The organism is Paenibacillus sp. 1-8, assembly GCF_056316205.1.
In genome coordinates this window covers 3,570,269-3,627,939 of the sequence record NZ_CM149995.1, presented here as the reverse complement: position 1 = coordinate 3,627,939, position 57,671 = coordinate 3,570,269, and the positions used below count along the sequence as shown (strand labels likewise).

At 49.8% G+C, this 57,671-nt stretch carries 47 protein-coding genes and 1 other annotated feature (2 of these 48 running past the window's edge); of the genes, 43 read left to right on the top strand and 4 right to left on the bottom strand.

Annotated elements, in window-relative coordinates; genetic code table 11:
* The 8 genes from yqeH to AC0WRU_RS16580 form a co-directional block, all read left to right on the top strand.
* Nucleotides 1-449: the 3' end of a ribosome biogenesis GTPase YqeH gene (gene yqeH / locus AC0WRU_RS16615; RefSeq protein ID WP_476125595.1), read on the top strand. Its footprint begins 679 nt before the window's first position; 449 of the gene's 1,128 nt are visible here — the last part of the coding sequence; its start codon lies beyond the left edge, outside the window; it ends in the stop codon at nucleotides 447-449.
* Nucleotides 450-554: 105 nt separating this feature from the next.
* A complete protein-coding gene (aroE, locus tag AC0WRU_RS16610) occupies nucleotides 555-1,424 on the top strand; it encodes a shikimate dehydrogenase (protein WP_476125594.1) in 870 nt (289 codons plus the stop codon).
* A 68-nt stretch (nucleotides 1,425-1,492) separates the two neighbouring features.
* On the top strand, nucleotides 1,493-1,789 hold the full coding sequence (gene yhbY, locus AC0WRU_RS16605) for a ribosome assembly RNA-binding protein YhbY (RefSeq protein WP_014282548.1): 297 nt from the start codon (nucleotides 1,493-1,495) through the stop codon (nucleotides 1,787-1,789).
* Nucleotides 1,790-1,807: 18 nt separating this feature from the next.
* Nucleotides 1,808-2,398, top strand: coding sequence for a nicotinate-nucleotide adenylyltransferase (nadD, locus tag AC0WRU_RS16600; RefSeq protein WP_476125593.1), 591 nt, complete (start codon nucleotides 1,808-1,810; stop codon nucleotides 2,396-2,398).
* Complete coding sequence (gene yqeK / locus AC0WRU_RS16595; RefSeq protein ID WP_476125592.1) at nucleotides 2,382-2,978, top strand: bis(5'-nucleosyl)-tetraphosphatase (symmetrical) YqeK; 597 nt, start codon at nucleotides 2,382-2,384, stop codon at nucleotides 2,976-2,978. The genes nadD and yqeK overlap by 17 nt, the downstream gene beginning before the upstream one ends.
* Nucleotides 2,975-3,322, top strand: a complete 348-nt coding sequence (rsfS, locus tag AC0WRU_RS16590; RefSeq protein ID WP_025682016.1) for a ribosome silencing factor — start codon at nucleotides 2,975-2,977, stop codon at nucleotides 3,320-3,322. The genes yqeK and rsfS overlap by 4 nt, the downstream gene beginning before the upstream one ends.
* Nucleotides 3,319-4,227 (top strand): CvfB family protein, encoded by a 909-nt coding sequence (locus AC0WRU_RS16585; RefSeq protein WP_476125591.1) that lies wholly within the window; start codon nucleotides 3,319-3,321, stop codon nucleotides 4,225-4,227. Before rsfS ends, AC0WRU_RS16585 begins: the two co-directional genes overlap by 4 nt.
* Nucleotides 4,228-4,229: 2 nt before the next feature.
* Nucleotides 4,230-5,003 (top strand): class I SAM-dependent DNA methyltransferase, encoded by a 774-nt coding sequence (locus tag AC0WRU_RS16580; protein WP_476125590.1) that lies wholly within the window; start codon nucleotides 4,230-4,232, stop codon nucleotides 5,001-5,003.
* A gap of 86 nt (nucleotides 5,004-5,089) precedes the next feature.
* On the opposite strand, the gene AC0WRU_RS16575 is transcribed toward AC0WRU_RS16580, so the two are convergent.
* Complete coding sequence (locus tag AC0WRU_RS16575; RefSeq protein ID WP_025682014.1) at nucleotides 5,090-5,476, bottom strand: tautomerase family protein; 387 nt, start codon at nucleotides 5,474-5,476, stop codon at nucleotides 5,090-5,092.
* Between the two features lie 175 nt (nucleotides 5,477-5,651).
* Nucleotides 5,652-5,909: a binding site (T-box leader), on the top strand.
* A 61-nt stretch (nucleotides 5,910-5,970) separates the two neighbouring features.
* On the opposite strand from AC0WRU_RS16575, the gene leuS reads away from it, so the two are divergent.
* Nucleotides 5,971-8,409 (top strand): leucine--tRNA ligase, encoded by a 2,439-nt coding sequence (gene leuS, locus AC0WRU_RS16570; RefSeq protein ID WP_134913410.1) that lies wholly within the window; start codon nucleotides 5,971-5,973, stop codon nucleotides 8,407-8,409.
* Here the strand turns inward: leuS and comER are convergent.
* Nucleotides 8,390-9,235 (bottom strand): late competence protein ComER, encoded by an 846-nt coding sequence (comER, locus tag AC0WRU_RS16565; RefSeq protein WP_476125589.1) that lies wholly within the window; start codon nucleotides 9,233-9,235, stop codon nucleotides 8,390-8,392. The two genes, leuS and comER, sit on opposite strands and share 20 nt — an antisense overlap.
* Nucleotides 9,236-9,513: 278 nt before the next feature.
* Between comER and AC0WRU_RS16560 the strand changes: the two genes are divergently transcribed.
* From AC0WRU_RS16560 to holA, 7 genes are all read left to right on the top strand, one after another.
* Complete coding sequence (locus AC0WRU_RS16560; protein ID WP_476128661.1) at nucleotides 9,514-10,152, top strand: ComEA family DNA-binding protein; 639 nt, start codon at nucleotides 9,514-9,516, stop codon at nucleotides 10,150-10,152.
* Nucleotides 10,153-10,238: 86 nt separating this feature from the next.
* Nucleotides 10,239-10,757, top strand: coding sequence for a deoxycytidylate deaminase (locus tag AC0WRU_RS16555; RefSeq protein WP_134913413.1), 519 nt, complete (start codon nucleotides 10,239-10,241; stop codon nucleotides 10,755-10,757).
* A 220-nt stretch (nucleotides 10,758-10,977) separates the two neighbouring features.
* Nucleotides 10,978-13,734 (top strand): ComEC/Rec2 family competence protein, encoded by a 2,757-nt coding sequence (locus tag AC0WRU_RS16550; protein ID WP_476128660.1) that lies wholly within the window; start codon nucleotides 10,978-10,980, stop codon nucleotides 13,732-13,734.
* A gap of 175 nt (nucleotides 13,735-13,909) precedes the next feature.
* A complete protein-coding gene (locus AC0WRU_RS16545; protein WP_476125588.1) occupies nucleotides 13,910-14,125 on the top strand; it encodes a hypothetical protein in 216 nt (71 codons plus the stop codon).
* Between the two features lie 230 nt (nucleotides 14,126-14,355).
* Nucleotides 14,356-14,904 carry an RNA polymerase sigma factor gene (locus tag AC0WRU_RS16540; RefSeq protein WP_025682007.1) on the top strand — a complete coding sequence of 183 codons (549 nt, stop codon included), beginning with the start codon at nucleotides 14,356-14,358 and terminating at the stop codon, nucleotides 14,902-14,904.
* On the top strand, nucleotides 14,901-16,373 hold the full coding sequence (locus AC0WRU_RS16535) for an anti-sigma factor family protein (RefSeq protein ID WP_476125587.1): 1,473 nt from the start codon (nucleotides 14,901-14,903) through the stop codon (nucleotides 16,371-16,373). The genes AC0WRU_RS16540 and AC0WRU_RS16535 overlap by 4 nt, the downstream gene beginning before the upstream one ends.
* Before the next feature lie 214 nt (nucleotides 16,374-16,587).
* Nucleotides 16,588-17,619: a DNA polymerase III subunit delta gene (holA, locus tag AC0WRU_RS16530; protein WP_476125586.1), complete on the top strand. Its 1,032-nt coding sequence runs from the start codon at nucleotides 16,588-16,590 to the stop codon at nucleotides 17,617-17,619.
* A 133-nt stretch (nucleotides 17,620-17,752) separates the two neighbouring features.
* Here holA and rpsT read toward each other — a convergent pair whose 3' ends face one another.
* Complete coding sequence (rpsT, locus tag AC0WRU_RS16525) at nucleotides 17,753-18,025, bottom strand: 30S ribosomal protein S20 (protein WP_025682004.1); 273 nt, start codon at nucleotides 18,023-18,025, stop codon at nucleotides 17,753-17,755.
* Between the two features lie 198 nt (nucleotides 18,026-18,223).
* Here rpsT and gpr point away from each other — a divergent pair, with 198 nt between their 5' ends.
* From gpr to AC0WRU_RS16415, 22 genes are all read left to right on the top strand, one after another.
* The gene (gene gpr / locus AC0WRU_RS16520; RefSeq protein WP_134914608.1) at nucleotides 18,224-19,225 is read left to right on the top strand and encodes a GPR endopeptidase; all 1,002 of its coding nucleotides are present in this window, start codon (nucleotides 18,224-18,226) and stop codon (nucleotides 19,223-19,225) included.
* Between the two features lie 225 nt (nucleotides 19,226-19,450).
* Nucleotides 19,451-20,722, top strand: a complete 1,272-nt coding sequence (locus AC0WRU_RS16515; protein WP_476125585.1) for a stage II sporulation protein P — start codon at nucleotides 19,451-19,453, stop codon at nucleotides 20,720-20,722.
* A gap of 27 nt (nucleotides 20,723-20,749) precedes the next feature.
* A complete protein-coding gene (locus tag AC0WRU_RS16510; protein WP_476125584.1) occupies nucleotides 20,750-21,262 on the top strand; it encodes a hypothetical protein in 513 nt (170 codons plus the stop codon).
* Nucleotides 21,263-21,333: 71 nt separating this feature from the next.
* Entirely contained in the window at nucleotides 21,334-23,148 is a 1,815-nt protein-coding gene (gene lepA / locus AC0WRU_RS16505; protein WP_476125583.1) for a translation elongation factor 4, read from the top strand.
* A 390-nt stretch (nucleotides 23,149-23,538) separates the two neighbouring features.
* Entirely contained in the window at nucleotides 23,539-24,726 is a 1,188-nt protein-coding gene (gene hemW, locus AC0WRU_RS16500) for a radical SAM family heme chaperone HemW (RefSeq protein WP_025681999.1), read from the top strand.
* Nucleotides 24,727-24,883: 157 nt separating this feature from the next.
* Nucleotides 24,884-25,360 (top strand): N-acetyltransferase, encoded by a 477-nt coding sequence (locus tag AC0WRU_RS16495; protein WP_476125582.1) that lies wholly within the window; start codon nucleotides 24,884-24,886, stop codon nucleotides 25,358-25,360.
* A gap of 132 nt (nucleotides 25,361-25,492) precedes the next feature.
* Entirely contained in the window at nucleotides 25,493-26,362 is an 870-nt protein-coding gene (locus AC0WRU_RS16490; protein ID WP_476125581.1) for a hypothetical protein, read from the top strand.
* A gap of 352 nt (nucleotides 26,363-26,714) precedes the next feature.
* A complete protein-coding gene (hrcA, locus tag AC0WRU_RS16485; protein WP_476125580.1) occupies nucleotides 26,715-27,746 on the top strand; it encodes a heat-inducible transcriptional repressor HrcA in 1,032 nt (343 codons plus the stop codon).
* A gap of 141 nt (nucleotides 27,747-27,887) precedes the next feature.
* Nucleotides 27,888-28,460, top strand: a complete 573-nt coding sequence (grpE, locus tag AC0WRU_RS16480; protein ID WP_476125579.1) for a nucleotide exchange factor GrpE — start codon at nucleotides 27,888-27,890, stop codon at nucleotides 28,458-28,460.
* An 85-nt stretch (nucleotides 28,461-28,545) separates the two neighbouring features.
* Nucleotides 28,546-30,390, top strand: a complete 1,845-nt coding sequence (dnaK, locus tag AC0WRU_RS16475; RefSeq protein WP_134913419.1) for a molecular chaperone DnaK — start codon at nucleotides 28,546-28,548, stop codon at nucleotides 30,388-30,390.
* A gap of 247 nt (nucleotides 30,391-30,637) precedes the next feature.
* The gene (dnaJ, locus tag AC0WRU_RS16470; RefSeq protein WP_025681994.1) at nucleotides 30,638-31,768 is read left to right on the top strand and encodes a molecular chaperone DnaJ; all 1,131 of its coding nucleotides are present in this window, start codon (nucleotides 30,638-30,640) and stop codon (nucleotides 31,766-31,768) included.
* Nucleotides 31,769-31,969: 201 nt separating this feature from the next.
* Complete coding sequence (dcuS, locus tag AC0WRU_RS16465) at nucleotides 31,970-33,625, top strand: DcuS/MalK family sensor histidine kinase (RefSeq protein ID WP_476125578.1); 1,656 nt, start codon at nucleotides 31,970-31,972, stop codon at nucleotides 33,623-33,625.
* Nucleotides 33,618-34,337, top strand: coding sequence for a two-component system response regulator DcuR (gene dcuR / locus AC0WRU_RS16460; protein ID WP_476125577.1), 720 nt, complete (start codon nucleotides 33,618-33,620; stop codon nucleotides 34,335-34,337). Before dcuS ends, dcuR begins: the two co-directional genes overlap by 8 nt.
* A gap of 108 nt (nucleotides 34,338-34,445) precedes the next feature.
* The gene (locus AC0WRU_RS16455; RefSeq protein WP_476125576.1) at nucleotides 34,446-35,789 is read left to right on the top strand and encodes a 2-hydroxycarboxylate transporter family protein; all 1,344 of its coding nucleotides are present in this window, start codon (nucleotides 34,446-34,448) and stop codon (nucleotides 35,787-35,789) included.
* Between the two features lie 64 nt (nucleotides 35,790-35,853).
* A complete protein-coding gene (locus AC0WRU_RS16450) occupies nucleotides 35,854-37,059 on the top strand; it encodes an NAD(P)-dependent malic enzyme (protein WP_476125575.1) in 1,206 nt (401 codons plus the stop codon).
* Between the two features lie 171 nt (nucleotides 37,060-37,230).
* Nucleotides 37,231-37,605 (top strand): hypothetical protein, encoded by a 375-nt coding sequence (locus AC0WRU_RS16445; RefSeq protein ID WP_069012560.1) that lies wholly within the window; start codon nucleotides 37,231-37,233, stop codon nucleotides 37,603-37,605.
* 24 nt (nucleotides 37,606-37,629) lie between these two features.
* Complete coding sequence (locus AC0WRU_RS16440) at nucleotides 37,630-37,815, top strand: YfhD family protein (RefSeq protein ID WP_134913423.1); 186 nt, start codon at nucleotides 37,630-37,632, stop codon at nucleotides 37,813-37,815.
* 347 nt (nucleotides 37,816-38,162) lie between these two features.
* On the top strand, nucleotides 38,163-39,128 hold the full coding sequence (gene prmA / locus AC0WRU_RS16435; protein ID WP_025681988.1) for a 50S ribosomal protein L11 methyltransferase: 966 nt from the start codon (nucleotides 38,163-38,165) through the stop codon (nucleotides 39,126-39,128).
* A 2-nt stretch (nucleotides 39,129-39,130) separates the two neighbouring features.
* Entirely contained in the window at nucleotides 39,131-39,823 is a 693-nt protein-coding gene (locus tag AC0WRU_RS16430; RefSeq protein ID WP_025681987.1) for a site-2 protease family protein, read from the top strand.
* Nucleotides 39,824-39,989: 166 nt separating this feature from the next.
* Nucleotides 39,990-40,754 carry a 16S rRNA (uracil(1498)-N(3))-methyltransferase gene (locus AC0WRU_RS16425; protein ID WP_476125574.1) on the top strand — a complete coding sequence of 255 codons (765 nt, stop codon included), beginning with the start codon at nucleotides 39,990-39,992 and terminating at the stop codon, nucleotides 40,752-40,754.
* A 1-nt stretch (nucleotide 40,755) separates the two neighbouring features.
* Entirely contained in the window at nucleotides 40,756-42,099 is a 1,344-nt protein-coding gene (gene mtaB / locus AC0WRU_RS16420; RefSeq protein ID WP_476125573.1) for a tRNA (N(6)-L-threonylcarbamoyladenosine(37)-C(2))-methylthiotransferase MtaB, read from the top strand.
* A gap of 105 nt (nucleotides 42,100-42,204) precedes the next feature.
* Entirely contained in the window at nucleotides 42,205-42,639 is a 435-nt protein-coding gene (locus tag AC0WRU_RS16415; RefSeq protein WP_476125572.1) for an NUDIX hydrolase, read from the top strand.
* On the opposite strand, the gene AC0WRU_RS16410 is transcribed toward AC0WRU_RS16415, so the two are convergent.
* A complete protein-coding gene (locus AC0WRU_RS16410) occupies nucleotides 42,629-43,651 on the bottom strand; it encodes a Na/Pi cotransporter family protein (protein ID WP_476125571.1) in 1,023 nt (340 codons plus the stop codon). The two genes, AC0WRU_RS16415 and AC0WRU_RS16410, sit on opposite strands and share 11 nt — an antisense overlap.
* Nucleotides 43,652-44,131: 480 nt before the next feature.
* On the opposite strand from AC0WRU_RS16410, the gene AC0WRU_RS16405 reads away from it, so the two are divergent.
* The 5 genes from AC0WRU_RS16405 to AC0WRU_RS16385 form a co-directional block, all read left to right on the top strand.
* Nucleotides 44,132-45,511 carry a class I SAM-dependent rRNA methyltransferase gene (locus tag AC0WRU_RS16405; RefSeq protein WP_476125570.1) on the top strand — a complete coding sequence of 460 codons (1,380 nt, stop codon included), beginning with the start codon at nucleotides 44,132-44,134 and terminating at the stop codon, nucleotides 45,509-45,511.
* Between the two features lie 230 nt (nucleotides 45,512-45,741).
* Nucleotides 45,742-49,308, top strand: a complete 3,567-nt coding sequence (gene addB / locus AC0WRU_RS16400; protein ID WP_476125569.1) for a helicase-exonuclease AddAB subunit AddB — start codon at nucleotides 45,742-45,744, stop codon at nucleotides 49,306-49,308.
* Complete coding sequence (addA, locus tag AC0WRU_RS16395; RefSeq protein ID WP_476125568.1) at nucleotides 49,305-53,402, top strand: helicase-exonuclease AddAB subunit AddA; 4,098 nt, start codon at nucleotides 49,305-49,307, stop codon at nucleotides 53,400-53,402. Before addB ends, addA begins: the two co-directional genes overlap by 4 nt.
* Nucleotides 53,403-53,451: 49 nt before the next feature.
* Nucleotides 53,452-54,636: an exonuclease SbcCD subunit D gene (locus AC0WRU_RS16390; protein WP_476125567.1), complete on the top strand. Its 1,185-nt coding sequence runs from the start codon at nucleotides 53,452-53,454 to the stop codon at nucleotides 54,634-54,636.
* Nucleotides 54,633-57,671, top strand: partial view of an AAA family ATPase gene (locus AC0WRU_RS16385; RefSeq protein ID WP_476125566.1) — the 5' portion only. The gene runs 360 nt beyond the window's last position; only the first 3,039 of its 3,399 coding nucleotides appear in the window; the start codon lies at nucleotides 54,633-54,635; its stop codon lies off the right edge, out of view. The genes AC0WRU_RS16390 and AC0WRU_RS16385 overlap by 4 nt, the downstream gene beginning before the upstream one ends.

Below are 57,671 nucleotides of genomic sequence, written 5' to 3'. Positions count from 1 at the left end.
TGTATCCTTGGCGTTTCAGTGAAATCGTGTCCCGGCAGGATTTGGGCGCTATTATGCCGGACAAGCCGCTGAAACCAGCTGCTTATCAGTTAGACCCTGGACAAACGCTGTTTTTCGGTGGGATGGCACGGTTTGATTTTGTAGAGGGGCAACACCAATCGTTCACCTGCTACATCAATGGTGGCCTTAAAATTCATCGTACCAAGCTGGAGCGGGCGGATCAACTGTTCAAAGATCATGCCGGAGAACTGTTGTCACCGCCGACACGTGATCAGTTGGCAGATATGCCGGAATGGACAAGACATGAGTTCCGCGTTCCCCGTAAATCTCAATCGGATATTTATATCTCCGGTCTGGGATGGATCAGGGTCAATAGTGAGAACGGGGCTTTGGTAGCGGTTCATGCTCCTCGGGGAATCCGTGTCCTTTTACGGCCTTCGTTGATTTAACGGATGTTGAACCATGTGATAGGGCGGCAAGGAACAGATTCAGGTTCCTGCCGCCGTTCATGTATTTGTGCGGCCTAATATTTTGCAATATGGGGGAGAACGACGATGAGCAGCGGGGAGTCTGGAGTGACCGAACAAGGTCTTGTATTATTGGGCGTATTGGGTGATCCGATCAAGCACTCCAAATCGCCTCTCATGCATAAAGTAGCTTTAAAGGCAGCGGGGATAGAGGGAGATTTTGTTCCTCTTCACGTCAAGCCCGATCAACTGGAGGACGCCATGAAGGGGATTCGTGCTCTGCATTTCCGCGGAGTCAATGTGACGATTCCTCATAAAGTTGAAGTTATGAAATATTTGGATGAGATTGATGAAGGAGCCAGACTCATCGGCGCTGTTAACACGATTGTGAACGACAATGGACGTCTTAAGGGTTACAATACGGACGGGATCGGCTACGTGCGTTCCCTCAAAGAAGAGACTTCGGTCAAGCTGAAAGGTACAAGAATCGCGGTGATCGGAGCCGGAGGTGCTGCCAGAGGTGTGATTCATGCGTTACTGAAGGAACAGCCGGAATCGGTCATTATTCTGAATCGGACACGCGATAAGGCCGAGCAGCTGGCACTGGAGTGGACGACGGAAGCGATCCCTGTGACGGGCTATTCTAACGATGAAGCGGAGAGCGTGCTTGCATCGGTGGATGTGCTGATCAATACGACCTCGGTAGGAATGTCTCCTCTGTCCGACGAGCTTCCGCTAAAAACGAGTCTGATTCCAGAAGGAATCATTGTGAGTGATTTGATCTACAACCCGCTGGAAACGAGATTTTTGTGCGAAAGCCGTGAACAGCGCGGCTGCACCGTGCATGGAGGCTTGGGCATGTTCGTGTATCAGGGAGCGGTGGCTTTTGAGTATTTTATGGGCGTAGCCCCTGCTGTAGACGAAATGAGAGCGGCTGTGCTGAGAAGCCTGTCGTAAGTCGGATTTTACACTAAAATTATGGAATTGCCACATGGCATATGTGGTTATGAAGGAGTTAAGTATACATGTTAACAGGTAAACAAAAAAGGTATTTGCGCTCAATGGCGCATCATCTGGACCCGGTTTTTCAAGTAGGGAAAAACGGTACGAACGAGCATCTTATGCGTCACATTAACGATGCGATTGAAAAGCGCGAGCTGATGAAGGTGCAGATTTTGAACAACTGTCTGGATGACAAGCATGAAATTGCGGAAGAGCTGGCTACGGAAACAGGTTCCGAGCTTGTACAGCTCATTGGGAGCACGATTATTTTGTACAAGGAATCCCGTGATAACAAGCAAATCGAGTTGCCTAGAGGATAAGCACGCGGGGAGAAGACTATGAAAATCGGTATTATGGGCGGTACATTTGACCCGATTCATATTGGACATCTGCTGGCTGGAGAAGCGGCAAGGGATGCCTATGCGCTGGACCATGTATGGTTCATGCCTTCCCATATCCCTCCGCACAAGCATCAGGCGGGGGCGAGCGGCACGGAGCGGCTGGAGATGACGAGTGAAGCGGTGGCGGGCCATTCTGCTTTTGAAGTATTGGATATTGAAGTGCTTCGCGGTGGGGTATCTTATACTATTGACACGATCAAAGAGCTTCAGGAGCTGCATCCTGCTGTGGATTTTTATTTTATCATCGGCGCGGATATGGTGAATTACTTACCTCATTGGCAGGGGATTGAGGAGCTGGCACAGCGAATTTGTTTTATCGGTGTCCGGCGTCCCGGTTTCCAGCTTGCGCTGAATGAACTGCCGCATTATTTGCAGAACAAGGTGCTGCTGGCGGATATGCCAGTGGTGGATATTTCTTCGACGGATATTCGGGAACGTGTTGCGGAAGGGCGCACCATTCGCTATCTTGTGCCTGATCGTGTGCATGACTACATTACAAGGGGCGGTTTGTATGAAGTACAGCCGTGAGCAATTGATGGAGGCTATATCCGGTCAAATGCCTGAAAAACGCTGGAAGCACACCCTGGGGGTCATGCATACCTCGGTGGAGCTTGCCAAGCGGTATGGCGCGGACCCGGATAAGGCCGAATTGGCGGCTATTTTGCATGATGTAGCGAAATATTGGCCCGTTCAGCAGATGGAGGAAATAATTCGCAATCATCCTGAATGTGACCAGGAGCTTTTACAGCATGACAAGCAACTGTGGCATTCTGAGGTAGGATATTGCGTTGCCTCTAGAGACTACGGGGTGGAAGACCTTGAAATACGGAATGCCATTCGCTGGCACACCTCAGGGCGTGTGGGTATGAGTTTGCTGGACAAAGTCGTGTGTCTAGCTGATTACATCGAGCCGGGACGGGATTTCCCCGGGGTCGAGCATATCCGCAAGCAGGCGAAAAAAAGTTTGGAGCAGGGTCTTGTCGCTGGATTTGATTCCACGATTTCACTGCTGCTGGAGAAGAAAAAGGTTATTTTTCCGCTGACGGTACTGTCGCGAAATGATCTGATTCAACAACTTAAACAGAGAAAATCGGAGGTTCATGAATGACCATAACTAATGAGAAATTAATGCAAATTACGGTTGAGGCCGCTGAAGATAAGAAGGCCATGAATATTGTAGCCCTTGACTTGCGGGGCGTATCTCTTGTCGCGGATTATTTTGTAATCTGTCACGGTAATTCGGATACCCAGGTACAGGCGATTGTGACGGAAATTCGCAAACGTGCTCATGATGAAGGTACGACAATCAAAGGGATCGAAGGAATGGATTCCGGTCGCTGGGTTCTGATGGACTTGGGTGATGTCGTAGTGCATGTCTTCCATCGTGACGAGCGCGAATATTATAACATTGAAAGACTTTGGTCGGATGCTAAGGTCGTGGAGAAGGTATGAATCTGATTGCTGGTACTTATGTCACGATTATGGTAGATCGTGAGGTATCCCCCTTCGGCTACTTTCTCACAGTCGGCGATCAGGATGTACTGCTCCATTATACAGAATTGACACGTGAGATCGAAGTTGGAGAACGGCTGGAAGTATTTATTTTTCACGATACAGAGGACCGTTTGGCCGCTACTATGAAAAAACCGTTCCTGTCACTGAGCGAACTGGCAAAGCTACAGGTGGCGGATGTGCATCCGCGTCTGGGTTGTTTTCTGGAAATGGGATTGGGTCGTCAATTGCTGCTGCCGATTCGTGAGTTGCCTGAGAACCGGGATTTGCATCCTCAGGTGGGCGACTATGTGTATGCTATCATGGAGCATGATAAGCAGGGCAGACTGCGGGCGAAGCTGGCGGGTGAGCAGGAGCTGGCTCCGTTGTCCTTCCATGCACCTGATTCATGGCTAAATACATGGGTACAGGCGACAGTGTATAAGCCGCTTCAGATGGGTACGTTCGTCCTGGTAGACGGAGGCGTGCTTGGTTTTGGCGCGATTGGCATGATCCACTCCTCGGAACGCAACCGGATGCTTCGTTTGGGTGAAGAGGTGAAGGTACGGGTCACACTGGTTCGTGAAGACGGTCGGGTGAATCTGGCAATGTCACCGCGCAAGGAAGTGGGCCGTGATGAGGATGCAGATCGGCTAATTGCCTTTCTGAAAGAGCGCCCGGGTGGCGGTATGCCTTATTCCGACGCAACGCCGCCGGATATTATTAAGCAACGGTTCGGTATCAGTAAATCCGCCTTCAAGCGTGCGATGGGCAAGCTGATGAAGGAAGGGCTGGTTACACAAAAGGAAAACTGGACCTACCTGGTGGAGAAAATGCCTGAACCGAAGGACGGGAATGGGGAATAAAGATGGCTTCTTACCGGAAGTTTGCCTATGTGTATGATGAGCTGATGCAGGACATGCCGTACCCGGACTGGCTGCGTTTCGCTCGGCAGGCCTGGGATCAGCATGGTATGCCGCATACGGTGGCAGAGCTGGGCTGTGGGACGGGCTCCATTACGATTCCACTGGTCAACTCGGGCTTCGAGGTGGCTGGCATCGACTTGTCTTCAGATATGCTGGCAGTAGCCCGTCGCAAAATGGAAACGACTACGCAAGGACAGCGTTTGTTCCGTGAGGGTAGTATCCGCTGGGTAGAGCAGGATATGCGGGAATGGAATTTACCGGAGCCTGTGGATTCTGTCATTTCTTTTTGCGATTGTCTGAATTATTTGCTGGAGGAAGAGGACATTGCTGCTACTTTTCGCAGAACGTATGCCGGTCTTAAGCCTGGCGGAACCTTTCTGTTCGATGTACACCATCCCCAGACGTTTGTGCGTTATGATGAAGAGCAGCCCTTTGTACTGGATGAGCGCTCCATTTCATATATTTGGACTTGTGCGTTGGATGCTCCACGCTGTGAAATTGAGCATCATCTCAGCATTTTTGCGAGAGCAGAAAATGAAGGGCGCGATGTATACCAGCGGTTCGAGGAAATTCATGTGCAACGTGCCTATGACCCGGACTGGATGAAAACGGAATTGTCCAAAGCCGGTTTTCGCGATGTGAAAGTATATGCGGACTTTGACTGGGTAGAAGCAGTAGATGACGCGGCCAGATTATTTTATGTTGCTGTAAAATAGCGAAGCTTCATCAAGCGAATATGGGAAAAAGAAAGACGCTTTTCATGATGACATGAAGGGCGTCTTTTTGCATAAGAGCTTTGAAATTATATGTTTACTTTATAGTTCAGTTGAAGTTCATCACCCGGTACACCGCGAATGCCCCAATTCTGTTTCGGTGTCTCGAATATAGTAATTTCAAGATCCTGCGGGGCAATGCCTAAATCGTTAATTCTTTGGAATAGCAGCTGGATAAGGTGCTTTTTAGCCTCTGTTGTTCTGCCTTCAAACACACTAATTTCAATAATGGTGTATGCCTCCGAGCGATCGTGGGCAAATATGAAGTCTTCCTGATTCATAGGAAAAAAACGATGAAACCTTTTGTCGGGGGGATATTGGAACGCATCCACCACGGCGGAGTGGATCACATCTGAAAGTTGCTCCTTGATCGGATTCAGGGCTTCTTTTATTCCGTAAATTTTAATTTGTGCCATGTCTCAGCTCACCTTTCTCATCTCAACTCATCTCAATCTGGCTCGGAGCTAATTATAAAACATTTGCCTTCGTGTGTCATGTAGCAAACGAATGAAGCTGGTGTTTAGCACCAAATGTAGTCCTTATTTGACTTTTTTCGCGGTTTTCAATATAATAGTGCCATTATTAACGGTTAAACAATCGCTGATGAGGAATAGTAGTTTTGTCTGGACATGTAGAGAGCCGGCGGATGGTGCAAGCCGGTTGACAGTGCAAAGTGAACTCGCCTCGGAGATATGCGCCCAACGCAGGAATGCCCTATACAGGTGCTTGTACCCTGTTATTAACCCGCATCGGATCACCTCCGTTATCAGGTGCAAAGGGAGTAGAAGGCGAAGAACGCTTTCTGCTAACTAGGGTGGTACCACGGGAATATAACCTCTCGTCCCTAGCGCTGACACGCTACGGGATGCAGAGGTTTTTTTGTTGCATACCGTTTGAGGAGGAAATGACAATGACAGACACACAGCCGAAGCACGGCTATCAACCGCAAAGTATTGAACCAAAATGGCAGAAATATTGGGATGAGAACAAAACGTTCCGTACCGGGGAAGAGCCGGGCAAACCGAAGTTTTATGCTTTGGATATGTTCCCGTACCCGTCTGGAGCTGGTCTGCATGTAGGCCACCCGGAAGGATATACGGCAACGGATATTGTCTCACGGTATAAAAGAATGCGCGGCTACAACGTACTGCATCCGATGGGTTGGGACGCCTTCGGTCTGCCTGCCGAGCAGCATGCGCTGGATACGGGAGAGCATCCACGTGAAATTACGGTGAAAAATGTTAATAACTTCCGCCGTCAAATCAAATCGCTTGGCTTTTCATACGACTGGGATCGTGAAATCAGCACAACAGACCCCGATTATTACAAATGGACACAGTGGATTTTCATCCAGCTGTACAAGCGCGGTCTTGCTTATGTAGCTGAAGTGCCTGTGAACTGGTGTCCTGCATTGGGAACGGTGTTGGCGAATGAAGAAGTAATTGACGGCAAGAGTGAGCGTGGCGGTCATCCGGTTATCCGCAAACCCATGCGTCAATGGATGCTGAAAATAACGGAATATGCGGATCGTCTGCTGGACGATTTGGAGGAGCTGGATTGGTCCGAAAGCATTAAGGATATGCAGCGGAACTGGATCGGCAAGTCTACCGGGGCAGAGGTTCATTTTCCAATTGAAGGCCATGACAAGCAACTGACGGTATTTACAACCCGCCCGGATACGCTGTTCGGCGCAAGCTACTGTGTGCTGGCTCCTGAGCAGGAATTGGTGGATGTTATCACTACACCTGAGCAAAAGGATGCCGTCAATCAATACCGTGAACAAGCTGCCCGTAAAAGCGATCTGGAGCGCACGGATTTGGCGAAGGATAAAACGGGTGTCTTCACAGGCGCTTACGCGGTGAATCCGGTGAACGGTGAAAAGCTGCCGATCTGGATCGCCGACTATGTGCTGGCTGGCTACGGAACAGGCGCGATTATGGCTGTGCCTGGTCACGATACACGTGACTGGGAATTTGCGAAGCAATTCGGGCTGAATATCATTGAGGTTGTCCAAGGTGGGGACGTGGCTAAAGAGCCATACACCGAGGATGGTCCGCACGTCAATTCAGGTCCGCTGAATGGACTTACGAATGAGGAAGCAATTCCGAAGATGATTGAATGGCTGGAAGCCGAGGGTAAAGGGCAAGGCAAAGTAACGTACCGCTTGCGCGACTGGCTGTTCAGCCGTCAACGCTATTGGGGCGAGCCGATTCCGGTGATTCATCTGGAAGATGGAACGATCAAAACAGTTCCTGAGGATCAACTGCCGCTCGTGCTGCCGGAAATGGATAACATCAAGCCTTCAGGCACAGGAGAGTCTCCTTTGGCGAATGCGACGGACTGGGTAGAAACTATTGATCCCGAGACCGGCTTGAAAGCACGCCGTGAGACGAACACCATGCCGCAATGGGCAGGAAGCTGCTGGTATTACCTGCGCTATATTGATCCGCACAATGATAAAGAGCCTGTATCCAAGGAGAAGCAGCGCGAATGGCTGCCTGTGGATCTGTACATCGGCGGTGCGGAACATGCGGTTCTTCACTTGCTGTATGCCCGTTTCTGGCACAAGGTGCTGTATGATATCGGCGTTGTAGAAACGAAAGAGCCTTTCTACAAGCTGGTCAATCAGGGTATGATTCTGGGCAACAATAATGAAAAAATGAGTAAATCACGCGGTAATGTCATCAACCCTGACGATATTGTGAATACGTTTGGCGCCGATACGCTGCGCATTTATGAGATGTTTATGGGGCCGCTGGAAGCGACCAAGCCATGGAGCGAAAACGGGGTTGAGGGAGCGCATCGTTTTCTGTCCCGCGTATGGCGCCTGTTCGTTTCCGAGGATGGCAGCCTGAACGATAAAATTACAAATGAAGGCGGCAGTGATGAGTTCAATCGGACTTGGCATAAAACGCTGAAAAAAGTAACCGAGGATCTGGACGCGCTGCGTTTCAATACGGCGATCAGCCAACTGATGATTTTTACCAATGATGCATACAAAGCAGACCGTCTGCCGCGTGCAGCAATGGAAAACTTCGTGCAAATGCTGTCGCCGCTTGCACCGCATCTGACTGAGGAACTGTGGCAGTTGCTGGGACACAGCGAAAGCATTACCTACGCGGCTTGGCCTGCTTATGATGAAGCATGGACGGTGGATGCTGAAGTGGAAATTGTGGTGCAGGTGAACGGTAAAATCGTGCAGCGTGCGACGATTGCCAAAGACCTTGACGCCAAAGCGATGGAGGCATTCGCGCTGTCGCTGGACAACGTTCAGCAGGCGCTGGCTGGTAAAACGGTCCGCAAGGTGATTGCTGTTCCAGGCAAACTGGTCAATATTGTTGCGGGTTAATCTGCTTTAAGCCGAAGGAGGCGTCTATCTTTTGCATGTCCTCCTCATACTTGTTGTGTGTGGCCCGTATCAGCTCGGGGAAGACGCTATGCAGGCTGATGTCCAGCAGTGCGAGGGCTTCAGCGGTGATACCTCCGGGAACTGCTACCCTCGCCTGCAACTCGGCTGGTGTCATTCCGCCCTCCGTTAGTAGCTTTCCTGTGCCGATAATCATTTCACCGGCCAGGGCGCATAGCTCCGTACGGTCTATACCCGTAGCCTGAACCGCAGCATGAATCCACTGGTCCATAAAAAAGGCCAGGAAAGCAGGGCCGCAGCTGGAAAAATCCGACGTAATACGCGTATGGGTTTCTTTAACCCGAATCGGCCTGCTAATGTGGGACATAAGCTCTTCCAGAAGGGAGCGATCCTCCTCTGTAATCCGGCTGCCATGGATGCATAGTGAGGCTCCGCTGCCTACCTGGTGGGTAATGCTGGGAATAATTTTGGACACTTTGGCTTTCAGTGAATGCTCCAAGATGCGGATCTGTACCGGACTTGTAATAGAAACGACGATTTGCTCTCCTGTAATGACGTTGCGTATTTCATCCGTTACGGCTTTTGATTCCAGCGGCTTCACGCAGATAAACAGGATATCGCTATCCGCTGCCGTCTCACGGTTGCTTTGGGCAGCATGTAATCCTGGATAACGACGGGCCAGCTCGGCTACCTTGGAATACGTTCGATTGCTTGCTGATATTTGCTGTGGCTTAAGTGCGTTGGAATGAATAAAAGATTCAATCAGCAGACTTCCCATGCTGCCAGTCCCGATAAATCCAACTTTCATCGTTCAACGTCCTCCTTTCATACTTTGCGGTAAAGACGCTGTCATTCTTCTTAGTGTATGCACCCGGTCTTGGCCGACATGACGAATTTTATGTCTTAGCATATTAGATCGTGCCCAAGGACGCACCTCTCTTTGGAAAATGGCTCACAGCGAACCGCATGGAGGTTGTTTACATCCTCCGGTTAACGGGATAGGACAGGCTTGCTCTGTTCGAGTGTGACGCTGTATTGAGTGGCTCACTTTCCCTAAATCTATGTGTAGAAGGGGACGAAATGGAAATGAACCGCGTATGGACTGGAACGGCAATAGTGCTTTCCCTAATCGGCAGTGGGCTTATTCTGTTTGCTGGTGGGCAGCGTCCGGAGCCGGAAGAAGAGTGGCAGTTGCTTAATCGTAAGGTAGAGCAGGCTTTAGTAGTAGAGCCGGATCAAAATGAGTCGCAGAGCAATAGCGGCCAGACTCAAGGAAAGCGTGTTGTAACGGAAGCCTTAGGCAAAGCTGAACGCAGTTCGGATGGCGAAGGAGCTGGCAATGTGAAGCGTGGTGCTGTACAGGGTTCTGCTAGTGCATCGGTCGACGGGAACGAAAGCTCCAGTACTGTAAAGCAGTCTGAGGCGACGGATTCTGATTTCGTTACTTCCGCTACTGGCGTTGACAACTCGAATACCACGACGAACAGGACGAATGCAGTGAGCGATCCCGTTGCTTCATCCGCTTCCGGTGAAAAAAAGGTGAACATCAACACGGCGACTGCTGCCGAGTTAATGGAACTGCCGGGGGTTGGAGCTAAAAAGGCCGAAGCGATTCTGAACTATCGTAATCAGCACGGGCCGTTCAAGCGTGTGAATGATTTGGATCATGTAAAGGGAATCGGCGCTAAAATGTTGGCGAAAATGAAGCCTTACGTCAGCTTATAATTACATAAGTAGACGATGTGCAGGCTATCAGGATGGCTTTAGCGGATATATTTACGTTGTAACTTGTGTTTACAGGAGAGATGGATATGAGTGCAGATGTACGCAAGGACTGGGACACCTATTTTATGGATATCGCTTATATGGTATCTACCCGTTCGCGCTGCTCGCGGCGTCATGTTGGAGCCGTACTTGTACAAGGCAAAAAGCTTTTGGGTACAGCCTATAATGGTGCACCATCCGGGGTACCTGATTGCTCTGAGGCAGGTTGTATGATTTCGGAGGAATACGAGGTCGTGCATCGCGAGGGGCTGGAGGAAATGGTTAAAAAGCAGCGCTGCATCCGCACGATTCATGCGGAGCAGAACTTGCTACTGTTCACAGACCGGATTGATCGTGAAGGCTCCTCGGTATATGTGACCGACCAGCCGTGCTGGACGTGTGCCAACATGCTGGCGAACAGCGGTATTGTGGAGATTGTATACCACCGTCCTTACCCAAAGGATGCCGACAAGGTTCGTGCCATGATGGAGCAAAAAGGAATTGCCTTCCGTATGCTGGAGAACTATCATCCACCGAAAGAAACGCTGATGGATGTTATGAATTAAGACATGATAAATTAAAAAGTACACGAGGAAGAACCTCTGACGAAATGCTATTTTGTCAGGGGTTCTTTTTTGTTTTGCGGTTTGAGCACAGAACCCTATTTTTCTACCGGGAGGTGGTTATATTCAAGCCAAACTGGTTTTAAGCAGACCTATCTTAACCCTTACGGTATGTTGGATTACGGGAAGTGCAGGAGCATGCTTGTATTCCGGACGTATGCTGCTGTTGCTCTGGGCGGGTGTCACGCTGATTTTACCTCTTGTAGCTCTATTGATGAAAATTCCAGTCCGGCATGTGGTATTGCTGTGGCTTGTCTTGAGTGGAGGTGGATTCCATTGGGCTTGGCATGATACGCATAATGTGAGCCATATTCCCGAGGCCCTTCATGTATCGGCTTCCAAGCTGGAAGACGAGCCTGTTCAAGCATCCGGATTTATTGCTTCCGAGGTACAGGTAGACGGTGATCGGGCACAATTTGAGATGAGGATTACTGCAATAAGCAAAACGAGAGGCAATTCCAATCCGAATAAGAAGCCTACATCTGCGAGTAGTACCCGTACTGATTCTAAATTACTGCCCAATGACACCTTTCAGGGCGGGGTTGGAAAGAGCGAAGCTATTTCTGAACAGGTTATGGTGTACATCAAGCTGGCTGCCAAACAGGAACAGCAACCTGCGGCAGAATGGCAGCGTGGAGATGCAATTCAACTGTACGGCAGCTTAAAGGCTCCTGCAACAGCGGGGAATTTTGGCGGCTTTGATTACAATGAATACCTGCATACACAGGAGATTCACTTGCTTTTCAAAGGGAATGGAGCCGCTTCGGTACAGAAGCAGCAAGCTTCCCAGTGGAACCGTTACACCTTGTTCAGGTGGAATGATCAGCTTAGGGAGCAATTGGGGCAACGGATGGACTTAGCTTTTGGTTCTCTTTATCACGCAGGATATATGAAAGGACTGGTACTAGGAGTTACGGATGAGCTGGACCCGGCAACGTATAACGAATTTACGCAGCTTGGATTAACGCATATTTTAGCGATATCCGGTATGCATGTGGCGGTATATGCAGCTACGCTACTGTATTTACTCAAGCTATTGCGAGTGAGTCGGGAGACGTCTCTTACGGTCGTGATGGTGCTTATTCCGGCTTATGTACTGCTGACAGGTGCTTCTCCCTCTGTTGTGAGGGCTGGAATTATGGCCATGATCGGCCTGTTTGCAGCCAGACGGGGAATGCTCAAGGACGGACTTAGCATTTTGAGTGTGTCCGCGTTATTGATGCTGCTTTGGAATCCGTATTACCTGCTTAGTGTCAGTTTTCAGCTTTCTTTTCTGGTAACAGCCGGGTTGCTCATTTACATGCCGCTGATGAAGCCGTTTTTCGCCAAATGGCCTCTTCTGATCGGCGGCGAAATTGCGATTACGATCACAGCGCAGCTTGTTTCGTTTCCGATGACGGTCTTCTACTTTAATCAATTCTCGCTGCTATCGTTTGTGGCTAATTTTGTACTCGTTCCACTCATTACGTATATCGTGCTTCCACTGGGTACGGTGGCGATGGGAATCGCCTTTCTATGGGAGGACGGGGCTCGTATCCTTGCATGGCCGGCAGAGCAGCTGAACGAACTGACCTTTTGGCTTGTGAGATGGATGAACGTGGATGACACTTATGTGAGTATTTGGCCGTCTTCCTCCATTCTGTGGGTCATGGCGTATTATGCTGCTTTGTACAGTATTCTGTACTGGCTCAAATCATGGATGATATCTCGAAGGCGAACAGATGAAACTGCTAGCTTGGGGGCAGCACTGGGGAGGGAAAAGGAGAGACTTTCAGCCGGACGCAATTCGGTGGGACAAAGCACATCTGTTCCTATGCCATCACCCATACATACAGGATTAGCGGCATCTGCGGAGTGGGCAGCTATATTGCAGACGGAGCGTGAGCCTGAAGGAGCAGGCAAATATGCACGTCGACAGTGGAATGGTTATAGTCATTTGGCGCTGGCTTTAAGTGGTATTGCCTGGCTTGGCATCCTGTGTATAGGTTACATAACTCCAGGTGGAGGGAATACGGGAACGGTTCAATACCTGGATGTAGGCCAAGGTGACAGCATTTTAATTACAACGCCGGGCGGTAAACATATTTTGGTGGATGGCGGGGGCACGATGGATTTTACGACAGGAAAAAATGCTTGGCGTAAGCGAAAAGACCCCTACGAGGTAGGTGAGGATACGATTGTACCCTTGTTGAAGCAGCGCGGTATACATCGGCTGGATGCTGTCATTTTAACGCATGGAGATCATGACCACGCTGGAGGATTGCAGGCTGTGCTTGACCAGATTCCAGTATCGGCCTTGGTTTTTAACGGCACCCTGACAGACAAGGCACCTTTCCGCAAGCTGTTGAACACGGCTGTAAACAAGCAGATTAAGCTGTACGGTGCGTATTATGGTATGGAGTGGAGACCGGATCAGGATACGAAAATCCGCTTTATTCATCCGCTTCCGCTGCAGGAGGAAGAAACCGGAAGTTTGCCCGTTGTGAAGGACCAAAATCATTATTCCGTTGCAATGATATTGGAGATGGAGGGGGCTTCCTTTTTGTTCACAGGAGATATGGATGATGCAGCAGAATCGCTGTTGCTTTCCGAGTTAGCTCATTCACCATCCCATACCGAAGCAGAGGGGAGGACGGCGGTTGTAAGGCAAGCTGTAGATGTCTTGAAAATAGCACATCACGGTAGCAAGCACTCCACCTCGGAAGAATGGTTATCCTACTGGCGACCGAAGATATCCGTCATTTCAGTCGGAGCTAGCAATACATATGGACACCCGAATGAAGCGGTATTGGATCGTCTATCAGCGGTTGGTTCTGCTATATATCGAACAGATACGATGGGAGAGGTCCAAATCCGAGCGCATCAAGGCAAATTGAGTGTACGGTACAAACATAACCTTGAACATGCGGATACAAGATGAATTGTACAGTTAATGCCGTGATATGCTGATGCCCCAATGGACACGCTTGAACTGTAGCAACGAACAAGAGCGATCCAGGAAAAATACTACAGATATGCTCACTCTTCCATAAAAGGTAGAAAATGCAGCCTTCGAGAAGGGCTGGGCCAGCATTTCAATAGAGGCTTTGCCGGAGATGCTAGGCGATGCCGATTACCTGATGCTGGGGATTAGGGGAGATGGAGTAAATCAGGGGAAAGATATTGAATCTAAAAGCGTGTGGAAGAACCTTTCTGCCGTTAAATCAGGTAAAGTATATCAATACTCAATCGACGATTTTTATTTTCAGGACCCAATTGCCCTGAATTACCAGCTAGAACTCATATCGGATTTCCTGATTTCCAAGAAGTAACAATATGTAAGTTCAATTCGACAGATTCCAGCAGATTTATGTGAGTAAGGGCTAAGGGAAGGTGACTACCTTCCCTTTTTCTGTTATTCTAAGGGAGGATACGCTGGGGAATCTGGGCTTTTTGGTAACATTTTTTTCACTAAAAAAATAAAATTAGTGTCAGACGTCTATCCTGCAACAATTTGCAAAAGGGATACGTCTGTAATATTGCAGGGAGAGGGGGATCCTTTGTGGTAGAGCAGGGACTCATTCGAGCCGCTCAATCGGGCGATCGCGACGCTCTCATTACCCTATTAAGAGAGATAGAACAGCATGTGTACCGTACGGCATATTACATTTTAAACAATGAACAGGACGCCATGGACGCTTCACAAGAAGCCCTCATACGGATTTATTCCAAAATTAACTCTTATGAGGAAAAGGCGCAGTTCAAAACCTGGGTTCAACGCATTGTATCGAACATATGTATCGACAAATTCAGAAGGACGAAGCCCTCGGTATCCATTGACGAGCATGACATGATATTCAACGATCCCCAAAATGTGGAGGCCGAGGTGTTGACCTCTTACCTAGCACAGGATGTTCGTGAGGCTATACAGCAGCTTCCAGAGCACCACCGGACGGTGATCGTATTGAGATATTTGCAGGATTTCTCTTATAACGAGATTGCCGACTCTCTGGATCTGCCGCTAAATACGGTCAAGTCATACTTGTATCGAGCAAGACAGCAATTGCAAGGGATACTTCAGGAATATCAGAAAGGTGGTGTATCAGGATGAAGTGTGGGGAAGAGGTGATGGATTGGATGCAGCGTTATGTGGATCATGAGCTGGGCGAAGAAGAGACGTCCCAATTAATGAACCATATTGCGACTTGCCCGGACTGTGCGGAAAAATTTCACATTCTTCAGACGCTCTCACGCGAGCTGGAGGAATTGCCTGCGGTTTCCCCGTCGTTCAGCCTGGTGGATTCCATCATGCCTCAGCTTGATGCCATTGACCGCGCACGTGAGGAGCAGGGAAGCGCGCTTCAGGAGATGCAGCCTGTAGCTGCTGATTCTGGACCAGGACCGAGACAGCGTACTCAGCCTATACCTTGGTGGAATCGGATGAGCGGGCGAGCTGCGATGGGCGTGGCTGCCGCTGCTGTTGTACTGAGCATTGTGGTATTCAATTTTGAACCGAAAACGGTGCAGGATGCGGAAGGCTCGCTTGATTCCCAGTCGCCTGGAGTGATGAGTCAGCAGGCACAGACAGAAGTTCCAGGTACGGTGAATGGAAGCGGAGGCCGTGATGCAGCTATTGGAACGGATTCGACCAAGCAGTCGTCAAAGCAGGGTCAGGGAACGGACGCATCCCAGCCACCTGTAGTGAAGCAATCTGATCCGAGCAAACTGGATGTGAACAGTGCGGATGATGAAAAGAACCCTTCCACACAGGATGCTGCACAACGTGACGATCAGCGAGCTGATGAAAAAGATTCAACGAAGCATGCGCCAGCGGGACATCCTCCCCGTCAGGATCTACAGCAGGAACAGCCAAGCGCGGATCGTCAGATTACAAAAGAAAAATCTGCCGGACAAGATTCTGCTGCGGATGCTCCTAAGTCCGATGACAAACAGTTAAAGCAGGGAAAATCCGAGCAACAAACGATTGCCCCTGAACAGCAAGGAGAACCAAATGTAGAAAAAGCACCCATAGCGGGTACGGGCACTACTGAAGACAGTAATGACAACAGCACGGCTACTAATGATTCGTCATCGTCTGTCAGTCGGGATATGAAGATACAGGATCGGATTGCTTCAAATGAAACGTCGAATGACACAGCCTCCAAAGGGGTTACCAAGGATTCGGGGACTACGACGGGAGATATGAGCAGCAATACAGCTTCTAATGAACAGCAACCCTCCGTGTCGCAAAACCCGGTACGCAATGAAGGTTTCACATCTAATTCAATAATCTCTCCGGACAGCAATAATGCCTCCACCTTTAGCGCCCAGTTGACGTCTACAGATCAGCTTAATTCACCTGATGGCAGCTATGCGGTGGTCATTGAGGGCAAAAAGCTGAAGGTGTATAAGCTTTCCGACAACGGTGTAGACCGGACAACGCTGGAAGTGCGTACCTTGAAGGGTGCTTGGGTCAAAGGAAGCTGGTCCGAAGACAGCCAAACCTTCATGTATGAGACTGAGCAGGATGGTACAGCAAGTAAATATACGTATACCGTTCCGCGTACTTTTGGAAAATAGTTGCTATGAGGATGGCACATTTTTAAAAGCAAAGAATAGAATATATGAACCGACGTCGTATCCCGACGGCCGAAAGTTTCTAGAGCTTTCTGCTGCCGTGTTGATATAGATGGTGGTGAAGGGATCTTGCCTATAGGCAGGGTCCTTTCGTTTGTATAATGACTTGCCTTCCGACCAGATGTCGGGTACGATCAATGGATGGGGGGTACGGAGAATGGATGCAAAAACAGCCGCTAAGGCTATTCGCAAAGGCGATATTTCGCCAGTATATTTGCTCTACGGCAGCGAAAAATATCAAATGAAGCAGTTTGTCGATATGCTTAAGGAAAAAGTGGTGGAAGAGGAGCATCGTGACTTTGCTATTATTCCCTACGATCTGACCGAGACGCCAATTGAGGTAGTCGTGGAGGAGGCCGAGACTGCGCCTTTTTTGGTGCCAAAAAAGCTGATTATTGTACGGGACACCAGTGTATTTGCGGCAGGCAAGGATGGCGGTAAGATTGAGCACCGCATTGAAGCGTTGCTGACTTATATGGATAACCCGGCTGACTATAGCATTATCATTTTTACGGTTCAGGCTGAAAAGCTGGATGAACGGAAAAAGATTGTTAAAAGGCTGAAAAGTGACGCTTCGGTCATTGCCTTCACTCCGTTGGGGGGAGATGACCTGGTGGCATGGATTCATAAGCGTGCAGGCGAACGAGAAGTCCAATTGGCTGCGGGAGCTGCTGAAAGTCTCATTCAATATACGGGGACCGGACTGCAATCGCTGGCTGCCGAGATAGACAAGCTGTGCTTGTATGCAGGTGCGCAGGGTATCATCTCCACAGCCGATATTGAATCACTTGTGCCTCGCAGCACGGAACAAAATGTGTTTGCGATGGTCGAGGATTTGGCTAATTTGCGACTGGATAAGGCACTCAGTATTTTTTATGAGCTGCTTAAGCAAAAAGAGGAACCGATCAAGATTGCAGCTTTGATCACGCGACAGTTCCGTATTATGCTGCAGGTCAAGGAGCTGATGGGTCAAAGTTATTCCCAGCAGCAAATTGCGAGTCAGCTTAGTTTGCATCCATATGGGGTGAAAGTTGCCGGCGAGCAGGCGCGGAGATTCCGTCCTGAGCAGCTGCGACAGCTTCTCTACGACTTGGGTGAGCTGGATTACCGCATGAAAACCGGAGTTGTCGACAAGGTGCTGGGGCTGGAGATGTTTTTGCTGAAAATGGGCGCGGGGGCTTCGGTCTAACCCGGCCCGTTTGCCGATCGGTTTATTTTAAGCGAGAGTTAACATCGCAGAATCCAATCGTGGTGAACTAAAAAATCCTGATCAGCCAAGGCTGGTCAGGATTTTTTCATTAACGTATAAAAGTAGCTCTTGCTTACGCTTGAGCTGTAAGAGCGTTAAGTTTTTTCGCCAAGCGGGATTTCTTGCGAGCAGCTGCATTTTTGTGGATCAGACCTTTAGTTACAGCCTTGTCCAGCTTTTGGGAAGCTACTTTGAAAGCAGCAGTAGCATTTTCAGCTTCGTTATTCACCAACGCTGTATCGGCAGCTTTTACTGCTGTACGAAGCGCGGATTTTTGAGAAGCGTTCAACGCACGGCGTTTGTCGCTTGTTTTAACGCGTTTGATAGCGGATTTGATGTTTGGCATTACATTCACCTCCTGTAAAGGCATTACTTATGAACACAAACGTTTCACAACTTAAAATATTTTAGCATGCCACACCTCAAATTGCAATAAGGAAACATTCCGGACTGGGGTAGATTACAGGATGAAAATGGATGTGCATAAACCTGCTGGGTGTCTCGCACACTATAACCTGAGATGGTATAAAAGGAGGCGTAAATGATGGATTTGGATTTGCAGAAGTATGCGGTACGTACGGATTTGGCGCTGGAGGCAAGAGAACTGGCGGAACGCAATCAGCCAATGCCGCTGGCGGGCATCAACGAGGACGTGGAGGAAGATAACGGTATTAAAATAACGCGTCTGGATGTACTGAATGAAGAGGGTGCTAACCGTATTGGACGGGTTCAGGGGCATTACGTGACGCTAGAAGTGCCTGGTTTACGTAAAGGTGACACCGGGCTCCAGCAACGGGTAGCCATCGCATTCGCTAAGGAGATGGAGCAATTTATACAAAAAATAGGGATCTCCAGTAAGGCACGCGTACTTGTGGTAGGTCTAGGCAACTGGAATGTCACTCCCGATTCACTAGGTCCGCTTGTCGTTGAAAATTTGATGGTGACTCGTCAATTTTTTGAACTGACGCCTGATCAAATCAATCCGGGTTATCGGGATGTGAGCGCGATTGCACCGGGGGTTCTTGGCATTACGGGGATCGAGTCGAGCGAAATTGTTCAGGGTATCGTTGATCGCACGAAGCCAGAACTGATTATTGCTATTGACGCTCTGGCGTCACGCTCATTGGAGCGCGTCAATACGACCATCCAGGTGGCGGATATCGGGATTCATCCGGGCTCAGGTATTGGTAACAAGCGGCGCGGCATCACCAAGGATATTATGGGTGTTCCGTGCATTGCCATCGGCGTTCCAACGGTATGCTACGCTTCGACCATCGTAAATAATGTAATTGAGCTGATGAAAACACATTTTGCCAAGGAAAAGGCTCCTACGAAAGCAATACTAGGGATGCTGGATGATATTTCCGAGCCTGAGAGACTTGGACTGGTGAGAGAGGTACTTCAGCCGCTGGGACATGATCTGATTGTGACACCTAAGGAGATTGACGAATTTATCGAAGATATTGCGAATATCATTGCAACCGGATTGAACGCTGCCCTGCATGAAGCCGTCGATCCTGGCAACGTCGCCGCTTATACACATTAATCAGGGGTAGTAAAAGCATATTTCATACACAAAATCTCTATCTAGCAGGCATCCTATCTCTTGTAATAAAGAGTGGGATTTACCTGGGGGTGGAGATTTTTTTGTGTTCTAGTAATTGTTCTTCGTTCATAGAGTTGAAGTATAAGAGATTTCCGCTGCTAACTGAACCTATAGGGTTCTGAACATGAGGCGGGCTTCGACGGGACGAAGGAGGACAAGACCCACATGAAAAAAATTCAAACCTGGAACGTCGGAAGATGGAGAAGAAAGGGCCTTGAAATTTTGGCTATGGGACATACGCTTGTGCTGCTTATTATGGGCTCGGCGCTTTTATTTGTTGTATTGGGACTGGGAGGACTGGCGGAAAATCGTTTACAAACGTCACCGGTGTCTTCGATGAAAGGATTTGCAGGCTCGGTTTCCAGCAGTTTTTTTGCGGACATGCTCGGTATGGAAGTACCTCATTTGGCACAGAAGGAGCAACAATCTTCGTTGTCGGGTGAACAATGGTCGCCTTTTGTTTTCCAAATGCTCACAGGTATTAATCCACAGGACCCCAAAAGTCTCATAGCTCGCGAAATTCCTGGGATGTCTGCGGGTACGCCTGTCTTGCTGCGCAAGGGCTCAGGGAACAACAAGGTGGAGGCGCCTACGGATTACCAGCCTGATCAGGGAACGACAGATGCTCCCGGCGGCCCGGACGCTTCTACGAACCCGCCGAACAATAGCTCTACAACGCCAGATCTTCCGACAACACCGGAAACGGACCCTGCGCAAGAAGATGATCCGAGTGATACAGCATCCAAAGGTGCCAAACGTATATTAATCTACCATTCTCATCCGAGTGAGGCATATAACCCTTTGCTCAGTAAAACCAGCTCCAATCCCAATTCTGGCTCTAAATCATCCAATGTGTCGAGAGTAGGGGATTTTGTAAAAAAGAGATTGGAGAAGCAAGGGATATCTACTTTGCATGTGAACAAGGACTATGCCAAAACCGTTCAAAATTACAATTGGAATTATTCCTATAAATATTCGCGTGAAACGGTCAAGGAAGCTTTGGCTGGAAATAAAAGCTTAACCTATCTGCTTGATATCCACAGAGATTCTCAACGTCACGGCAAAACGACAGCAACGATAAACGGACTTTCTTATGCCAAGGTGTATTTTATTATCGGCCATGACAACAAAAACTGGCGCAAAAATGAAGCTTTCGCCGCTCGTATTCATGAGAAGCTGGAAAAGTCGTATCACGGCGTTTCCCGTGGGATATGGGGGAAGGATGGCGGTAAAGGCAACAACGGTGAGTACAATCAGAGCTTGTCCTCCCATAGCATTTTGATCGAAATTGGCGGGATTGATAATACCGAAGAGGAATTGAAACGTACCTCTGACGTTCTGGCAGATATGATCGGTGAGGTGTACTGGGAGGATCAGAAAGCACAGAAAGCGGGTACTAACGTATCCGATACGAAAAAGAGCAACGGTGGCAATTAATTGAGGCGGTGGAAAGGAGGGAATGCAATGTCTGGACATTTTCGTAAAAGAGCGCTTGGATTTGTACTTCTGATGGGGGCGGGAGTTCTGCTCGGCATGCAACTGGCAGGCTCCGGACTGCGTTCTGTATATGGTCCTGAATGGGCCGGGGACTCGGTTCAGAGCAAAGTACAGCAGAACGTTGTCGGATATGAGCAGACGGTTATTGAAGACACACCCGCAGCCGATGCTCGTGCGTATACCCGCACATATAACGGAAATGGGAATGTCGTAATGGACTCCGGAACGGGAGCGGCTACTTACAAAGCTAATCCACAAGAACGAGGTGAGACCGAAGCCACAGGAGAAACTCGCCAGTGGTATTCGACAGCACAGGATGCCAATTTGCAGGGCCAGGAGACACCGCGTGAACTATTGGCTGTCAAGGCAGAACAAACCTCGGTGGATACCATGGCGGACAAAACGGCCGGGCTACTGCAAAACCTGTCAAGACAGGGGATTCGCTGGGTTGTGTCTGTTTTTGACGGAGTAACGGAATAGAAATATTGCTGACCCCCTATACAACTGCTATAATAAGCTGATTGACACTAGGCATTGTGTGGGGGTAAGGCATGACTGACATTTTGGCAAGACAACGTAAAATTCGGAACTTTAGTATCATTGCACATATAGACCACGGTAAATCCACGCTGGCTGACCGGATTTTGGAATACACCGGTGCACTCACATCCCGTGAAATGCAGGAGCAAGTGCTTGATCAGATGGATCTGGAACGGGAGCGCGGGATTACAATCAAGCTCCAGGCAGTGCGACTCACTTATAAGGCCGATGACGGCGAAGAGTACATTTTGAATCTGATTGATACACCGGGACACGTCGATTTTACCTATGAGGTTTCCCGAAGCTTGGCGGCCTGTGAAGGGGCCTTGCTGGTTGTAGACGCGGCACAGGGTATTGAAGCACAGACATTGGCTAACGTATATTTGGCGTTGGACAACAATCTGGAGATTCTGCCGGTGCTTAACAAAATTGATTTGCCAAGTGCCGATCCTGAACGGGTGAAGCAGGAAATCGAGGATGTTATCGGCCTGGATACGAGCGAGACTGTACACGCATCGGCCAAAGCTGGAATCGGTATCAAGGAAATTTTGGAACAAGTGGTCAGAAGCGTTCCTGCTCCGCAAGGGAATCCGAATAATCCGCTGAAGGCGCTTATTTTCGATTCGCATTATGATCCATATAAAGGCGTTATCGTCTATGTCCGCGTCGTGGATGGCAGCATCAAGGCTGGTTCTAAAATTAAAATGATGGCGACCAATAAAACGTTTGAGGTTATCGAGGTAGGAGCCTTCATGCCACGTATGAGCATCGTGGACGAGCTGAACATCGGTGATGTTGGTTTTATCGTTGCCGGTATCAAGCATGTGGGCGATACGCGTGTCGGGGATACGGTGACGGATGCCAAAAATCCAACACCAGAACCGATGCCGGGCTATCGGAAAATTAATCCGATGGTATATTGCGGGCTGTATCCGATCGAAACATCCGAGTATAACGATCTGCGTGAGGCGCTCGAAAAGCTGCAACTGAACGATGCTTCGCTCAGCTTTGAGCCAGAAACATCAAGCGCGTTGGGCTTCGGATTCCGTTGTGGCTTCCTCGGTCTGCTTCATATGGACGTTATTCAGGAACGGATTGAACGCGAATTTAACATCCCGCTGATTACGACAGCGCCGAGCGTTATTTACCGCATTAAGCTGACGAATGGCGAAACGATCCAGATCGATAACCCGTCGAATTACCCGGAAATCGGACGGATTGATCATGTGGAGGAGCCATACGTGAAGGCAGGCATTATCGTGCCTAATGATTACGTAGGTACGGTTATGGAGCTTTGCCAGACCAAGCGCGGTGAGTATGTGACCATGGAGTATCTGGATACGACACGGGTAACTATTACGTACCAGATTCCACTGTCCGAAATCGTGTACGATTTCTTTGACCAGCTTAAATCCAGCACCAAGGGCTACGCCTCCTTCGATTACGAAATTTCAGGCTATCGCCAGTCTAATTTGGTGAAAATGGATATTATGTTAAACGGCGAACAGGTTGATGCGTTATCGTTCATCGTTCACAGAGATCGCGCTTACCATCGCGGACGTATTATTTGCGAGAAGCTGCGTGAGCTGATCCCACGCCAAATGTTCGAGGTGCCAATCCAGGCATCTGTCGGGACGAAGGTTGTAGCACGTGAAACCGTTAAGGCAATGCGTAAAAACGTCCTGGCCAAATGCTACGGCGGCGATATTTCCCGTAAACGGAAGCTGCTTGAAAAGCAAAAAGAGGGCAAGAAGCGCATGAAGCAAGTAGGTAACGTGGAAGTACCACAGGAAGCATTTATGGCGGTACTGAAAATAGATGAGTAAAGCTGCTTGAAACAAGCAGCACCGTATTCAATTTAGTACATCACAGAACGTTGTGTATGAATTGAATACGAATAAGTACCAACAGCATGATCCCGTAGTAGCTTAGGTACACACTCTGTGATGCACCGCAAGATACTAAGGTCCGCTTGTTCCCAAGCGGTATTCGTCCATTCTTTCATGTGGCCTTTGCCGTGCATGGAGAATGGACGTTCTTTATTTGAGCAAGCTAATTGCAACACTTACACTAAAAAATGGCCCATTGTCGGTGGGCAGCAGCGGAGTGAATGGAATCGTTCTGAAGAAGCGTTAGCGTTCGCCTTTACCCCCGGATTTTAACCTTTTAAGGTTATTTTTCAAATTACCACACCACACCTAACAAGGAGGATCGGTATGACCGCATCCATACACAAACATGAATATTCATCCGCGCCTCAAGCGGTTTATCTGCATATACCTTTTTGCACGAACAAATGCTTTTACTGTGACTTTAACTCTTATGTACTCAAGGATCAGCCTGTTATGGAATACCTGTATGCACTGGAACGGGAGATGGAGCATACGGTTCGCCTTCACCCGCCGGGTGAGATTAAAACTATTTTTGTCGGGGGCGGTACACCAACAACGCTGAATCCGAAGGAAATGGAATATTTCCTAAAAAGCGTCCGTACCTACTTCCCGAATTGGTCGGAAGACATTGAGTTTTCCATGGAAGCCAATCCGGGCACAACTGACTTTGAGAAACTCACCGTGATGAAAGAAGGCGGTGTAAATCGGCTCAGCTTCGGCGTACAGGCTTTTCAAAACGAGCTACTTACGGGTATTGGTCGAATTCATAATACAGATGACGTTTATCGTAGTCTGGAAAATGCACGCAAGGTCGGATTGGACAATCTGTCGATTGACCTGATGTTTGGTTTACCGAATCAGACCGTAGAAATGCTGCATGAAAGTGTCAGCCGGGCGCTGGAGCTGGGACTTCCTCATTACTCCATTTACAGCTTGAAGGTCGAAGAAAATACGCTATTCCACACGCTGTACCAGAAAAATCAGCTTCCACTTCCACATGAAGACGATGAACTGGAAATGTATTTGCTTCTGATGCGTCGTATGAAAGAGGCGGGCTATGAGCAGTACGAGATCAGCAATTTTGCGAAGCCAGGTCTGGGAAGTAAGCACAATATGACCTACTGGCGTAATGAGGACTATTATGGTCTCGGCGCAGGGGCGCACGGATATGTTGGCAGAGAGCGCCATATGAACATTAAGGGCATTAATCCTTATGTGGAGGCTACCCGTAACGGACTGCCGCGTTTGGATAGCTTTGAGGTGCCAGCGGCCGAAGCGATGGAGGATTTTCTCATGGTCGGTTTGAGAATGCTGGAAGGCGTCTCGAAGTCCCGCTTTGAGGCTCAATTCGGTCAGTCACTGGAGGATACATTTACGGCCCCTCTCGGAAAAATGCTGAATGCTGGATTAATCGAGCCGGTCGAGGACGGTTATCGTTTGAGCGAACGTGGTATTTTGTTCGGAAATGATGTATTTGCGGAGTTCATCGGTTCCATTACAGTAAATTCGTAAGTCGTAGGCTACAAAACGGTACGTTTGCACACCATAAGCGGGAATATTCATTTTATAACACAATTCTGTCACGGCAGGGTAAATGGAGTATTGCGATTCTATGCGCAATGTTGTATATTTATTCATTATATGCGGCAAGCGGCAGGAGGAGAGCAAGATGGCTTCAGTGTGTAAAGATGTATTGTGCAGAAGTGCGGTTCCTGAGGATGTGGAGCCTTTATATCAAATGATTAGCGGCTATGCAGAGCGAGGAATAATGCTGCCACGTTCAAGGGAAGTGCTTATGCGCCAACTGGAGCTGTTTATTGTGGCAGAAGTGGACGGCGAAGTCGTCGGTTGTGGTTCTTTATGCAAACTGGGTGATGATTTGGTTGAGATTCGCTCACTTGGTATTTCTGAAGGACATAAAGGCATGGGCATCGGCTCCAAGCTCGTAGAGGGCCTCATTATAGAAGCGCGGCGACAGCGTATCCCTAAAATTATGGCTTTGACCTACGAGGTCTCCTTTTTTATAAAAAACGGGTTTGATGTGGTAAACAAAGAGATTTTCCCTGAAAAGGTATGGACTGATTGCATTCACTGTAGTAAGCAAAACAATTGTGATGAAATTGCGGTGTTGAAAATGCTGAACTGACCTGAGAATATCAGGTCAGTTCGTTTTTGTGCCACGGATAGTGATTCAGCGATTCGTCTCAGTACAGGTGCAATCGTTGAAGTCAAAAAGGTATGGTTTAGTAGCTAATTTTAAGTGAAGGGCCTAACATCAATGGAAAGAATGAAATTACAAAAAGACTGGCTTGATTATGTTAACAGACTACAGGAAAGAGAGCGGCAAAAAATTATTTCAAGTGGTATTACTAATTGGACTTTGCTTTTGGCAGTTATGGGCCTTGCTTATTGGATATATCCAGATATCGCAGCTATTCAAAAAAATTGGAAGACTGTTTTAATTGGGTATGTACTATTCGGTAATACAGCAATTACGCTTTTCGACTTTTTTAACAGTTATTATAGGCAAGGAAAAATAAAGAAGTATGGTTCCCCAACCAGTTCAATTGATATAAAAGGATTAAAAATTTTGTGGAGATATCAGCTAATTATGCTTATATCATTTTTAGGATCAAATGCATATTTTCTATTTCACTCGAAAAATTTTTTGTTTATTCTATATTTTATTCTATATTGTATACGGTATTTATTTGAAACAGTACCTACTTGCAAGCTTATAATTGATCCGCATAGGAAAGGGGAATTTGAAGAGCATTCATCTACCGATGTGAATTCTGAAAAAAGAATTGAAGCCCATAAGCTTCATGAAAAGCTCTTGATAATTATTATCAGGCTTTTATTTAGTGATTTGCTTAAACTCATAATGACTTTATTGCTAACAAGTTATATTTGTACAAATTACAATTTTAATAATATATTGTGGAAACAAATTTTTGATGGTTTAGTTATGGTCATTATTGTAATACTACTTCAATTTTTGTTGACTATTTTTATGAAACGCATGAAAATTGCTTGGCTGGAGAATCTCGAAAGAGAAATTATTGTAAATAATTTAACGGAAGACCAAATAGTTAGTAAATTGAAATTGGGCTATTTCAACGCAAGTAATATTGATAATTACTTTTGAATTGATATATTTTAAAGCTTTATAAGTTGAATTCGAAAAATGAACATAAAACGGAGTAGGCGGAATGGTGCTGTACAAGCGAAGCGGTCGCTTTTGTCCCCGGATTTCTACCCTTATAAGCTTTATTCAAGAAATCCGGGGGCGGTGGCGATGGGAAGCACCATCCGACTGCGCAGTGGCACAATAAGAAACTTTAAAGTTCAGCTTATGTAATTGAAAATACTGATCTGACTTGACAATGATCCGGTCGGTTTGGTATTTTTGTATTATCGGTTAGCACTCATCGCGAACGAGTGCTAATGATTCCATTGAACAATCATGCTATTATGGATAAACATAAGGGGGGATTCGCTTGTTAACCGAACGTCAGAGACTCATTCTGAATGCGATTATTGATGACTACATTCGTTCGGCTGAGCCAGTGGGTTCCCGCAGCATATCCAAAAGGCAGGATGTCGGATTCAGCCCCGCCACGATCCGTAATGAAATGTCGGATTTGGAGGAACAGGGCTATCTCGAGCAACCCCATACTTCTGCGGGACGCATCCCGTCTCATAAAGGCTACCGCTATTATGTGGACCATTTGGTACCATTGGATACGCTGAAGCCTATGGAAACGCGGGAACTAAAAGCCTTTTACGCCGAAAAGCTGAATGCAATGGAACAAGTAATCCAGCACGCATCTGGTATTTTGTCCCATATGACCAATTATACTTCCATCCTGCTTGGGCCGGAGGTTTTTCATACTTCATTGCGTCATTTTCAGCTATTGCCACTCAACGAAACAACTGCTGTGGCGATTATCGTGACCAATACCGGTCAGGTGGAGAACAAGACAGTGGATATTCCGCCGGGAATTTCGATTTCCGAGATGGAGAAGGTTGTGAATTTGCTGAACAACAAGCTGGTCGGCGTGCCGATTTATCAGCTTAAATCACGTCTTTACACTGCGCTTGGTCAGGAGATGGAGAAGCATGTGTCTCATTTTGAGGACGCTATGAAGGTGCTGGATAAAGCACTGGATAATGAATCGGATCAGCGCTTGTATTTGAGCGGTGCGACGAACATGCTGAATCAGCCTGAATTTAAGGACGTTGAAAAGGTCAAACATATTCTCGATCTGCTGGAGGAAACACCGACCCTGCTTAAGCTGATGACGCCTGTCGCCGGAGCGCCCGAAATTCAAGTCCGCATCGGGACAGAAAATGATCATGAAGCATTTGCCAATTGCAGTCTGATCACCGCGACGTATGCAGTAGATGGCGAAGCGTTGGGCACAATAGGTATACTGGGTCCGACACGGATGGAGTATGCGAGAGTTATTAATATTTTGGGTATCCTGTCTAAGGATTTGACCGCAATGCTCACGCAGCGGTTTAAATAGAATAAGACTGCACATGTTGCGGTGCTACAAGTCCGCGCCGGGATACGGTATGTATCCTGCGCGGGTGCATTGCTGCGTGTTTTTGCAAAGTAACAGCAATTTGAAATGAAGTGCGTTATGACTTGAAGGAGGTGAAACATTTTGAAGAAAGAACAAGCGTTCCAAGAAGAAAAACAACAAAATGTAAGCACAGAAGAAGCCACTGAGACGAACCAGCAGGAAGAGCCGGTGAACGAAGCGGCAGCACTGGAAGCCCAAGAGGGTGATACAGAGTTGGCTAAGCTTCGCGTGGAGGCAGAAGAGAATCAACAGCGGTTTTTACGTGCACAGGCAGATTTTGATAATTTTCGCCGTCGTACGCTAAAAGAGAAAGAGGACCTTGCCAAATATGCATCCATGAAACTGGTTACCGAATTGGTGCCTATTCTGGATAACTTCGAGCGTGCGCTGGTAACAGCACCGCAAGGAGCGGAGGCTGAGTCATTCACCAAAGGTGTGGAGATGATCTTCCGTCAGTTTGAGAGCGTGCTTCAGGCTGAGGGAGTGACGGCCATGAATGCGGTGGGCCAACCGTTTAACCCTGATTTCCATCAGGCGATTATGCAGGTGGAAAGCGAAGAGCATGAGGAAGGCATCGTCGTTGAAGAGGTGCAAAAAGGATACATGCTGAAGGACAAGGTGCTTCGTCCGGCTATGGTAAAAGTGAGCATGTAGCTTTTTAATATACATTAGCAATAAATCGTTTGCTTTAACTATTTTGGCCTGAGGGCCTCGCATATACTGAAGGAGGAATTGTCTGATGAGTAAAGTAATCGGTATTGACTTAGGTACAACCAACTCTTGTGTGGCTGTTATGGAGGGTGGCGAAGCCGTTGTAATTCCAAATCCGGAAGGCGCGCGCACAACCCCTTCGGTTGTTGGTTTCAAAAAGGATGGAGAACGTACTGTAGGTGAAACAGCAAAACGCCAAGCAATCACGAACCCGGACCGTACAATTATGTCCATCAAGCGTCACATGGGTACAAATCATAAAGAAAGCATCGACGGCAAGGAATATTCTGCACAGGAAATTTCCGCTATGATTTTGCAAAAGCTGAAATCCGATGCTGAAGCTTACCTGGGCCAAACGGTAACTCAAGCCGTTATCACGGTTCCAGCTTACTTCAATGACAGCCAACGTCAAGCAACCAAGGATGCGGGTAAAATCGCGGGTCTGGAAGTGCTGCGTATCGTCAACGAGCCAACAGCAGCTGCACTGGCATACGGTATGGAAAAATCCGAAGACCAAACAATCCTTGTTTATGACCTGGGTGGCGGTACATTCGACGTATCCATTCTGGAGCTGGGTGACGGTTTCTTCGAAGTTAAAGCGACAAGCGGCGACAACAAGCTGGGCGGCGATGACTTCGACCAAGTGATTATTGATTATCTCGTAACGGAGTTCAAAAAAGATCAAGGCATCGACCTGAGCAAAGATAAAGCAGCTGTACAACGTTTGAAAGATGCAGCGGAAAAAGCGAAAAAAGAGCTGTCCGGCGTACTGACAACGACGATTTCCCTGCCGTTCATTACGGTAGCTGACGGCGTTCCACAGCATTTGGAGTTGAACCTGACTCGTGCGAAATTTGAAGAATTGTCTGAAGGTCTGGTAGAACGTACTTTGGGACCTACTCGTCAAGCGATGAAAGATGCAGGCATGAGTGCCAGCGACATCGACAAAATCGTTCTGGTCGGCGGTTCCACACGTATTCCGGCTGTACAGGAAGCGATCAAGAAACTGACAGGCAAAGAGCCTCATAAAGGCGTAAACCCTGATGAAGTGGTAGCTTTGGGTGCCGCAGTTCAAGCAGGCGTGCTGACAGGTGATGTGAAAGACGTCGTTCTCCTCGACGTAACTCCATTGTCCCTCGGTATTGAAACCGCAGGTGGCGTATTCACTAAAATGATCGAGCGTAACACGACGATCCCTACGAGCAAATCGCAGGTGTTCTCAACGTATGCTGACAACCAGCCTAGCGTGGAAATCCACGTATTGCAAGGTGAACGTGAAATGGCAGCAGGCAACAAAACGCTGGGCCGTTTCCAACTGGGAGATATTCCTCCAGCACCACGCGGTGTACCGCAAATCGAAGTTACCTTTGATCTGGATGCCAACGGTATCGTGAACGTATCTGCTACGGATAAAGGTACAGGCAAGAGCCAAAAAATTACGATCACATCCTCCAGCGGCTTGAGCGATGAGGAAGTAGAACGTATGATGAAAGACGCTGAGCTGCATGCAGAAGAAGATAAAAAACGCAAAGATCTGGTAGAAGCTAAAAACTCTGCGGACCAACTGATCTACTCCGTAGACAAAACGATCAAGGATCTTGGCGAAAAAGCGGATGCAGGCGAAGTTGAAAAAGCGAACGCAGCTAAAGAAAATCTGCAAAAAACGCTGGAAACTGACAACCTGGAAGACATCAAAAAGGCTACTGAAGAGCTGACTGAGATCGTTCAGCAGTTGTCTGTGAAGCTGTATGAGCAAGCTGCTCAAGAAGCACAGGCTCAACAAGCTCAAGACGGCGCAGCAGATAGCAAAGGTCGCGACAATGTCGTTGACGCAGACTATGAAGTTGTTGACGAAGACAAGAAGAAAGACTAAGCCACGAATCGGTGGTGGTAGCATTACGGTACACCGGTGCGTTATAATATACTGAATGAAAAGAAGCAGCGTAGCTGCCTTGATAAATAACGATTAGCCTATGGGTAACAGTTATTTTCAGAATAAATAAGCATATTACGGGTTGTACTGCCTTGAAATGATGGGAAGGTCAAAGCCGGGTCATCCCGTGCCTTTGGCTTTCCTTTTATATGTAGTGCAGACACGTTGTAGGCATGGGGGTGGAACATTGGCTGATAAGCGCGATTATTATGAGGTGCTGGGCGTCGCGAAGGGCGCTTCGGATGAAGATGTTAAAAAGGCTTACCGTAAGCTGGCGCGTCAGTATCATCCGGACGTGAACAAGGCTGCGGACGCGGAAACCAAATTTAAAGAAGTGAAAGAGGCTTATGACGTTCTCAGTGATGGTCAGAAGCGGGCAAGATACGATCAATACGGTCATGTAGACCCGAATCAGGGCATGGGAGGCGGCTTCGGTGGTGGAGCCGACTTTGGTGGCGGATTTGGCGACATTTTTGATATGTTTTTTGGCGGTGGCGGCAATGGTCGACGTGACCCGAATGCACCGCAGCGTGGTAATGATCTTCAATATACAATGACGATCGAATTCAAGGAAGCTGTATTCGGCAAGGAAACCGACATTAACATTGAGCGCACGGAAACGTGTGATACGTGTCATGGTACGGGAGCCAAAAAGGGTACTCAACCACAAACCTGTTCCGTCTGCAAGGGTAGCGGACAAGAAGAAGTGGTGCAGAATACACCGTTTGGCCGGATGGTTAATCGTCGCGCATGCTCCAACTGCGGCGGCTCCGGTAAAATCATCAAAGAGAAATGCACCACTTGTAGCGGTTCTGGTCGTGTGCGCAAGCAACGTAAAATTCATATCCGCATTCCGGCGGGTGTGGATGACGGTGCGCAAATGCGTATCAACGGTGAGGGCGAAGGCGGTGTCAACGGTGGACCGGCAGGTGATCTGTATGTCGTTTTCCGTGTGAAGTCGCATGATTTCTTTGAGCGTGAGGGAGACGATATTTACTGCGAAATTCCGCTAACGTTCTCGCAGGCGGCATTGGGAGATGAAGTCGAAATTCCGACGCTGACCGAGAAAGTGAAGCTGAAGGTTCCTGCTGGTACGCAAACAGGAACATACTTCCGTCTTAAAGGCAAGGGTGTGCCAAAACTGCGTGGCGTAGGTCAGGGCGACCAGCATATTAAGGTGGTCGTGGTCACGCCTAGCAAGCTGAGCGAGGAACAGAAGGAATTGCTGCGTCAGTTCTCTTCGCTTAGCGGCGAGCAGACACATGAGAATGAGCAATCCTTTTTTGACCGTGTGAAGCGCGCCTTCCGAGGCGACTAAGCTAAGTTAGAATCGCGGAGCTTCAACCATGAATCGGAGGGAACTGTTCCGTAATTACGGAATAGTTCCCTATTTTGTTATAGCGAAAGAGTAGAATGAAGCTGTATGATATTATAGCTATGCAAATTCACGTAAACACATACATAACCATTTTTGTATAAGCATATTGGACTATTTAGATTTAACATGAGGTGTGAAAGGGTGAGTTCTATCGAAAAGTCACAGCCTAAGCTGCGTCGGGGTAAACCGCTATTCAAGCTCAGAGGGCTGATTACGCTGCTGGTTTGTCTGGTTATGGCACTGGTGCTCCTGCCTGTAACTTTGTTATTCGCAGAGAGAGTTGAGCATGAAACCGAAATGGGGCTAGAGGAAAGAGCGATGTCCATCGCGCGTACACTCGCCCATACGCCGCTTATTGTCGAGCATTTGCAACAGTCCGGGTCGTCTCCCCCCATGCAGGAGTATGTGGAGAGTGTTTCATCGGCTAATCACATTCAGTTTGTCGTCGTTATGGACATGAAGGGGATTCGTAAAACACACCCGGATGTAAGGAAGATCGGCAAAGCCTTTGTCGGGGGAGATGAATACACTGCACTTCATGGTCATGAGAGCGTGTCTGTTGCGAAGGGAACGCTGGGCTTGTCCATGCGAGCCTTTTCTCCCGTATTCAGTTCTACAGGTAAGCAGGTAGGCGCAATTGTCGTTGGTATTTCTTTACAGGATGTAGAGCGGGCTCAGGTGGGGAACTACCGGCTTATTGCTATCGCTATTGGTATCGGGATGCTGATCGGCACTGGAGGTGCTGTGGTGCTGGCCCGTAAAATCAAAAGTATGCTGGTTGGTCTGGAGCCACCGGAAATCGCACGCTTGCTGGAGGAACGCAGTGCTATGCTGCAATCCATCAAGGAAGGAGTCATTGCGGTGGATGAGTCCAGCCGTATCATACTGATGAATGCGGAAGCAATTCGTCTGTTCAGGCAAGCGGGAATTGAGGATATCTCGTCTTCAGGGCAGGAGATTAACGCTTATTTGTCCGCTTTTCGATTACAAGAGGTTTTGGCGACAGGCACTCCACGAATGGATGAGGACATGGAGCTTGGGGGAATAACCTTGCTCACCACCAGTGTTCCGATACGGGTCAAAGGGGAAATCGTGGGAGCAATTGTAACCTTTCGGGATAAAACGGAGGTAAACCGGCTTGCCGAACGTTTGACAGGAGTGTCCCTGTACACGGAGGCGCTGCGTGCGCAGGCTCACGAATTTATGAACAAGCTGCATGTCATTATGGGGATGGTACATTTGCGAATGTACGATAAGCTGGAGCATTACATCATGGATGCCGTTGAGCATCATCAAGTGGAGATTGGCTCGATTACCCGGCAGATCAGGGACCCGGTGATGGCGGGCTTTGTTTTGGGGAAGCTAAGCCGGGCCAGAGAGGTTGGGGTGAGCTTCGAATTGACTCCAGGCAGTCACTTGCCTGAAACCGATCGAACCCAAACCATTCATGAATTGATAACCATACTTGGAAATCTGTTCGATAATGCAGTGGAGGCAATGGAATCTCTGGACCACAAGTGGATTACCCTGTCCTTCTATTATGAGAAAAATCAGAAGAACGGCTGTCTGACATGTGTAATGTGTGACAATGGTCCGGGTATACCGGGAAGTCTCGTGGAAACGATATTTGAAAAAGGTTTTTCAACCAAGGGAGATTCACGGGGAATGGGGCTTTATCTGGTGATGCAAAGCGTGAAGAGATTAAAAGGAACCATAAAGCTGATTCCGGCCGAGCAAGGGTGCTGTTTTCAGATTACGATTCCATATATTATAACGGGGAATGATGAACATGATTAATGTCCTGATTGTAGAAGATGATCCGATGGTTGCGGAATTTAACCGCAAATATATGGAGCAGGTAGAGGGTTTTCAATGTGGAGGTTGGGCTTCTTCTGTGGAAGAGGCCAAGAAATTTTTGGCTGAACGAGCAATTGATCTGATTTTACTAGATGTATATATGCAGGAAAGCAATGGCCTTGATTTGCTGTCATTCATACGGGAGACAGGAGTGAATGCGGACGTCATCGTGATTTCAGCTGCAAGTGATATGAACAGTGTCAAAAAAGCGATGAATTTCGGCGCGGTGGATTATTTGATTAAGCCGTTCCACTTTAATCGCTTTCTGGAGGCACTTACGGGTTACCGGGAGCATATTAGCATCGTGCGTGAACACAGCTTGCTTTCACAGGAGGAGCTGGACCGTCTCCTGTATCATAAAAGCTCGACTAAGGATTTGGCCCGACTGCCCAAAGGGATAACAAAGTCAACGCTGGCTATGATATGGAATTGTATCCGGCAGCATAAAGCGGTGCTATTTTCCACCGAGGATATTGCAGAGAGTGCAGGGATATCCAGGGTGTCTATGCGCAAATATCTGACTTTTTTGACGGAAATTGAGGTGCTTGTCATGGAAACCATCTATGGTTCCATCGGACGACCTGTTTACCAATATCGTATTTTGCCGCAGGCAGAAGAAATCATGGCCGGTTATAATTTAGGCTCCCTCTAATTACTTTAGTTACAAAAGTGAATTATTAGTTTTGAAACCAAATAAAGCGCTTTCCAAGGTGTAGAATGGAAACATGGTCATCGTTCTTTACTACAAGGAGGGAGCTTTATGGGAAATGCTACAAACCAGGCTGTCATTCAAAAAGGGCAAAAATGGCATAAAAATCCTGCAGATGGAATCAGGATGTTAGGCAGGATAAAAGTGGGGGTTATTCCGCTTCCGCTCTACGTTGTGATTGCATTGGTTGTATACGCAGCTGCGATTACACAAAGACTTCCGAACGATATGTTGGGCGGATTCGCCGTCATCATGATTTTGGGCATACTGCTCAGTGAACTGGGTGCCAAACTTCCGTTGCTCAAGCATATTGGCGGCCCAGCCATTTTGTCACTCATGGTTCCATCGTTGATGGTATTTTGGAATATGTTCAGTCCGTCCGCGATGGGAGCTGTACACACGCTCATGAAAACTTCGAATTTTCTTTATTTCTACATCGCTTGTTTGGTAACCGGAAGTATTCTTGGTATGGATCGCAAAATGCTGATGAACGGAATCGTCAAAATTTTTGCCCCCATTATAGTAGGCTCCATTGCAGCTGTTGCAGCAGGTATGGTCGTGGGGATGGCTTTTGGCTACAGTGCCTATCATACGTTCTTTTATATCATCATTCCCATTATCTCCGGTGGGATTGGAGAAGGTATTTTACCTTTGTCCATCTCGTATGGATTGGTCCTGGGCAAAGATTCGGCGGTATTCGTATCCCAGTTTATCCCGGCCGCGATCATCGGGAACATCGTTGCAATTATAGGTGCGGGTGTTCTTAAGAGATTAGCGGAGAAGAGACCAAATACTTCGGGTAACGGAAGGTTGCTGAAGCTTAATAAAGAAGAAAAGCTAGCCCCTACAAGTTTGGATCAACCCGTTTCTTTTCCATTGATGGGTGGAGGATTGCTATTGGCCTGTACTTTCTTTATCGTAGGTAAGCTGTTAGAGCCGTATCTTCATATTCCAGGACCCATTCTGATGATTTTGGCAGCGGCTATTATTAAATGTGTTCAAATCATGCCGAATCAGCTGGAGCAGGGAGCCTTTCATTTGTACAAATGTATAACGGCAAGCCTGACGTGGCCATTGATGGTAGGATTGGGGATTTTATACGTGCCTTTGGATAGTGTGGTTGGGATTTTGACGATTCCTTATGCCATCACCTGTGCATCGGTCGTGGTTGCATTAATTGTTGCCGGGTATTTTACCGGAAAATGGATTAATATGTACCCGGTGGAAGCCGCACTGGTGACCAGTTGTCGCGGCGGATTAGGGGGCACGGGAGATGTGGCCATTTTGTCTGCATCCAATCGGATGGAGCTGATGCCTTTTGCGCAAATTGCAACCCGTATTGGCGGGGCAGCCACGGTCATTTTAGCAACCTTGTTACTCAATTTATGGAGCTGACGAGTTTTATATACAGACATGAAATTCATAGCTTGAATACAGACATGAAAGGATGGAGAGAAATATGAGTAGTTTATTGGATGAAATCAGACAATTACATGAGGGCGGTAAAATGGAGACCCAACCCAAACAGTTGATTGAAAGCATGGAGGAGCTATCCAAGATATACACACCTGGTGTAGCTGAAATCTGTATGGAAATTGCGAATGATCCAGCTAAAGCGTATCAATTAACGATCAAAAAAAATACGGTGGCGGTCGTATCGGACGGAACAGCGGTGCTTGGATTAGGGGATATCGGACCGGAGGCGGCCATGCCTGTGATGGAGGGTAAGGCGGTACTGTTCAAACAATTTGCAGACGTAGACGCATTTCCAATCTGTCTCAATACGAAGGACCCTGATGAAATTGTTCAAATCGTCAAAATGATCGCTCCTGCCTTTGGAGGCATTAATCTGGAGGACATTTCTTCACCACGCTGTTTTGAGATCGAGAGACGATTGAAAGAGGAGTTGGACATTCCGGTATTTCATGATGATCAGCACGGCACGGCAGTCGTAGTATTGGCGGGTCTGGTCAATGCACTGAAGGTATGCGGCAAGAAAATGGAGGATGTCAAAGTTGTATTTGCAGGTATCGGTGCGGCTGGTATGGCTTGCTCTCGTATGCTACTCAAGGCAGGTGTACGCAATCTGATTGGCGTTGATCGGCAAGGAGCCATTCATCGTGGAGTAGAATACAGCAACCCGCATTGGACAGAGTATGCGAATATGACCAATCCCCATAATCTGAGTGGTAGTTTATCCGAGGTGATTGTGGGAGCTGATGTTTTCATCGGTGTGTCAGGCCCGGATTTACTGAGTGTGGAGGATATTCAGAGCATGGCTGCTGATCCTATAGTCTTCGCCATGGCGAACCCGAAGCCAGAGATTGATCCAGCTTTAGCAGCGCCTTTTGTACGTGTATTGGCTACGGGCCGCTCCGATTTTCCAAATCAGATTAACAATGTGCTGTGCTTCCCGGGAATTTTCCGGGGCGCACTGGATTGCCATGCTACGACGATTAATGAAGAAATGAAGCTGGCTGCCGGACTTGCCATTGCCGATGCGATCAGTCCTGAAGAGCTAAGTGAAACTTATATCATCCCCAATGTGTTTAATCCGCAGGTAGTCTCTAAGGTCCGGGATGCTGTCGTTCGCGCTGCATGGGAGACGGGGGTAGCCAAGGCAGGTAAAGCTCCTGTCGCCGTTCTGCACCCGCAAAAGTTATAGTCTTCACAAACTACTTCCAACCGTTTCAGCCTACTAAACTCGGTGCTGTCTGTTCCGTTCCGCTTTCGTGGAGAATATAAATCCGTGCCAATGAGCAGGATATAGCAAAGCGCAACTGTCTATGTTCTTGAACAGGAGTTGCGCTAAATACCACACAGGGAGTTTTTGGGGATGGGTGAAAAAAATATTTTGGCGTATTTCAAAAGCCCCGAGGAAGCGCAAGGAGCGGCTAGAAAACTGGAAGCTCTCCGGGCAGCGGATGTGTCGATAGACCGATTTAGCCGATATCCGCGACAGTCCACGGGCAACGCTGGATTACCTGTATTTTCGGGACAGATTAGCAGCTTGTCCTCACTAACACAGGGAGTGGACTTTACGGATGCAACCCCGGCGATACTGGCTGCGGCCGATCCGTCTGCCAGCGGAATGAGCGATGGAGGACAGGGTGGACCGACAGGCCGCGATATTTTGTTGACCGCTGTGGTGGATGAATCTATTCATCACCAGGCGATGTCCATCGTGGAGCAGGCGGGTGGAATGCTGTAAAAAGTTTGGAAGGAGCTGTAACCGATGTCCAAAAACAAACGGTTTGATAAAGTGTTGACCAAAACCGAGAAAATTAAGCGTGCGCAATCTGCCAAAAATGAGGATGTTGAGTTCTCGGCAGAGCAGGCAGATGCTCAGGATTTGGAAGCGATCCGGCGTAGTGAAGTAGCTGATCGTCGTCAGCAACGCATCATAAACGACAGCGAGTAGATTTAATAAGACGGGTTATCCCCCATCATTAAGATTGTGGGATAGCCCGTCTTATTTATGTTCTTTCCTCTTTTTATTAATTATCCGCTATATGCTGTTGCGCTAAAAACAAGGGGACCGGAGACGAAAGCAGTAGTCGCAGGCGTGGCCATTATAAGTCACTCCTTCTTTGAATATACTATATTGTATATACTAGAGTTAAGGGTGCTTGGACTAAAAGAGTGGACAACATACACAAGTTCTACAAAAACATTTTGCACTCCGATGATACTAGCTTTTTTGAACTCATGTGCATGTATATAGTACAATATAGAGTATGCATGTGAAATGAGGAGGAAATGAAAACCATGTTGTGGAATGAAATTACAATACATACAACCGAAGAAGCCGTCGAAATGATTTCGAATTTTCTGCACGAAGCAGGTGCGGGAGGGGTTTCCATTGAAGAATCCGGTACGCTGAACAAACCACGCGATACGTCCTACGGACAGTGGTATGATCGGCCCTTGAATGATATTCCTGAAGGACAAGCGACCATCAAGGGGTATTTTGCCGAAGAAGTGGATATGGACGGCATACGTGCGCAAATTGAGCCACGCGTCGAAGAATTGAGAACATTTGATATTGATCCCGGCGAGGTTCGGTATGAGCTGAAAACGGTCAACGAGGATGATTGGGCGAATGCCTGGAAGCAATATTTCAAGCCTTTGCGTGTGTCGGATCGTCTAACGATCAAACCTACTTGGGAAGCCTATGAGCCTGCCAGTGAAGATGAAAAAATTATTGAGCTGGACCCCGGCATGGCCTTTGGCACCGGAACGCATCCCACAACATCACTTTGCCTGAGAGCGCTGGAATCAGTGATTAAGGGTGGAGAAGAAGTTATTGATGTGGGCACAGGCTCCGGCATTTTGGCGATTGGAGCCGTGCAACTGGGAGCGAAGCATGTACTGGCTCTGGACCTTGATCCCGTAGCGGTATCCAGTGCGCGGGAAAATACCCATCTGAACGGACTGGAGGATCGCATTACTATTAAAGAGAGCGATCTGCTGTCTGTACTGAATGCGAGCGATCCAACGCTGGGTATCCAGTTGCCAGTCAAGCTGGTGGTCGCTAATATTTTGGCCGAAATTATTCTGCTGTTTATTGATGATGTGTACAAGGCTCTGGAGCCAGGTGGTATTTATATCGCTTCAGGGATTTGGAAGAACAAAGAAGAGGTTGTCGAAAACGCCTTGAAGGCGGCTGGCTTCGACATTGCCGAAACGTGCCGGGATGAGGATTGGCTGGCGTTTGTGGCGAGAAAGAGGTAACCATGGATTTTTTACAAAATATTTTTCGTGTAAATTTGAATGTTCTTCCATTTTACTTGCTGGCTGTGATCATATCTTTTACGGTGCATGAGTTTGCACATGCGTATTATGCCAATAAATTTGGTGACCCCACAGCCAAGCTGCTTGGGCGCGTGACTTTAAATCCGGCCGTGCATATTGATCTGCTGGGTACGCTGTTGCTGCTGATCGGGGGCTTTGGCTGGGCCAAGCCTGTTCCGGTTAACCGTGACAATTTTAGCCGTCCGCGCCTTATGGGCATTATTGTTTCGGCTGCCGGTCCGCTGAGTAACCTGCTGCTTGCATTTGTCACTACATTGATCTATGCCATGCTCCTTCATTTTCAAGTGCTGCCGGGTATGGAGAACCAGCGGGTGGCTCAGGCGATCTATTTGTTTATCAATGCACTGATCAATTTGAATCTGTTTTTGTTTATCTTTAACTTGATTCCACTGCCTCCGCTGGATGGATATCGCATTGTGGAAGACGTAGCTCCAACTCCTGTGCGCCGTAAGCTTCAGCAGTTTGAACAGTGGTCCATCTTTATTTTTCTGCTTATACTGGTCATTCCGCAGGTTCGGGCTGTAACGATTGAACCTCTTTACATGCTGGCCCAGATGATCTATATCCAGTTTTTGCAGTTTTCTTTTTACATCACCGGATTGTTCGGAGCCTAAGGGCTCCTTTTTTTTTACGAGAACAGATAGGTATTACGCGAATGGAAGAGGGAACAGACTGGTCATACAGGCGCAAAAGATGATATGATGTTGCTTGGTGATTTATTCGGATTTTGTACGGAACGTCAGTGGATAACAGTTATTTTTAGAATAGGTGTGAGAGAGAATGCAGCGTTATTTTATTCCGGCAGAGCAGTTTCTGGAAGATCACGTGATTGTTGCGGGTGAGGACGCGCGGCATATCGCCAAGGTCATGCGGGGTCGTAGTGGTGACAAAATTATAGTCAGTGACGGGGTATCAAGAGAAGCGCTGGCTGCGCTGGATACGATAGAGCAGGATCGTGTGACGGCGACAATCGTCGAGCCGCTGGAGATGACCTCCGAACCGCATGTGCAGGTCACCATTGCCCAAAGTCTCCCCAAGGGAGACAAGATGGAGACCGTTATGCAAAAATGTACAGAAATCGGGGCAGCGGGGTTTATACCGTTTTTGTCCGAGCGTACGGTCGTGCAGTATGATGCCAAAAAGGAAGGCAAGCGACTGGAGCGCTGGCGCAAGATTGTGAAGGAAGCGGCTGAGCAAAGCCACCGTAACCGGATTCCGGAAATTAGCGCGCCGATGACGTGGAAGGAGCTGCTGGCTTCTTTTTCGCAGTATGATTTGATATGCTATTGTTATGAAAAAGAGCAGGGGCGGCAGCTACGGGACGTGATTCAGCCTTTGGCAGGACAATGGACGTCGATGGACAAGCTGCGTGTTCTGCTAGTAGTGGGCCCGGAAGGCGGCTTCAGCGAAGCGGAGAGTCTGGAGGCCGAGCAGGCCGGAGCGCAGTCTACGGGGCTGGGAAGACGCATTTTGCGTGCGGAAACCGCAGGTATGGCTGCATTGGCTTGCATTTTATATGAGTCAGGAGAAATGGGAGGGGTTTAATATGCCGTCAGTGGCATTTTACACATTGGGTTGTAAGGTAAACTTTTATGATACAGAAGCGATTTGGCAACTGTTCAAAAATGAAGGCTATGAGCAGGTAGATTTTGATGAGCAGACAGCTGACGTCTACCTTATTAATACATGCACCGTTACGAATACCGGCGATAAAAAGAGTCGTCAGATCATTCGCCGTGCGATTCGTCGGAACCCAGATGCCATTGTGGCAGTGACGGGCTGTTACGCCCAGACTTCTCCTGCCGAAATTATGGATATTCCTGGCGTTGATCTCGTTATCGGGACTCAGGACCGGGACAAAATTATTCCGTTTGTACAGGAGATTCAAGAGTCGCGCCAACCAGTGAATGCTGTGCGCAATATTATGAAAACGCGCGTGTTCGAGGAAATGGATGTACCTGATTTTGCTAACCACACACGTGCGTTTTTGAAAATTCAGGACGGCTGCAACAATTTCTGCACCTTCTGCATCATTCCGTGGTCGCGTGGGCTGTCCCGCAGCCGCGATGCCGCGAGCATTATGACTCAGGCGCGTCAACTGGTGCATGCGGGCTACAAGGAAATTGTGCTCACGGGCATTCATACAGGCGGTTATGGTGACGACATAGACAACTATGACCTGTCCGATCTGCTGTGGGATCTGGAGAAGGTGGAAGGGCTGGAGCGTATCCGTATCAGCTCGATTGAAGCCAGCCAGATAGATGAAAAAATGCTCGATGTGCTGAATCGTTCCACCAAGCTAGTGCGTCATTTTCACATACCGCTTCAAGCGGGAGACGACACTGTGTTGAAACGGATGCGCCGTAAATACACAACCGAAGAGTTTTACAATAAAATGCTCATGATTCGCAAGGCGATGCCGGATGTGGCGATTACGACAGATGTTATTGTTGGCTTCCCTGGGGAGACGGACGAAATGTACCGCAACGGCTATGAGCTGATGAAAAAAATCGGCTTCTCGGAAATGCATGTGTTCCCTTATTCCAAGCGCAGTGGCACACCTGCGGCGCGTATGGAGGATCAGGTGGACGAGGACGTGAAAAATGCACGTGTGCATGAGCTGATTGAACTGTCAGAGCAAATGCAGTTGGCTTATGCAGAGAAGTTTGTCGGTCAGGTGTTGGAGGTCATTCCGGAAGTTGCGCCGAAAGGGACCGAAGATAGCGGCATGCTTCACGGTTACAGTGACAATTACATTCAACTGGTGTTTGAAGGTTCTGAGGATCTGGTGGGCAAGGTGTGCCGCGTGAAGCTGACGAAGGCGGGCGTTAATGAAAGTGAAGGCCAATTGGTCCGTGTGCTGGAGAATGGACTGCAAACAGCCCTATAATAACTAAAAAAAGCCTGAACAGGCAATAGAGATGGCAAACAAGGGTTTCGCCTTTCCTTACAGGGAGGACGGAATCCTTGTTGCGCAAGGAAAGGGGATTACAGGATGGCAGCAAAAAAGGAAATTTCCGCAGGCGGTGTTGTGTACCGTAAACAGGGGGAGCAGCTTGAAATTCAGTTGATTACCGACCGATACGGCAAGGTCTCCTTGGCTAAAGGCAAAATGGAGCCGGGAGAAACGATCGAACAGACGGCTTTGCGTGAAATTCGTGAGGAAACAGGGCTGAACGGACGGATTATCCAGCATGTAGATATGATTGCTTATACGTATCAGCATCCTGAATTCGGAGAAGTGGACAAGGAAGTTCATTATTATCTCGTAGAGGCACTGGATGGGGATTTACAGGCACAGATTGAAGAAATTAAAGGTGTTGCGTGGCATACGCCTGAGGAAGCATGGCGTCTCCAGCACCAAGGCGGATATGACAACAATGATGTCATTTTGAGCAAGGCGCTGTCCATGCTTGGAATTAACGTTTGATGATGTTGGGAGACATGCGATTCTCCAAACGTGTCCATACAGGTAAATAGCAGACTGGCAAGACAAGCAGAGAGCTGATCACGTTAAACAGGGTTTGGGCATGGGCGACCTTGGCTCCAGGCTCGGCGGATATCCAGGCGGCTGCCATTTCCAGCCCGGGGATCAGCGGCATAAACAGCAACGCCCCGCCTACGTTCAGCAGTACATGGGACCAGGCCACAAATTTGCCGGATACGCTGCCGCCAACAGCGGCAATCAGGGCCGTCACGCAGGTGCCAACGTTGGAGCCAACGACGATGGCGATACCCACATCGGCTGGCAAAGCTCCCGCAGCAGCGAGGCTGATCGCCATGCCGATAACGGCGGCACTGCTGTGAACCAGTGCGGTCAGGCAGGCCCCAGCGGCGAAGGCCCACCACATGTTGGCCGCAGCGTGGTCAAGAAACCAGCGGAACAACCCGGCCTGCTCAATCCAAGGGCCGATTGTTTGCATCACGCGGATACCCGCAAGGATCAGCGAAAATCCGGCAAAGGCGAGGCTGATATATTGTACAGCCTGCGGACGGCTGAGTTGATTGGGGCTGGATGGTGGCCCGGCAGACGCATACTGACGGCTGGAGACAGCCTCGCCCCACAGGACGGCGGCGCTCCAGCAAAGCAACGAGCCGCAGAGCAGCGGAACAGCCAGCTTGCCTAGCTGGAGACCCATTAGCTCGGTGGTCAGGCAGGTACCAATATTGGTGCCGAGGATGATGCCGAGCGTGCGGCCGTAGGTCAACAGCCCGGCGTTGACCAGTCCGATGGTCAGCACCGTTACAGCGGTGCTGCTTTGCAGTAGGGCGGTAATGCCTGAGCTGAACAGCATGCCCCGCCAAGGGGAAACGGTGGCTCGGTTCAGCCAGCGGGTGAGGAAGGGGCCAGCCAAATGCCGGAGGGCCGCTTCCATCAGCTTCATCCCGCCCAAGAAAATAAGCAGCCCACCGCACAGCGGCAAAATAACATGAATAAACACGGGCGTAGCCCCTTTTCTAAAGGTATTTTATGTTGGTGACTGAGGCGCTTCGCAGCTCATTTGATCTTACGAATCCTTAAAATTATGATATTTTTTTGAGTTACTTTTAGCGTGAACCGAAGCATACCGATTCTTTCACAGTAACGCTAAAGCGCTTATGTAACAGCCTATGATCTGTCGAGGACAGCCATGACAAGCATGACCGAGCTGTTTTTTTAGGAAAACGAAAATTTTTATAGAACTTCACAAGCTTTAAAATGTGACGTCGATATAAAGGCGGCAGTAGCGTAGCGGTTCATTTGAATCTGAAGAAGCGTAGCGTTCGCCTTTGCAGGGGGATTCTTACCATTAAATCATTTATAAAATCTAGAGAATCCCCCTGCAACAGCGATCGTAAGATCAAATGAACCGCGGAGCCGCGCCCCATCGAACACCACACTTTTAACACTTTGAGTAATCCAAGAATGGGAGTGAAAGACTTTGCCTTCAGTAATATTGGAACGCAGCCGCAAAAAAAGGCTGGAGCACGCGCACCCCTGGGTGTTTAAAAATGAAATAGCCAAGGTGGAGGGTGAACCGGAGGCAGGTGATCTGGTCAATATCGTAAACCATCAGGGCCGTTATTTAGCGACGGGTTACTATAATCCAGCCTCACAAATTACGGTGCGTGTGATGTCCTACGAGCCGCTGGAAGCGATGGATCAAAGCTTTTTTGCCAAACGCTTCCGCGATTGTCTGGAGCACCGTGAACGTTTTGTGACCGGGGGAGACGCGTATCGGCTGGTATACGGCGAGGCTGATTTTTTACCCGGGCTGATTGTTGACCGTTTTGGCGACGTGTTGGTCGTACAATTATTAACGCTCGGTATGGATCGCCGCAGGGAAGAAATCAGGGACGCACTCGTTGACGTGATTGGTCCTGTCGGTATATATGAGCGCAGTGATGTGTCTATCCGCGAGTTGGAGGGACTGGAACAGACCAAGGGGCCTTTATATGGCGACTGCCCGCGTCATGTTGTGGTAACGGAAAATGGCTTGCATATCAAGGTTGATATCGTTGAGGGCCAGAAGACAGGCTACTTCTTCGACCAGCGTGAGAATCGTGCGGCGATTGCGCCGCTGATGACGGGTTGGGGAGGACGCAGCGGAATTACGCTACAGGAAGTAGCAGCAGAGCAGGGTGACGGTGGCACAGCGGTCATGAAGCCTGTGAACAAAAGCGGCAAGGTTGTGGAGTTCCCATTCTGGGATGGTGCAACCGTGCTGGAATGCTTTTCACATACGGGAAGCTTTACGCTCAATGCCTGCAAATACGGTGCTAAAAAAGTAACTTGTCTTGATATTTCCGAGCACGCGATTGAAAGCGCACGGGATAATGTCAAGCTGAACGGCTTTGAGGAACGCGTGGAGTTTGTCGTGGACGATGCTTTCCAATATTTGCGCAATCAGGTTAAAGGCGTAGAGGAACGCACCGCGCGGGCCGGGGGTAAAGGAGATACTTCCAAGCCGCTGACAGCAGGGGGCGGACGTACCTTTGATGTGGTGATTCTTGATCCGCCAGCCTTTGCCAAAACCAAGAATGCGGTCAAAGGAGCTACGCGGGGATATAAGGATATTAACCTGCACGGGATGAAGCTGGTCAATGAGGGCGGCTATTTGGTGACTGCGAGCTGTTCATTCCACATGCGGCCAGAGCTGTTTCTGGACACGATTAAGGAAGCAGCGGCAGATGCCGGAAAAATCCTCCGTCTGGTGGATTGGAGAGCGGCTGGCAAGGACCATCCCCAAATTTTAGGTGTGGAAGAAGGACATTACTTGAAATTTGCCATTTTTGAGGTGCGTAGCCGGACACAACTGTAGAATTCATACACAGTCAACCGCCTTATAAGGTAGCTGAATAAGTAGATTAGCTCGTTTTATCCATAGATCAGTCCTGTAGAGAAGGCATGAACCAAGCCAACCTGCGGGACTGTTTGTTTTTTTGAGGGAGGATAAAATGCTACAAGATGGCAAACGTACGTTCTTTTCTCCCTTGCCTCATATGCTATACTGTTGAATAGAATGTTGTTCGTTGGAAAGGAGGCCGCATCATGTCGGTTCGTTTGGTAATTGGCCGCTCAGGCAGCGGCAAAAGCACGTTAATCCGCCGTGAAATGACGGCTATGCTACGCGAGGAACCGCTAGGCAAGCCTATGCTGTTACTTGTGCCGGAGCAATCGTCATTTGCTTCCGAGCATGCGCTGCTTACAGAAGCCGGAAACGGTATTCAGGGGACGGTGCGCGCCCAGGTCATGGGATTCCATCGTCTTGCCTATTTGGTCATGCAGGAAACCGGGGGTTCGGCGCTGGTACCTGTGACGGCGGAAGGCAAGAAGATGCTTTTATATAAAATTATTCGTCGTCGCAAGGATGAGCTGAGTTTATTTAAGGATTCGGGAGACCAGTTGGGCTTTGTAGATCGGTTAAATACGCTGTTTACAGAGCTGAAGCAGTACGGGAATGATACCCGGTCTGTACCGGAGCAACTGGAGCGAATGAATGCGGCGGGGGAATCGACTCCGATTTTGCGCGGCAAGCTCAAGGATATCAGTCTGATCTATGAGGATTTTGAAAGAGAGCTGGCGCTTAAATATATTGACGGCGAGGATACGCTGCGTATGCTGGTGGAGCAGATTGCCGAATCTTCCATTGTACGTGGAGCGGATATTTGGATGGATGGCTACCGCAGGTTTACGCCGCACGAATACAAGGTGGTGGAGCAGCTTATGCTGCACGCTTCTTCGTTGACGATCGCGCTGACCTGCAACCGCAGCTACGAGAGTGGACAGCTTCCGCATGAACTGGATTTATTTCATCCTGCGGCGGCTACCTATGTAAAGCTTAAAGGGATGGCAGACGAGCTGATGATCGATACGCAGACACAATTGCTGCGACCTGATCCGCTTCCGAGATTTAAGGACCGTCCGGCGTTGGCGTATCTGGAGGCAGATTTTGAACGGCGTGCGGGGTATCGGAATCAGGAACGACCCATGCGTCAGCAGCAGATGCGGGAGCAATGGAAAGACAAGCAGCCAGAAGAAATCAAACTGTATGCGGCAGCGAACCGACGTGTGGAGCTGGAGGGTGCAGTGCGCGAAATGCGCCGCCTGGCCCGAGATGAGGGAGCACGTTATCGGGAAATGGCGCTGTTCGTACGCCAGATTGAGGATTATGAGCCGTGGGTGGAGCCGATATTCAAACAATATGAGGTTCCGGTATTTCTGGATCAGCGCAGAAACGTATTGCATCATCCATTGGTGGAAATGATTCGAGCTTCGCTGGATATCGTCCAGCGGCGTTGGCGGTACGAGGATGTATTTCGTGCGGTCAAAACGGATCTTCTGTTGCCCCAGAATGGGCGGGTCAGCCGCGAGGATATGGACCGTCTGGAAAACTATGCATTGGCCTGTGGAATACAGGGAAGTCGCTGGACTGACGGACGACCTTGGCAGGCGGTACCCAGCCTTTCGCTGGAGCTGGAGGAACAGGAGCGAAATCGTCAGCGGGACGAAACGCTGGATCTAATGGAGCTGTGCCGCGATGTGATCGTGACGCCTTTACGTGCGTTTGAGAAACGTCTGGGTAAGGCTCGTACTGCACTTGAGAAATGTGAAGCGGTGTACTTGTTGCTGGAGGATGCGGAAATTGGGCATAAGCTGGATGAATTGATCCATCAGGCTGAGGAAGCGGGAAATCCCGAGCAGGCGAAGGAGCATCGTCAGGTATGGGATGCGGTGCTTGAGCTGTTGGATCAGATCGTCGAAATGATGGGTGACGAGAAGCTGGACACTTCTTTGTTTGCGGGTGTGCTGGAAACGGGGCTGATAGAGTACCGTATGGGTCTTGTTCCGCCAGCTCTGGATCAGGTGCTGGTCGGAAACACAGACCGTACTCGTGTAGCTGGTATTCAACATGCCTTTGTGCTGGGTATGAACGAAGGTGTGATGCCAGCTGTATTTCATGAGGATGGCGTGCTGAATGAGCAGGAACGGACCGCCTTGAATGAACGGGGCGTGGAACTGGCGCCGGATATGACAAGACGTCTGCTGGATGAACGTTTTCTTGCGTATACGGCGCTCACGTCAGCCGGAAGCAGTCTGTGGATGAGCTACGCCGTGACCGACGAAGAGGGAAAGTCGTTGTTGCCGTCAGAGTTGGTACGGCATGTCCGTCAACTGTTCCCTGCTCTGGAAGAGCACCCGTTGGCTGCATATCCTTTGCCTCGGGACCCATGGGCAACGCAATGGGAGTATGCTTCCCATCCGTCCGAGGCATTGCCGCAGCTGATCGCGCAATTCCGGCAATGGCGGCATGGTGGAGAGATTTTATCTCCCTGGTGGGAGGTATACAACTGGTATGCGGGCCAGCAGGGGCGTGAAAAGGACAAGCTGCGTCAGTTGCTGACCTCACTTTTTTACGAGAATCATGCTGAAATGCGGAAGGAAACGAGTCGTCGTCTGTACGGCAGCAAGCTGCGTACCAGCGTATCCCGTATGGAACGTTTTGTCGCTTGTCCGTTTTCGCATTTTGCTTCTCATGGTCTTCGCTTGAAGGAGCGCCAAATGTATCGGCTAAAGGCACCGGATATCGGGCAGTTGTTCCATGCGGCGCTCGGAGAGATGGCGATGAATTTACGTAAACGAAACGTGAGCTGGGGTAGTCTCAGCACAGAGGAATGCCGACAAGAGGCGGAATCGACGGTGGAGCGTTTGGCTCCCCGCCTGCAAGGCGAGATTTTAATGAGCTCCAAGCGGTACGGGTACATTTTGCGCAAGCTGAAAGACATTGTGAGTCGGGCTTCGCTGATTTTGGGTGAGCATGCGCGTAGAGGCAGCTTTGAGCCACTGGAGTTGGAGCTTGGTTTTGGGCCGGGAGAAAAGCTTCCTCCTCTGACCTTTCGACTGGACAACGGTGTGGTGATGGAAATCGTCGGACGAATTGACCGCGTGGATGTGGCAGAGGGAGAAAAGGGCTTGCTTTTACGTGTTATTGATTACAAGTCCAGCCAAAAGGATCTCAAGCTGCATGAAGTGTACTATGGCTTGTCCTTGCAAATGCTCACGTACCTGGACGTGCTGCTGAATGCGGCGGAGGAATGGCTTGGCGAGACGGCTTATCCGGCGGGTACGCTGTATTTTCACGTCCACAATCCGATGTTGCAGTCGCCGAATGGTCTTAGCGCGGAACAGGCCCGTCAGGAGCTTCTAAAACGCTTCAAGATGAAAGGGCTATTGCTGGCGGATCGGGATGTGGTTGGACAAATGGACACGGCACTGGACAAGGGGTATTCCTCCATTTTGCCAGTTGCGGTAAAGGCGGACGGCAGCTTTTACAGCAGTGCGTCTGTCGCTTCGCCGGAACAGTGGGATAGCCTGCTGGCTTCGGTACGCGATAATATCCGAACGATTGGGACACGCATGACAGAGGGCGACGTGGCGATTGAGCCTTATCGTATCCAGCAAGAGACGGCATGCACCTTCTGTTCCTTCAAACCTGTTTGTCAATTTGACGACAGTCTGGAGGGCAGCGGCTACAACCAATGGGGGAAACCCGGCAAGGATCAGATCTGGAATCTGCTCGGTCATACACAGGAAGAGAAAGGAGGAATGGACTCATGATAAGTACATCAAGCACCAACGGCATACCCAAGCCGGAAGGCAGTATGTGGAGTGATGATCAGTGGCGTGCGATTTCCGAATCCGGCAACAACATGCTGGTAGCGGCAGCGGCGGGGTCTGGTAAAACAGCGGTGCTGGTAGAGCGCATTATTCGTAAAATCGTCGATCCCCGGCTCGGTTTCAGCGTGGATCGACTGCTGGTAGCGACCTTTACGAAGGCTGCCGCCGCCGAAATGCGCCAACGTATCCGCGAAGCCTTGGAACGTGTGCTGGAACAGGAGCCGGATAGTGAGCATGTACGTCGCCAGCTATCGCTACTAAATCGAGCCTCGATAACGACGCTCCACTCTTTTTGTATGGAGGTCATTCGCAGGCATTATCAGGCCATTCCCCTTGATCCCGGCTTTCGGATTATGAATGAGCATGAGACGGAATTGCTGCGTCAGGAGCTGCTGGAAGAACTGTTTGAGGAAAAGTATGAGGCTAACGATGAAGGCAGCACGTTTCGCAGACTGGTGGACTGGTTTAGCGGTGAGCGTACAGATGATGCGATGTATGTGCTTGTTCAGCGCTTGTACGATTTTTCGCAAAGTCATCCCTGGCCGGAGCATTGGCTGAGGGAGACGGCAGCAGCGTTCCGTGTAGAAGATGTGGCGGCTTTGGGAGAAACTCCTTGGGTCCGCAGCATTTTGGCGGATGCGGCACTTTCGCTGCGCGGAGCAGCAAGCCTGCTGGAGCAGGCCTATGAGACGGCTATGCAGCCCGGCGGCCCTGCGCCCTATGCAGTGACGCTGCAAGAGGATGCGGCGATGGTGAAGGGACTATTGCAGGAGCTGGAGACACAGCCGTGGGCATCGCTGTATGATCACTTTCAGATCGCGGCCTTTGGCAAGCTCAAGCCGGTCAAAAAGGATCAGACCGAGCCTGCATTGCAGGAACGGGTCAAGGCGCTCCGTGAGGCAGCCAAAAAAATGATCACGGATATGAAGGCTTCCCTGTTCGGCAGGAGGGCAGAAGCCTATTTGGAGGAACTGCATGGGGCGGCTCCTCTGATGGACGAACTGGTGGAAACCGTTATTTTATTCGGCGAACGATTTCAACAGCACAAGCAGTCCAAAGGGATGGTGGATTTCGGGGATTTGGAGCACTATTGTCTAAAAATATTACGTCATCCCGACTCCACTCCGCACAGATTGCTGCCTTCGGACGCTGCGCTCGAATACAAGGAGCAATTCGACGAGGTGCTATTGGATGAGTATCAGGATACGAATACGGTACAGGAGGATATCGTCAGACTGGTATCCCGTGAAGAACCGGGTAACCGTTTTATGGTAGGGGACGTGAAGCAGAGTATTTATCGGTTTCGGCTGGCGGAGCCGGGGCTGTTTTTGAACAAATACCAACGGTACGGCATGCAGGAACAGGAAGATGGCTTTTTAATTGATCTGGCGCGTAATTTCCGCAGTCGGGTGGAAGTTGTCGATGCGGTCAATTTGGTGTTTCGGCAAATCATGAGCGTGGATGTGGCGGAAATTGAATACGATGAACGGGCATGGCTGGCGCATGGTGCTTCCTATCCTGAGCAGACGCAAAAGGATGCCACATCCCCATATGCACCTGAACTGCTGTTAGTTGATAAAGGCGGGCGCGGTCTTTCGGAGGCTTCGGAACTGTCCGAAGTGGGTGATGAGTCCGCTTTGCAGGAAAGCGAATTGGCCGAGCTTGCGGAGCTGGAAACGGCACAATTGGAAGCCCGTGCAATCGCGCAACGGATTAAGGAGCTGACGGGAGATACAGGCCAACCGCTGTTGATTTATGACAGAGGGTTAAAAGCAATGCGTCCGGCAGTCTTCGGTGATATTGTCATTTTGCTCCGTTCAGCAAGCGTATGGGCACCGCTGATTGTGGAAGAGCTGCGTCTTGAAGGCATTCCGGCATCCGGGGAGCAGACGACAGGCTTTTTCAAAGCAACGGAAGTTGAGGTGATGCTGTCTCTGCTGCACATTATTGATAATCCGCAGCAGGACATCCCGCTGGCATCTGTGCTTCGGTCACCGATTGTAGGCTTGACCGAGGACGAGCTGGCACAAATCCGGCTGGAGAAGCCGGACGGACTATTTTATGGCGCTCTGCTTGCGGCGGCTGAGGCTGACCCTACACAGGATAGCGAAAATGGAACGTCCAGCGACATGCTGGAATTGGAGCTTTTCGCAGGAGATTCGACAGATGCATCTGATATGGATGACAGGAATAGCGGAAATACGTTGCCTGCCCGACTGCGTTCATTTTTGCACGATTTGGAAGCGTGGCGGCAGGAAGCAAGACAAGGTAGCTTGAGTGCATTGATTTGGCGTTTGCTGGAGGAAACGGGATATCTGGATTGGGTAGGTGGATTGCCAGGCGGCTCTCAACGTCAGAGTAATTTACGGGCGCTGTATGACCGGGCGAGACAGTATGAGACTTCAACCTCTAACCGGGGCCTGTTCCGATTTTTGACCTTTATTTCCCGTTTGCGAGAGCGAGGCGGTGATTTGGGTTCATCCAGTGGCGGTACTGAACCCGATCAGGCTGTGCGCATTATGACGATTCACAAGAGTAAAGGACTAGAATTTCCTGTTGTGTTCATCGCCGGAACGGCTAAAATGTTCAATCAGCAGGATCTGAATGCGCCGTTTCTGATGCATAAGGAGCTGGGATTTGGTCCCAAATATGTGGAGGAACAAAATCGGGTCAGTTACCCGATGCTGCCTAATTTGGCGATCCGTCGACGCTCCCAGTTAGAACTGTTAGCTGAGGAAATGCGGGTACTATATGTGGCGCTTACGCGTCCGCGTGAAAAGCTTATTATGACCGGAACGGTAAAGGATATTGCTGCACGCGCAGCGGGTTGGGCACGTGCCAAAGAGCATACGGAGACGGTTTTACCCGATTATATGCTGGCAGCAGGCCGAAGTTATCTGGACTGGGTAGGTCCTGCGTTGATCCGACATCCTTCTGCTGCTGTACTGAGAGAAGCGGCAGGGGATCAGGAGGGATACTATCACAGGCTGGAATATATGCCAGGCGGGGATTGGCTATTCAGAATCGTAGCTTCGGAGACTCTTTCCGGCTCTCGTTTGAATTTGAATTCTGAGGAAGAGACCGTTAATGAAGAGCGTCAGCAGAAGACGGAAGCATTGAAAAATGCCGAGCCGATCGATAAAAGGTGGCTCTCATCCGACTCCGCATCGGTTAGTCCAACGGATATTACAACAAGGGTTGATTCAGATATTGCCACTGCACTTTCCTGGTCCTATCCGTATGAACGGGCAAGCAAGACGGCGGCGAATACAACCGTCACCGAAATGAAAAGATGGCTGGCGATGCAGGAAGCTGGATCGGAGGATTGGCTGAATCTGTCTTCTTTCCAGGTAGCGGAGTTACCAGAGGAGGTGGAAGATTCTCAGACTGGGGGAAATCGACTACACTTGCGCAGACCCAAATTTATGGGCAATCGGCGATTGACGCCGACGGAACGTGGAACGGTGTACCATACGTTGTTTCTCCATTTGCCGCTGGATGGTGTGATGAGCGCCGAGGTGATTGAGGAAACGAAGGCTCGTCTGTTAAACCAGCGCTTATTGCTGGATGTTCAGGCGGAGGTATTAGATACGGATAAAATATTTCTCTTTTTCACCAGCGAGTTGGGTCGCAGATTGCTGGAGGGCTCCCATGTTCAGCGTGAGCTTCCGTTCACCTATACGATAGGAGCCGCTGATTTTTGGAGCCACAGCTTGCCGTCGATGCTGTCAGCACAGGAAACAGAGTCGGGAGCCGCCGGGGAACAGCGGGAAAGCATGACGTCAGAGCCTGGCCACGATGACAGAGTGCTGATGAATGGGATTATTGACTGCCTGTTTGAAGGGCCGGAAGGGCTGGTTTTGCTTGATTACAAAACAGACCGGGTTTCCGAATATAGGACGGTGCCTCATTTAACGGAGCAATATCGTTTTCAACTGGAGCTGTACGCCCATGTGATCGAAGATATTACAGGTCAAAGGGTTGCTGAAAAGTGGTTGTATTTTCTGGAGGCTGGGGAAAGTGTGCGATTGTAGCTATTTAAAATTTAATGGACGAAATAGATAGGGAGAGAGGAGGAACAGCATGCGGATTTTGCATACGGGAGATTGGCATTTGGGGAGAACGCTGGAAGGGCGCAGCCGTTTGAAGGAGCAGGAGGCGTTCCTGGAAGAATTGGCGAAAATGGCTGACGATCAGCAGGCGGATCTGATTATGATGGCTGGAGACGTGTACGACTCGGTCAATCCTCCAGCTGCTGCCGAGCAGCTATTTTATGAAACGTCTGCCCGTTTAACGGCTGGAGGAAGACCCTTGGTCGTTATTGCGGGTAATCATGATCAGCCGGAACGGGTATCCTCGGTTACGCCACTGGTGAGCCAGCGCGGAATTACGTTGCTGGGGCTGCCCAGCGGGGAAGCGGTGCGGATTCGCACACCGCGTACAGGAGAAATGGCGTGTATCGCAGCCTTGCCTTATCCTTCGGAGTCCCGCCTGAATGAGCTGTTGTCCGAGGACGGAGACGAAACGGTGTTGCGAGAGGCTTACAGCCGTCGTGTGGGGATGCTGATGGCACAGCTCGGTACGGCGTTTCGGCCTGACACCGTTAATCTGTCCATGAGCCACATTTATGTGCTTGGCGGGCTGGAGTCCGATTCGGAGCGTCCGATTCAGGTCGGGGGAGCCTATACAGTAGACCCGTCTGCGTTGAGCATCGGGGCGCAATATACGGCTTTGGGGCATTTGCACCGTCCTCAATATGTGAAGGGGGACGGGCTGATGCGCTATAGCGGATCTCCGCTGGCTTATAGCTTTTCCGAAGCAGGGCAGGCCAAATCGGTCACGCTCATTGACGTGGTCGCAGGCAAGCCCGCACAGGTCGAGGAGCTGTATATTACGAGTGGACGGCCTTTAGTGAAATGGCGTGCACGGGGAGGTCTGGAAGAGGTGTATCGCTGGCTGGACGAAGGGCTGGATGCGGACGCCTTTATTGACCTGGAAATTACGCTGGAGGAAGCGATGTCTCTGGGAGATATTCAGCGGCTACGTAAAAGCCGTGAAGGCATCATTCACATCCGCCCGATGTATCCTGAAATGGCGTCGGCGCAGTTGGAGCATCAGCGCTCAGAGCTGCCGGTTCACGAGCTGTTTCGGGCTTTTTATCAACGGCAAACGGGAGGCGCACAGCCGGATGACGGATTGGTGCAGTTATTTTTGGAGTTAGTGGAGCAGGATGATGCAAGGGACCAGCCCGAGGAGGAGGAAGTATGAAACCGATTCTTCTGAGATTGGCGGGGTTGCAAAGCTACCGGGAGTCGCAGGAAATCCATTTTGACGAATTAACCGAAACCGGGCTATTTGGAATCTTTGGCCCGACAGGCAGCGGGAAATCGACGTTGCTGGACGCGATTACGCTGGCTATGTATGGCAAGGTGGAGCGGGCGGTAAATGGGACACAGGGCATTATGAATCATGCCGAGGACACGCTGTCCGTCGCGTTTACGTTCGAATTGATGTCAGCCCAAGGGCCTCGTCGTTATCGTGTGGAGCGCCGATTCAAACGGGCTGGAGGCGTATCGGTGAATAATACGCTTAGCCGATTTATCGCGTTCACGGAGGACGGCGAGGAAGTGCTTGCTGACAAGGTGCAGGATGTGACCCGTTGTGTGGAGGAGTATATCGGCCTGAAAATGGACGATTTTACACGGGCTGTCGTATTGCCACAGGGGAAGTTTGCCGAATTTTTATCATTAAAGGGCAGTGAACGCAGACAGATGCTACAGCGTTTGTTTCATTTGGAAAAGTACGGAGATCAACTTGCACAAAAACTTAGTCGTCGTGTGAAGGACAATGACGCTGCATTGAAAGCGCTGGAAGCGGAGCAGCAAGGTTTGGGCGATGCAGGTGCCGAAGCGCTTGAACAGGCAAAGCAACGTCTCAAAGAGGCCGTGGCCCATGCAGAGGCTTCGCGCCGCGAGCTGGAACGGGTGACGCGCGAGACGGAGGCACTGAACAAAATCCGTGAGCTGGTTATGGAGCGCAGCCGCCGGGCGAACGAGCTGGAACAACTGGCGGCATGGGAGCCGAACATTGCTTCGCTGGAGCGTAAGCTCCGTCAGGCCTCCGCAGCCGAGGCATTGCTGCCTGCGCTGACAGATTGGAAGGAAGCTGCTGCCGAAGCGGATCAGCGACGGAAGGCAGCGGAAGAAGCGGCGGTGCAGGCGACATCGGCGCAGGAGGCTGCGGTTTTGTCTGTGCAAGCCGATGAGCAGGCTCGGCAAGCTTTGAGTGCGGAGGAGCCGAAGCTGTTGCTTCGAATCGACCAATTGGAGCAGGCGTTGCAACTGGAGCGTGATACAGAAGCATTGCAGACAGAACGGAACCGTCTGGCGGCAGAGCTTGCGCAGAGTGAGCAAACCCTTGCTACATATGCTGAAGAACTTGCCAAGGAACAAGAGCTGCAAGCGCGAGGATCGAAGCGGCAGCAGGAGCTTCAACAGGAATTGAAGCAAAATGAAGTGCGTGCAGATGAACGACGAATGCTTCAAGAGGCTGTGCAACGGCTACAACAGCTGGAGACGGTGGATGAGCAGCTGCGCGAAGTAGAGCAGGAGTGTGCTACACAGGAGCAACGGCTTGCCCAGGCTGATGAACGTCTGAAGCTGACGGAGCAGGAGACACTTGAGGCGGAGGGACGGCGTTCCTCCCTTGCCGCACAGGCGGCTGAGGGTATTGAGAAGCTGCTAACGTTGGAGGCAGAGATCACCACCGATGTGTCCGCGCTGGCTGCCGAGGAAGAGCAGCTTCGCCATGAGCTGCGCGCCGAGGAGCTGGGCCGCCTCGCACAGCACCTTGCCGCCGAGCTGCGCGAGGGCGAGCCGTGCGCGGTGTGCGGCTCGCTGCACCACCCCGCGCCCGCCGCCACCACGACCCACGGCGCGGATGCCGCTGCGCCGGACGAGCTGCACCGCCTGCGGCTAGGCTTGCAGGAACTGCGCCTTACGCTGCGCCAGCAGCTGCACGAGCAGCGTAGCCTGCTGACGCAGCCCACCGCCGCAGACGCCAGCGGCGCGGCCGCCACGGGCGAGCCGGCCGCGTCCACCGCAGCGCCAGCAGCGCCGCGCGGTGCTGCCGCCTGGGCGGAGCGCTGCGCGGCGCTGGAGCAGGCGGCAGCTAAGCTTGCCGCCCGTGCGCGTGCGCTGCCTGCAGAGGCGCACGCGTTACGCGAGGCGGACGCCGCCGGGCAGCAGCGGCGTATTCGCGCAGCCGCCGAGCAAGAGGCGGCTGTTGCAGCGCTAACGCAGGCGCGGAGCAAGCGCGAGGCGTGCACCACGCGCAGCGGGGCATTGCGCGCCGAATGGGCGGCGCAGCTGCCGGACGTCGCTCCGGGCGAAGCCACGGAGCGCTACCGCGCCATGCAGGAGCGCGACGCGCGCGCGGAAGAGCTGCGGTCCCGGCTGGAGACGAGCGTGACCTTCCTCGAAGAGAAGGCTGCGCGTGTTCAGCAGATTCAGCAGGACATCATCGAGGAAGACAAAGTCATCATCGCCCGCCGTACCGGACTCCAAAACAAAGATGATTCGCTGCGTGAAAAAATGGATCGCCTCCGGCAGTGGGTTGGAGAAGGCCATGCGTCTTCCTTGCTGGAAGAAGCAAACTCGCGTCTTCTGGGGCTGAAAAACGGAGCCGAGACCGCCGCACGCCGCCGCGCTGAAGCGGAGGAACGCAAGCAGCAAGCCGTTCATGCTTCGCTGATTGCCCGGCAGGCATCCGATTCGGCAGAAGAAAGACGGCAGGTATCGGAGTCCCGCTGGAGTAGTCGTTTGGAAGCCTCCCTCTTTGCTACGGAAGCAGAGGTCGTGGAATGCTGTCTCGGACCCGATGAATTGGCACGTTATGAACGTGAAGTGAGCCTGCATCGGGAACGTGAAAAAGAGCTGTCCTCCCGTTTAAAACATGTGGAAGAACAGCTGGATGGAGCAACAGTGACCGAGGAACAGTGGGAATCGGCCGCCGCGCAGCTGCGTGATTGCCGTGCACGCGACGAAGAGGCACTCCAGAATCGTGCCAAGGCTGAGCGTGATTTGGAGGATTTGCAGCATCGGCATGTCCGCTGGATGGAGCTGGAGTCCAATCGCGCTCATTTGCGCAGCGAGGCAGAAAAGATGTCCAAGCTCCAGTCCGTTTTCCGGGGCAACGCCTTCGTCGAATACATTGCCGAGGAACAGCTAATGCAAGTCAGTCAGTCGGCCTCACGCCGTTTACGTTTTCTGACCAAGCAGCGTTATGCGCTAGAGGTAGACTCC

Bases quoted from the DNA above. Each gene is read 5' to 3' on its own strand.
- aroE (WP_476125594.1), top strand. From the start codon at position 555: ATGAGCAGCGGGGAGTCTGGAGTGACCGAACAAGGTCTTGTATTATTG.
- yhbY (WP_014282548.1), top strand. From the start codon at position 1,493: ATGTTAACAGGTAAACAAAAAAGGTATTTGCGCTCAATGGCGCATCAT.
- nadD (WP_476125593.1), top strand. From the start codon at position 1,808: ATGAAAATCGGTATTATGGGCGGTACATTTGACCCGATTCATATTGGA.
- yqeK (WP_476125592.1), top strand. From the start codon at position 2,382: ATGAAGTACAGCCGTGAGCAATTGATGGAGGCTATATCCGGTCAAATG.
- rsfS (WP_025682016.1), top strand. From the start codon at position 2,975: ATGACCATAACTAATGAGAAATTAATGCAAATTACGGTTGAGGCCGCT.
- AC0WRU_RS16585 (WP_476125591.1), top strand. From the start codon at position 3,319: ATGAATCTGATTGCTGGTACTTATGTCACGATTATGGTAGATCGTGAG.
- AC0WRU_RS16580 (WP_476125590.1), top strand. From the start codon at position 4,230: ATGGCTTCTTACCGGAAGTTTGCCTATGTGTATGATGAGCTGATGCAG.
- AC0WRU_RS16575 (WP_025682014.1), bottom strand. From the start codon at position 5,476: ATGGCACAAATTAAAATTTACGGAATAAAAGAAGCCCTGAATCCGATC.
- leuS (WP_134913410.1), top strand. From the start codon at position 5,971: ATGACAGACACACAGCCGAAGCACGGCTATCAACCGCAAAGTATTGAA.
- comER (WP_476125589.1), bottom strand. From the start codon at position 9,235: ATGAAAGTTGGATTTATCGGGACTGGCAGCATGGGAAGTCTGCTGATT.
- AC0WRU_RS16560 (WP_476128661.1), top strand. From the start codon at position 9,514: ATGAACCGCGTATGGACTGGAACGGCAATAGTGCTTTCCCTAATCGGC.
- AC0WRU_RS16555 (WP_134913413.1), top strand. From the start codon at position 10,239: ATGAGTGCAGATGTACGCAAGGACTGGGACACCTATTTTATGGATATC.
- AC0WRU_RS16545 (WP_476125588.1), top strand. From the start codon at position 13,910: ATGCTAGGCGATGCCGATTACCTGATGCTGGGGATTAGGGGAGATGGA.
- AC0WRU_RS16535 (WP_476125587.1), top strand. From the start codon at position 14,901: ATGAAGTGTGGGGAAGAGGTGATGGATTGGATGCAGCGTTATGTGGAT.
- holA (WP_476125586.1), top strand. From the start codon at position 16,588: ATGGATGCAAAAACAGCCGCTAAGGCTATTCGCAAAGGCGATATTTCG.
- rpsT (WP_025682004.1), bottom strand. From the start codon at position 18,025: ATGCCAAACATCAAATCCGCTATCAAACGCGTTAAAACAAGCGACAAA.
- gpr (WP_134914608.1), top strand. From the start codon at position 18,224: ATGGATTTGGATTTGCAGAAGTATGCGGTACGTACGGATTTGGCGCTG.
- AC0WRU_RS16515 (WP_476125585.1), top strand. From the start codon at position 19,451: ATGAAAAAAATTCAAACCTGGAACGTCGGAAGATGGAGAAGAAAGGGC.
- AC0WRU_RS16510 (WP_476125584.1), top strand. From the start codon at position 20,750: ATGTCTGGACATTTTCGTAAAAGAGCGCTTGGATTTGTACTTCTGATG.
- lepA (WP_476125583.1), top strand. From the start codon at position 21,334: ATGACTGACATTTTGGCAAGACAACGTAAAATTCGGAACTTTAGTATC.
- hemW (WP_025681999.1), top strand. From the start codon at position 23,539: ATGACCGCATCCATACACAAACATGAATATTCATCCGCGCCTCAAGCG.
- AC0WRU_RS16495 (WP_476125582.1), top strand. From the start codon at position 24,884: ATGGCTTCAGTGTGTAAAGATGTATTGTGCAGAAGTGCGGTTCCTGAG.
- AC0WRU_RS16490 (WP_476125581.1), top strand. From the start codon at position 25,493: ATGGAAAGAATGAAATTACAAAAAGACTGGCTTGATTATGTTAACAGA.
- dnaK (WP_134913419.1), top strand. From the start codon at position 28,546: ATGAGTAAAGTAATCGGTATTGACTTAGGTACAACCAACTCTTGTGTG.
- dcuR (WP_476125577.1), top strand. From the start codon at position 33,618: ATGATTAATGTCCTGATTGTAGAAGATGATCCGATGGTTGCGGAATTT.
- AC0WRU_RS16455 (WP_476125576.1), top strand. From the start codon at position 34,446: ATGGGAAATGCTACAAACCAGGCTGTCATTCAAAAAGGGCAAAAATGG.
- AC0WRU_RS16450 (WP_476125575.1), top strand. From the start codon at position 35,854: ATGAGTAGTTTATTGGATGAAATCAGACAATTACATGAGGGCGGTAAA.
- AC0WRU_RS16445 (WP_069012560.1), top strand. From the start codon at position 37,231: ATGGGTGAAAAAAATATTTTGGCGTATTTCAAAAGCCCCGAGGAAGCG.
- AC0WRU_RS16440 (WP_134913423.1), top strand. From the start codon at position 37,630: ATGTCCAAAAACAAACGGTTTGATAAAGTGTTGACCAAAACCGAGAAA.
- prmA (WP_025681988.1), top strand. From the start codon at position 38,163: ATGTTGTGGAATGAAATTACAATACATACAACCGAAGAAGCCGTCGAA.
- AC0WRU_RS16430 (WP_025681987.1), top strand. From the start codon at position 39,131: ATGGATTTTTTACAAAATATTTTTCGTGTAAATTTGAATGTTCTTCCA.
- AC0WRU_RS16425 (WP_476125574.1), top strand. From the start codon at position 39,990: ATGCAGCGTTATTTTATTCCGGCAGAGCAGTTTCTGGAAGATCACGTG.
- mtaB (WP_476125573.1), top strand. From the start codon at position 40,756: ATGCCGTCAGTGGCATTTTACACATTGGGTTGTAAGGTAAACTTTTAT.
- AC0WRU_RS16415 (WP_476125572.1), top strand. From the start codon at position 42,205: ATGGCAGCAAAAAAGGAAATTTCCGCAGGCGGTGTTGTGTACCGTAAA.
- addB (WP_476125569.1), top strand. From the start codon at position 45,742: ATGTCGGTTCGTTTGGTAATTGGCCGCTCAGGCAGCGGCAAAAGCACG.
- addA (WP_476125568.1), top strand. From the start codon at position 49,305: ATGATAAGTACATCAAGCACCAACGGCATACCCAAGCCGGAAGGCAGT.
- AC0WRU_RS16390 (WP_476125567.1), top strand. From the start codon at position 53,452: ATGCGGATTTTGCATACGGGAGATTGGCATTTGGGGAGAACGCTGGAA.